The 57,671-nt window shown below is 46.9% G+C and carries 58 protein-coding genes, 1 tRNA gene and 1 riboswitch (1 of these 60 cut by a window edge); of the genes, 49 read left to right on the forward strand and 10 right to left on the reverse strand.

The window, feature by feature from the left end; all coding sequences use genetic code 11:
- From L7E55_RS00515 to L7E55_RS00550, 8 genes are all read left to right on the forward strand, one after another.
- Window positions 1–1,134, forward strand: partial view of an NAD(P)-dependent malic enzyme gene (locus tag L7E55_RS00515; protein ID WP_476747823.1) — the 3' portion only. Its footprint begins 135 nt before the window's first position; only the last 1,134 of its 1,269 coding nucleotides appear in the window; the start codon falls outside the window, past its left edge; it ends in the stop codon at window positions 1,132–1,134.
- A 56-nt stretch (window positions 1,135–1,190) separates the two neighbouring features.
- Window positions 1,191–1,769, forward strand: a complete 579-nt coding sequence (locus L7E55_RS00520) for a UbiX family flavin prenyltransferase (protein WP_277442000.1) — start codon at window positions 1,191–1,193, stop codon at window positions 1,767–1,769.
- A gap of 562 nt (window positions 1,770–2,331) precedes the next feature.
- Window positions 2,332–3,495 carry a 2-hydroxyacyl-CoA dehydratase subunit D gene (locus L7E55_RS00525; RefSeq protein ID WP_277442001.1) on the forward strand — a complete coding sequence of 388 codons (1,164 nt, stop codon included), beginning with the start codon at window positions 2,332–2,334 and terminating at the stop codon, window positions 3,493–3,495.
- The gene (locus L7E55_RS00530; protein ID WP_277442002.1) at window positions 3,496–4,704 is read left to right on the forward strand and encodes a 2-hydroxyacyl-CoA dehydratase subunit D; all 1,209 of its coding nucleotides are present in this window, start codon (window positions 3,496–3,498) and stop codon (window positions 4,702–4,704) included. It abuts the gene before it with no gap.
- A 158-nt stretch (window positions 4,705–4,862) separates the two neighbouring features.
- On the forward strand, window positions 4,863–5,087 hold the full coding sequence (locus L7E55_RS00535; protein WP_277442003.1) for a hypothetical protein: 225 nt from the start codon (window positions 4,863–4,865) through the stop codon (window positions 5,085–5,087).
- A gap of 97 nt (window positions 5,088–5,184) precedes the next feature.
- Window positions 5,185–6,930 (forward strand): indolepyruvate ferredoxin oxidoreductase subunit alpha, encoded by a 1,746-nt coding sequence (iorA, locus tag L7E55_RS00540; RefSeq protein WP_277442004.1) that lies wholly within the window; start codon window positions 5,185–5,187, stop codon window positions 6,928–6,930.
- Window positions 6,931–6,943: 13 nt separating this feature from the next.
- Window positions 6,944–7,534 (forward strand): indolepyruvate oxidoreductase subunit beta, encoded by a 591-nt coding sequence (locus tag L7E55_RS00545; protein ID WP_277442005.1) that lies wholly within the window; start codon window positions 6,944–6,946, stop codon window positions 7,532–7,534.
- A gap of 139 nt (window positions 7,535–7,673) precedes the next feature.
- The gene (locus L7E55_RS00550) at window positions 7,674–8,228 is read left to right on the forward strand and encodes a gamma carbonic anhydrase family protein (protein WP_277442006.1); all 555 of its coding nucleotides are present in this window, start codon (window positions 7,674–7,676) and stop codon (window positions 8,226–8,228) included.
- Here L7E55_RS00550 and L7E55_RS00555 read toward each other — a convergent pair.
- Window positions 8,225–8,899: a response regulator gene (locus L7E55_RS00555; protein ID WP_277442007.1), complete on the reverse strand. Its 675-nt coding sequence runs from the start codon at window positions 8,897–8,899 to the stop codon at window positions 8,225–8,227. The two genes, L7E55_RS00550 and L7E55_RS00555, sit on opposite strands and share 4 nt — an antisense overlap.
- 12 nt (window positions 8,900–8,911) lie before the next feature.
- Window positions 8,912–10,576, reverse strand: a complete 1,665-nt coding sequence (locus tag L7E55_RS00560) for a GAF domain-containing sensor histidine kinase (RefSeq protein ID WP_277442008.1) — start codon at window positions 10,574–10,576, stop codon at window positions 8,912–8,914.
- Window positions 10,577–11,542: 966 nt separating this feature from the next.
- On the opposite strand from L7E55_RS00560, the gene rsxC reads away from it, so the two are divergent.
- The 28 genes from rsxC (at window position 11,543) to L7E55_RS00700 (ending at window position 41,015) form a co-directional block, all read left to right on the forward strand.
- On the forward strand, window positions 11,543–12,877 hold the full coding sequence (rsxC, locus tag L7E55_RS00565) for an electron transport complex subunit RsxC (RefSeq protein ID WP_277442009.1): 1,335 nt from the start codon (window positions 11,543–11,545) through the stop codon (window positions 12,875–12,877).
- A 1-nt stretch (window position 12,878) separates the two neighbouring features.
- Window positions 12,879–13,871 (forward strand): RnfABCDGE type electron transport complex subunit D, encoded by a 993-nt coding sequence (locus L7E55_RS00570; RefSeq protein ID WP_277442010.1) that lies wholly within the window; start codon window positions 12,879–12,881, stop codon window positions 13,869–13,871.
- A gap of 4 nt (window positions 13,872–13,875) precedes the next feature.
- On the forward strand, window positions 13,876–14,439 hold the full coding sequence (locus tag L7E55_RS00575) for an RnfABCDGE type electron transport complex subunit G (protein ID WP_277442011.1): 564 nt from the start codon (window positions 13,876–13,878) through the stop codon (window positions 14,437–14,439).
- A 1-nt stretch (window position 14,440) separates the two neighbouring features.
- Window positions 14,441–15,055 carry an electron transport complex subunit RsxE gene (gene rsxE / locus L7E55_RS00580; protein WP_277442012.1) on the forward strand — a complete coding sequence of 205 codons (615 nt, stop codon included), beginning with the start codon at window positions 14,441–14,443 and terminating at the stop codon, window positions 15,053–15,055.
- A gap of 11 nt (window positions 15,056–15,066) precedes the next feature.
- A complete protein-coding gene (locus L7E55_RS00585; RefSeq protein ID WP_277442156.1) occupies window positions 15,067–15,648 on the forward strand; it encodes an electron transport complex protein RnfA in 582 nt (193 codons plus the stop codon).
- Window positions 15,649–15,672: 24 nt separating this feature from the next.
- The gene (rnfB, locus tag L7E55_RS00590; protein WP_277442013.1) at window positions 15,673–16,509 is read left to right on the forward strand and encodes an RnfABCDGE type electron transport complex subunit B; all 837 of its coding nucleotides are present in this window, start codon (window positions 15,673–15,675) and stop codon (window positions 16,507–16,509) included.
- Between the two features lie 406 nt (window positions 16,510–16,915).
- Window positions 16,916–17,980 (forward strand): FAD:protein FMN transferase, encoded by a 1,065-nt coding sequence (locus tag L7E55_RS00595; RefSeq protein ID WP_277442014.1) that lies wholly within the window; start codon window positions 16,916–16,918, stop codon window positions 17,978–17,980.
- A 62-nt stretch (window positions 17,981–18,042) separates the two neighbouring features.
- Complete coding sequence (locus L7E55_RS00600) at window positions 18,043–18,423, forward strand: NusG domain II-containing protein (protein WP_277442015.1); 381 nt, start codon at window positions 18,043–18,045, stop codon at window positions 18,421–18,423.
- Between the two features lie 19 nt (window positions 18,424–18,442).
- The gene (locus tag L7E55_RS00605) at window positions 18,443–18,955 is read left to right on the forward strand and encodes a Gx transporter family protein (protein ID WP_277442016.1); all 513 of its coding nucleotides are present in this window, start codon (window positions 18,443–18,445) and stop codon (window positions 18,953–18,955) included.
- Between the two features lie 201 nt (window positions 18,956–19,156).
- Entirely contained in the window at window positions 19,157–19,576 is a 420-nt protein-coding gene (locus L7E55_RS00610; protein WP_277442017.1) for a SoxR reducing system RseC family protein, read from the forward strand.
- A gap of 346 nt (window positions 19,577–19,922) precedes the next feature.
- On the forward strand, window positions 19,923–20,684 hold the full coding sequence (locus L7E55_RS00615) for an SDR family NAD(P)-dependent oxidoreductase (protein ID WP_277442018.1): 762 nt from the start codon (window positions 19,923–19,925) through the stop codon (window positions 20,682–20,684).
- Between the two features lie 59 nt (window positions 20,685–20,743).
- Window positions 20,744–21,898, forward strand: coding sequence for a thiolase C-terminal domain-containing protein (locus L7E55_RS00620; protein ID WP_277442019.1), 1,155 nt, complete (start codon window positions 20,744–20,746; stop codon window positions 21,896–21,898).
- Between the two features lie 5 nt (window positions 21,899–21,903).
- Window positions 21,904–22,314 carry a Zn-ribbon domain-containing OB-fold protein gene (locus L7E55_RS00625; RefSeq protein ID WP_277442020.1) on the forward strand — a complete coding sequence of 137 codons (411 nt, stop codon included), beginning with the start codon at window positions 21,904–21,906 and terminating at the stop codon, window positions 22,312–22,314.
- A gap of 189 nt (window positions 22,315–22,503) precedes the next feature.
- The gene (gene oah, locus L7E55_RS00630) at window positions 22,504–23,640 is read left to right on the forward strand and encodes a 6-oxocyclohex-1-ene-1-carbonyl-CoA hydratase (RefSeq protein ID WP_277442021.1); all 1,137 of its coding nucleotides are present in this window, start codon (window positions 22,504–22,506) and stop codon (window positions 23,638–23,640) included.
- Between the two features lie 102 nt (window positions 23,641–23,742).
- Window positions 23,743–24,507, forward strand: a complete 765-nt coding sequence (locus L7E55_RS00635) for an enoyl-CoA hydratase/isomerase family protein (RefSeq protein WP_277442022.1) — start codon at window positions 23,743–23,745, stop codon at window positions 24,505–24,507.
- Window positions 24,508–24,547: 40 nt separating this feature from the next.
- The gene (gene had, locus L7E55_RS00640; protein ID WP_277442023.1) at window positions 24,548–25,615 is read left to right on the forward strand and encodes a 6-hydroxycyclohex-1-ene-1-carbonyl-CoA dehydrogenase; all 1,068 of its coding nucleotides are present in this window, start codon (window positions 24,548–24,550) and stop codon (window positions 25,613–25,615) included.
- A gap of 253 nt (window positions 25,616–25,868) precedes the next feature.
- Entirely contained in the window at window positions 25,869–27,029 is a 1,161-nt protein-coding gene (acd, locus tag L7E55_RS00645; RefSeq protein ID WP_338091131.1) for a glutaryl-CoA dehydrogenase Acd, read from the forward strand.
- Window positions 27,030–27,078: 49 nt separating this feature from the next.
- Window positions 27,079–28,626, forward strand: a complete 1,548-nt coding sequence (locus tag L7E55_RS00650; protein WP_277442024.1) for an acyl-CoA carboxylase subunit beta — start codon at window positions 27,079–27,081, stop codon at window positions 28,624–28,626.
- A 198-nt stretch (window positions 28,627–28,824) separates the two neighbouring features.
- Entirely contained in the window at window positions 28,825–30,963 is a 2,139-nt protein-coding gene (locus tag L7E55_RS00655) for a sigma-54-dependent Fis family transcriptional regulator (RefSeq protein WP_277442025.1), read from the forward strand.
- 208 nt (window positions 30,964–31,171) lie between these two features.
- Complete coding sequence (locus L7E55_RS00660; RefSeq protein WP_277442158.1) at window positions 31,172–31,930, forward strand: electron transfer flavoprotein subunit beta/FixA family protein; 759 nt, start codon at window positions 31,172–31,174, stop codon at window positions 31,928–31,930.
- 15 nt (window positions 31,931–31,945) lie between these two features.
- Window positions 31,946–32,929, forward strand: a complete 984-nt coding sequence (locus L7E55_RS00665) for an electron transfer flavoprotein subunit alpha/FixB family protein (protein ID WP_277442026.1) — start codon at window positions 31,946–31,948, stop codon at window positions 32,927–32,929.
- Window positions 32,930–33,097: 168 nt separating this feature from the next.
- Window positions 33,098–34,282 (forward strand): acetyl-CoA C-acetyltransferase, encoded by a 1,185-nt coding sequence (locus L7E55_RS00670; protein ID WP_277442027.1) that lies wholly within the window; start codon window positions 33,098–33,100, stop codon window positions 34,280–34,282.
- A gap of 98 nt (window positions 34,283–34,380) precedes the next feature.
- The gene (locus L7E55_RS00675) at window positions 34,381–35,229 is read left to right on the forward strand and encodes a 3-hydroxybutyryl-CoA dehydrogenase (RefSeq protein ID WP_277442028.1); all 849 of its coding nucleotides are present in this window, start codon (window positions 34,381–34,383) and stop codon (window positions 35,227–35,229) included.
- An 18-nt stretch (window positions 35,230–35,247) separates the two neighbouring features.
- Entirely contained in the window at window positions 35,248–36,030 is a 783-nt protein-coding gene (locus L7E55_RS00680) for an enoyl-CoA hydratase-related protein (RefSeq protein WP_277442029.1), read from the forward strand.
- Window positions 36,031–36,131: 101 nt separating this feature from the next.
- Window positions 36,132–37,289, forward strand: coding sequence for an acyl-CoA dehydrogenase family protein (locus tag L7E55_RS00685; RefSeq protein ID WP_277442030.1), 1,158 nt, complete (start codon window positions 36,132–36,134; stop codon window positions 37,287–37,289).
- 408 nt (window positions 37,290–37,697) lie between these two features.
- The gene (locus tag L7E55_RS00690) at window positions 37,698–38,570 is read left to right on the forward strand and encodes an AAA family ATPase (RefSeq protein ID WP_277442031.1); all 873 of its coding nucleotides are present in this window, start codon (window positions 37,698–37,700) and stop codon (window positions 38,568–38,570) included.
- On the forward strand, window positions 38,567–39,778 hold the full coding sequence (locus L7E55_RS00695; RefSeq protein WP_420851981.1) for a vWA domain-containing protein: 1,212 nt from the start codon (window positions 38,567–38,569) through the stop codon (window positions 39,776–39,778). Before L7E55_RS00690 ends, L7E55_RS00695 begins: the two co-directional genes overlap by 4 nt.
- A gap of 31 nt (window positions 39,779–39,809) precedes the next feature.
- Complete coding sequence (locus L7E55_RS00700; RefSeq protein WP_277442032.1) at window positions 39,810–41,015, forward strand: vWA domain-containing protein; 1,206 nt, start codon at window positions 39,810–39,812, stop codon at window positions 41,013–41,015.
- 9 nt (window positions 41,016–41,024) lie between these two features.
- Here L7E55_RS00700 and L7E55_RS00705 read toward each other — a convergent pair whose 3' ends face one another.
- Both L7E55_RS00705 and L7E55_RS00710 read right to left on the reverse strand, forming a co-directional pair.
- Complete coding sequence (locus L7E55_RS00705) at window positions 41,025–41,711, reverse strand: protein-L-isoaspartate(D-aspartate) O-methyltransferase (RefSeq protein WP_277442033.1); 687 nt, start codon at window positions 41,709–41,711, stop codon at window positions 41,025–41,027.
- A 120-nt stretch (window positions 41,712–41,831) separates the two neighbouring features.
- Window positions 41,832–42,905, reverse strand: coding sequence for a GNAT family N-acetyltransferase (locus L7E55_RS00710; protein ID WP_277442034.1), 1,074 nt, complete (start codon window positions 42,903–42,905; stop codon window positions 41,832–41,834).
- 208 nt (window positions 42,906–43,113) lie between these two features.
- On the opposite strand from L7E55_RS00710, the gene L7E55_RS00715 reads away from it, so the two are divergent.
- From L7E55_RS00715 to L7E55_RS00735, 5 genes are read left to right on the forward strand one after another with little or no spacing between them, the layout of a single operon-like run.
- Window positions 43,114–44,097, forward strand: coding sequence for an HlyD family secretion protein (locus L7E55_RS00715; protein WP_277442035.1), 984 nt, complete (start codon window positions 43,114–43,116; stop codon window positions 44,095–44,097).
- Between the two features lie 29 nt (window positions 44,098–44,126).
- The gene (locus tag L7E55_RS00720; RefSeq protein WP_277442160.1) at window positions 44,127–45,005 is read left to right on the forward strand and encodes an ABC transporter ATP-binding protein; all 879 of its coding nucleotides are present in this window, start codon (window positions 44,127–44,129) and stop codon (window positions 45,003–45,005) included.
- Window positions 45,005–45,922 carry an ABC transporter ATP-binding protein gene (locus L7E55_RS00725; protein WP_277442036.1) on the forward strand — a complete coding sequence of 306 codons (918 nt, stop codon included), beginning with the start codon at window positions 45,005–45,007 and terminating at the stop codon, window positions 45,920–45,922. The genes L7E55_RS00720 and L7E55_RS00725 overlap by 1 nt, the downstream gene beginning before the upstream one ends.
- Window positions 45,923–47,032 (forward strand): ABC transporter permease, encoded by a 1,110-nt coding sequence (locus L7E55_RS00730; RefSeq protein WP_277442037.1) that lies wholly within the window; start codon window positions 45,923–45,925, stop codon window positions 47,030–47,032.
- A gap of 24 nt (window positions 47,033–47,056) precedes the next feature.
- A complete protein-coding gene (locus L7E55_RS00735; protein ID WP_277442038.1) occupies window positions 47,057–47,620 on the forward strand; it encodes a TetR/AcrR family transcriptional regulator in 564 nt (187 codons plus the stop codon).
- A gap of 5 nt (window positions 47,621–47,625) precedes the next feature.
- Here the strand turns inward: L7E55_RS00735 and L7E55_RS00740 are convergent, their stop codons facing one another.
- Complete coding sequence (locus L7E55_RS00740) at window positions 47,626–49,011, reverse strand: DUF2225 domain-containing protein (RefSeq protein WP_277442039.1); 1,386 nt, start codon at window positions 49,009–49,011, stop codon at window positions 47,626–47,628.
- 342 nt (window positions 49,012–49,353) lie between these two features.
- Window positions 49,354–49,581 (reverse strand): hypothetical protein, encoded by a 228-nt coding sequence (locus L7E55_RS00745; RefSeq protein WP_277442040.1) that lies wholly within the window; start codon window positions 49,579–49,581, stop codon window positions 49,354–49,356.
- 35 nt (window positions 49,582–49,616) lie between these two features.
- Window positions 49,617–49,705, reverse strand: a riboswitch (cyclic di-GMP riboswitch).
- 310 nt (window positions 49,706–50,015) lie between these two features.
- Between L7E55_RS00745 and L7E55_RS00750 the strand changes: the two genes are divergently transcribed.
- The 3 genes from L7E55_RS00750 (at window position 50,016) to L7E55_RS00760 (ending at window position 50,699) form a co-directional block, all read left to right on the forward strand.
- Window positions 50,016–50,090, forward strand: a tRNA-Thr gene (locus L7E55_RS00750).
- A 314-nt stretch (window positions 50,091–50,404) separates the two neighbouring features.
- Window positions 50,405–50,533 (forward strand): hypothetical protein, encoded by a 129-nt coding sequence (locus tag L7E55_RS00755; protein WP_277442041.1) that lies wholly within the window; start codon window positions 50,405–50,407, stop codon window positions 50,531–50,533.
- Between the two features lie 28 nt (window positions 50,534–50,561).
- A complete protein-coding gene (locus L7E55_RS00760) occupies window positions 50,562–50,699 on the forward strand; it encodes a hypothetical protein (RefSeq protein WP_277442042.1) in 138 nt (45 codons plus the stop codon).
- 338 nt (window positions 50,700–51,037) lie between these two features.
- Here the strand turns inward: L7E55_RS00760 and L7E55_RS00765 are convergent, their stop codons facing one another.
- The 3 genes from L7E55_RS00765 to L7E55_RS00775 all read right to left on the reverse strand — a co-directional run bounded on the left by L7E55_RS00765 (window position 51,038) and on the right by L7E55_RS00775 (window position 52,628).
- Entirely contained in the window at window positions 51,038–51,193 is a 156-nt protein-coding gene (locus L7E55_RS00765; RefSeq protein WP_277442043.1) for a hypothetical protein, read from the reverse strand.
- 320 nt (window positions 51,194–51,513) lie between these two features.
- Complete coding sequence (locus L7E55_RS00770) at window positions 51,514–51,663, reverse strand: hypothetical protein (RefSeq protein WP_277442044.1); 150 nt, start codon at window positions 51,661–51,663, stop codon at window positions 51,514–51,516.
- Window positions 51,664–51,797: 134 nt separating this feature from the next.
- Complete coding sequence (locus tag L7E55_RS00775; protein ID WP_277442045.1) at window positions 51,798–52,628, reverse strand: methyl-accepting chemotaxis protein; 831 nt, start codon at window positions 52,626–52,628, stop codon at window positions 51,798–51,800.
- 271 nt (window positions 52,629–52,899) lie between these two features.
- Here L7E55_RS00775 and L7E55_RS00780 point away from each other — a divergent pair, with 271 nt between their 5' ends.
- Window positions 52,900–53,739, forward strand: coding sequence for a L,D-transpeptidase family protein (locus L7E55_RS00780; protein ID WP_277442047.1), 840 nt, complete (start codon window positions 52,900–52,902; stop codon window positions 53,737–53,739).
- Window positions 53,740–54,133: 394 nt separating this feature from the next.
- Window positions 54,134–55,477 (forward strand): aminotransferase class V-fold PLP-dependent enzyme, encoded by a 1,344-nt coding sequence (locus L7E55_RS00785; RefSeq protein ID WP_277442048.1) that lies wholly within the window; start codon window positions 54,134–54,136, stop codon window positions 55,475–55,477.
- Window positions 55,478–55,819: 342 nt separating this feature from the next.
- Here the strand turns inward: L7E55_RS00785 and L7E55_RS00790 are convergent, their stop codons facing one another.
- Complete coding sequence (locus L7E55_RS00790; protein WP_277442049.1) at window positions 55,820–56,074, reverse strand: AbrB/MazE/SpoVT family DNA-binding domain-containing protein; 255 nt, start codon at window positions 56,072–56,074, stop codon at window positions 55,820–55,822.
- Between the two features lie 255 nt (window positions 56,075–56,329).
- Between L7E55_RS00790 and L7E55_RS00795 the strand changes: the two genes are divergently transcribed.
- The 3 genes from L7E55_RS00795 (at window position 56,330) to L7E55_RS00805 (ending at window position 57,661) form a co-directional block, all read left to right on the forward strand.
- Window positions 56,330–56,755 (forward strand): ribonuclease HI family protein, encoded by a 426-nt coding sequence (locus L7E55_RS00795; RefSeq protein ID WP_277442050.1) that lies wholly within the window; start codon window positions 56,330–56,332, stop codon window positions 56,753–56,755.
- A 114-nt stretch (window positions 56,756–56,869) separates the two neighbouring features.
- Window positions 56,870–57,247 carry a zinc ribbon domain-containing protein gene (locus L7E55_RS00800; RefSeq protein ID WP_277442051.1) on the forward strand — a complete coding sequence of 126 codons (378 nt, stop codon included), beginning with the start codon at window positions 56,870–56,872 and terminating at the stop codon, window positions 57,245–57,247.
- Window positions 57,248–57,289: 42 nt separating this feature from the next.
- Complete coding sequence (locus tag L7E55_RS00805) at window positions 57,290–57,661, forward strand: DUF2512 family protein (protein ID WP_277442052.1); 372 nt, start codon at window positions 57,290–57,292, stop codon at window positions 57,659–57,661.
- Window positions 57,662–57,671: the final 10 nt, after the last annotated feature.

Consider the following 57,671-nt stretch of genomic DNA (forward strand, 5'->3'; position numbering starts at 1 on the left):
CCGGGTGTGGCGGAGCCATGCCGGTTGATTCATGCGGACAAGGATTTGGTTTATGAATATACGGGTAAAGGTAATCTTGTCGCGGTGGTTACCGACGGTACCGCCGTGCTCGGGTTGGGTAATCTCGGTCCGGAAGCGGCTCTGCCGGTAATGGAAGGAAAAGCGGTGCTGTTTAAAAAGTTTGCCGGTGTCGACGCGTTTCCAGTTTGTGTCGGTACGAATGATGCCGGTCAGATCGTCGAGTTTGTAAAATTGCTCGTGCCGGCCTTCGGCGGCGTCAACCTGGAGGATATCGCCGCCCCGGTTTGCTTTGAAGTTGAACAAAGGTTAAAGGCCGAAACGGATATACCAATTTTCCATGATGATCAGCATGGCACGGCGGTGGTGGTAACTGCCGGATTGATTAACGCGCTTAAGCTGGCGCGCAAAAAGCCTGAACAGATAACGGTGGTGATTAACGGAGCCGGCGCCGCCGCGATTGCCGTAGCCCGCCTGCTGCATAGCCTGGGTGTGTCAGTGATAAAAATGTGCGACAGCAAAGGCGCGATTTACCCCGGCCGCCCGGTTGGGATGAATAAGTACAAGGAAGAGATCGCCTTGCTGGCGAACCGGCAAGGTTGTTCCGGCACACTGGCTGATCTCCTGGCGGGCGCTGACGTGTTTATTGGTTTGTCAAAAGGCGGGCAATTGAATGGCCAGATGGTTTCCGCGATGAACGCCGGTCCCATTATATTTGCATTGGCTAATCCGGAACCGGAAATTTACCCTCACGAGGCTTTGGCTGCAGGCGCCGCTGTAGTGGCTACCGGCCGGTCGGATTATTTTAACCAGATAAATAATGTCCTCGCTTTCCCCGGCATATTCAGGGGCGCCCTGGACGTGCGCGCCAGTGATATCAATGAAGCCATGAAGGTCGCCGCGGCAAAGGCGATTGCCGGCACGGTGGCGGAAGGAGAGTTGCGCCCGGAATATATTATTCCTAAACCGTTTGACCTGCGGGTTGCCCCGGCGGTGGCAGAGGCGGTGGCCAGGGCGGCTCATGACAGCGGGGTGTCCCGGGTAGATATGGACCCCGTGGATGTTGCAGAAAACGCCAGAATGCTGGTTGCACAACAGAATACCGGTTGTCGCTGACTTGGTGATGAACTTTGCTAGCTCCTTGTCTCTGATGATATTAGGAGGGTGAATACATGGCGGCGCAGAAAATAGTAGTTGCGATCACCGGCGCCACCGGCGCGATATACGGTATTAGATTGCTGGAAGCTCTTAAAGAATGTCCGGATGTGGAAACTCACCTGATCTTAAGCGGTTGGGCTGAAAAAACCATTGCGTTGGAGACAAACCATTCAGTTGAGGCGGTTCATAAAATGGCTTCCTGCAGCCACGACCTGCTGAACATGAAAGCCCCGGTCGCCAGTGGATCATTTCAGGTCGGCGGTATGGCTGTAATCCCTTGCAGCATGAAAACGCTGGCGGCGATAGCCCATGGCCTGGCTGAAAATCTAATAATCCGGGCCGCCGACGTAATGCTGAAAGAACGGAAAAAGTTAATTCTGGTCCCGCGGGAAACCCCCTTAAGCGTGATCCATATTGAAAATATGCTGGCGGTAACAAAGGCAGGGGCGTGCCTGGTTCCTCCAATGCCGGCATTTTACAACCATCCGGCGACTATCGATGATTTGGTGAATCACTTGGTCGGGCGGGTAATGGACCAGTTTGGTTTGTCCCATAACCTGTCGCGGCGCTGGTGCGGAATTAACGCTCCTTAACCGGCTCTCATTGGGGACATTCCTCCGACCCTAAAGTCAGACCTTAAAGAGAGGTGTGTCCCCTTTCCTTATACGACAAAAAAACTTAAATGTCCTATAACCATACAGCGTATGACTATAGGACATTTTAATAAATACTGTTAATGCAGGAAGCATTACGTGTGTGTAATAAAATTGGCAGCCAAGGAGACTGTCGGAATTTATCGGAATGCGCTTACACTGGTTATTGGTATGAAAATTGCAGAAGATTGCTTATGAAATACCGTGCATAAATATAACGAAACCTTACGCGAACAACAATCAAAAGCCGTTAGCGCTTTAAAACATCTTGGAGCGCTGGTTCGGGATTAACCCTTTTTAACTAGCACCCATACCCAAAACAAACTCATTTGTGTTATTGCGCGAAGTACAAAAAAATATTATAAAGAAATAAGTTAGCAGATTAATTATATTGTATCCTGTTATACAGATATATCATGTGGACTGTTTTTTTTAAACGGGCTTGGGAAATTTATCACATAATTCCCTAAGTTTCCCTTGCTCCTGGGATAGGAGGGGTGATATGCCCGCCCGAAAGAATGCCAAAAGCATTTATGAGGATTTTAACAAAATAGTCGCTAATCCTGTGCGTCAGATAAAACGATTGAGAACCGGCGCGGTTAGAATTATAGGCTGGGTTCCGACAGATGTTCCGGAAGAGTTGATTCATGCCGCCGGCGCGCTTCCTATCGGCATTGTTGCTTTAGACAACCCTGCCGTTTCACGTTCCGCGCCACATATGCAAGCGTGGTCTTGTTCCCTGATGCGCTGTGCCCTGGGCATGGCCCTGGGGGGTTCTTTTGATCTGCTGAACGGGCTTATAATACCGGTAATTTGTGATACCACACGAATGGTGACAGGCATTTGGAAGCAAACAAAACCTTATGTTTTTATGGATAATTTTTTGTTGCCGAAACAGATTGACCGGCCAAGCGCGAAAGATTATCTAATAGGTGAAATGGGCCGCTTAAAAGCGCGACTCGAACAATTTATGGACCGCACGATTACCGCGAGTGAGCTTTGCGAGAGTATCAAATTGTACAACTATAACCGGTCGATAATGCGCAAACTGTTTTCTTTGCATACCTGCCACCCTGAACTTCTGGGCAACAAGGATATGTACAATATTATTAAAACATCCATGTTGATGCCGAAAGAACTGCACACGAACATGATTGCGGAACTGTTGCAAATGCTCGAAAAGAAAGTGGATGACAACAAGTCCGGCGGCAAAAAATACAACATTCGTTTGTTGATGTCGGGCAAGGTCTGGGAACCGCCTGAAATAATGAATATCCTAGATAGTTTAGGCGCCGTGTCGGTAGGTGACGATTTTTGCACGGGCTACCGTTATATCGCGAATGATGTGCCCGAAACCGGCGAACCGCTAAGATCGCTGGCGGAACGCCAGTTCAGCCGTCTTCCCATCGCGGCCTTCGCCGGTAAATGCGGGGATAGAACTAACAGTATAATAAGAATGGTCGGGGAAACACATGCCGATGGAGTGCTTTTCGTTCACTTGAGATATTGCGAACCTGAAAATTTTGATTACCCGATGCTCCGCGACGACTTATCGGCATCCGGTATCCCAAATTTTCGTATTGAGACCGAAATAGGCGGCCTGCCTGTTGAAAACTATAACGAGCAAATAAAGACGTTTATTGATAGTTTGGGTGGAGGGGTATAAATGATCGAGAGCCCTTCTTTTAAGACGACGAACTTGTTTAAGAGAATGATGGCCGAGTATCTTGAACGGGGCGTTGCAGCTAAGGAGAAAGGCATACCTATTGCCTGGGTGACAGCTACTTTCCCGGTGGAAATAATTTATGCCGCCGGCTTATTTCCATATTACCCGGAAAATTTCGGCGCCCGCATCGCAGCCAAAAAAGTTGCCGCTGCCATATCCGCTGCCGCAGAGAAGCAGGGCTATTTTCCCGACCTCTGCGCTTACGCCAGGTGCGGTATTGGAAACGCTTTTTCCATTAAACGCCCGGTTGGCGAGGTTTTGAAGCCGGACGTGGTTTTTTGCTCCAACGCCCAGTGCGGCAGTTTGCAGAAATGGTTTGAAGCGGCCGGCAGGTATTATCAGGTGCCCTTTTTTCTGATCGATACGCCTCTGATCGAGAATACGCCAACTACTTTGATCAAGCGGTACATTGTTGATCAACTGCATGAATTGCTGGATTTTCTTGAGCTTTACACTGGGAATACGTTTAACTTCAGCCGTTTGGCTGAGGTTATATCCCTGTCTAACGAAGCCTGCCGCTTGTGGAATGAAATCCTCGAAATGGCAGCTTTAAAACCCGCTCCTTTCGGTTACTTTGACGCTTGTTATCACCTGGCGCCAATCGTTGCCTGGAGAGGCACCAAATGGGCGGTCGATTATTACAAGGAACTGAAAAAAGAGCTGGAAGAAAGGCTGGACAATAAAGTTTACGTTATCCCCGATGAGCGGTATAAGCTTTACTTTGACCATATCCCGGTGTGGCCGAGATTGCGCTGGTTCTCAAATCTGCTTTTGGAAAGGAAAGCGCTTGCCGTCGCTTCCCAATACACCCATGCCTGGGCTTGGCGGTTTGATTTGAACCGGCCTTTGGAAAGTCTTGTGAAAAATCATACCGAAGTGTTTATTAACAGGGGCTATGAGTACCGGCTCGAGCAAAAAATCAGTTTAATGAATGAGTTCAAGGTCGATGGATTTATCTTGTTTTCTAACCGCAGTTGCAAGCCAAAAGCGCTTGGCTTGTATGACAAGTACAATATTATCAGTGAGCGCACCGGCCTGCCCGGGGTAATATTTGAAGCGGATATGTCAGATGAGCGTTATTTTAATGAAGAATATATCAAGAAACTTTTCGGAGAGTTTTTTGACCGGCTTGAGCGGGAATCAACATGACTTTATATTAGAGGCGAGCATGAACTCGTTGATAAGCCCCATGTCCGTTATTTACATAAAGGATTTGCGGAATCCCCAAAACCCGGGGACTTTTTTTATTCTGTTTCAGTAGGCGCCAGGCAGGATTAATGCCTTTCCAGAAAGAAGTATAGAGGTGGGTGAAATCAAAGCGCACCGGCTACCATGTAGCAGCGCTGGAATCCTCCCCTGGCATTAAAGGAATTGGTTCGTGCCGGCCGGCTTGGCTGCAAGACGGGAGCAGGGGTGGCACGAAGATCAAAAGCAGGAAGGAGGTGGCCAAAGCGAACAACGGAGATAGGTTTTTCATTGTTGCGTATGGTCTAACCCCTATCACTTCGCCGACTGGCAGGTTTTTTACCTAGTGTTTGAACAGGTATTATTCGACCCCCTTCAATATGGGGTATGGCTATACTCAAGAGTAAATAAGGTATCAATACTTGCTAGAGGTGGTGGTCTCTGATGAAAAAAATAATGTCTGGAAATGAGGCTCTCGCTTACGGCGCTTACCTGGCTGGGATAAAAGTTGGCGCCGGTTATCCCGGTACGCCCAGTACTGAGGTTTTGGAAAATTACTCCCGTTATCCCGGCGCTTACGCGGAATGGTCACCAAATGAAAAGGTGGCGATGGACGTGGGGATCGGGGCGGCTTTAGGTGGAAAACGCGCCATGGTAACCATGAAACATGTCGGCTTGAATGTGGCGGCCGATTCCCTGTTTACTGTTTCCTACACTGGAACGAATGGCGCCTTGATTATTATCAACTCCGACGATCCCAGCATGCATAGTTCACAAAATGAGCAAGACAACAGGCACTATGCCAGAGCTTCCAAGGTAGTTATGCTTGAGCCGGCGGATTCCGAGGAAGCAAAGCGTTTTGTCAAAGTGGCGGTTGAAATTAGTGAGACATTCGATACTCCGGTAATTTTGCGGACAACTACCAGGTTGTCGCATTCCAGGTGTATCGTCGCATTGGAAGATGAACCGGCTGATATTGTAGTAGAGCCGGCTGCTTATGAGCGTAACGCGTCAAAGTATGTAATGGTGCCGATGAACGCCCGCCAACGCCGCTTGGTAGTGGAGGAAAGGCTTAAAAAGTTGGCGGAGTATGCCGAAACAACGCCAATCAATTTTATTGAGCCGGGCGGCGGCGATATTGGTGTTATTGCCGCGGGCGTAAGCTACCAGTATGCCAAAGAGGTTTTTCCCGAAGCAACCTTTCTAAAACTGGGAATGGTGTACCCCTTGCCTAAGCAGTTGATCCGCGATCTGGCGGGGCGGGTGAAGCAAGTTGTCGTGGTGGAAGAGTTGGACCCCTTCATTGAAGAACATGTACGACTGCTTGGTATTCCAGTTAAAGGACGAGAAGTGTTTCCCGGCATAGCTGAATTCAGCCAGGGAAGAGTGAGAAAACATGCTGCGGCTGCGGGGCTTGTGCCCAAGGTGGCTGATCCCCCGGCAGTACAGACTCCGCAGTTGCCGGTTAGACCGCCGATGCTTTGCCCCGGTTGCGCCCACAGGCCGGTTTTTTACGCTTTGCAGCGCCTTCGGGTAGCGGTAATGGGCGATATCGGGTGCTACACGCTGGGTGCCGCGCCTCCGCTTGGTTCCATGCATTCATGTATATGTATGGGTGCCAGTATCGGCAACGTGCATGGAGTTGACAGGGCAAAAGTAAAGGACCGCACTGCGGCGGTGATCGGTGACTCAACCTTTTTCCACAGCGGTATAGCGCCGCTCATTAATCTGATCAGTAATGGCGGCAACAGCACGGTAATTGTCGTTGACAACCGGATCACGGCCATGACCGGCCACCAGCCGCACCCGGGCACCGGCTGGACGCTGATGGGCAAAGAAGTGCCGAATGTCAGCATCGATGCCCTGGCGCGCGCCGTTGGTTTTAAGAAAGTAGATGTGATCAATCCTTATGATTTCAAACTTGTTCTGGATACAATCCGGGATCATACAAGTTCGGATGAACCTTCGTTGATTGTTTCACAGTATCCATGCGTGCTTAATATCAGGGAAAAGAAACCGGCTCCGACAGTGGATCTGGATGCCTGCAACGAGTGCGGCACTTGCCTCCGCATCGGGTGTTCGCCGATGACCAAGGTGGACGGCGGGGTGGCGATAGATCCCGCTCTCTGCATCGGCTGCGGTTTCTGCGCCAGTGTATGTCCCCAGAGCGCCATTAAGGTTCCCAGTTGAGGAGGTAGTGAGGATGAAAAATAAATACGACTTCCTGTTTGCCGGAGTTGGCGGCCAGGGAACTATCCTGGCCAGCGATATACTCTCCGAAGTCGGTATGCGCAGCGGTTATGACGTTAAAAAGTCCGAAGTGCACGGGATGTCGCAGCGGGGCGGGGCAGTGGAGAGTCATGTCCGCTGGGGAGAGAAAGTTTATTCACCGCTTATTGAGGAAGGAAATACCGACTTCCTGCTTGCTTTCGAAATGCTTGAGGCTGCCAGATGGCCCCATTTTACCGCGGCAAACACAGTCGCCTTAATCAACCGCCACCAGATCTTTCCTCCGAGTGTTAACCTTGGACAGGCCAAGTACCCGGAGGAAAATGAGATAGAAAGTATTCTTGCCGGCGCCGGAGCAAAGGTTGTCTGGGTAGACGGAGCGGCAAAGGCGCTGGAATTGGGGAACGCCGCCCTTGGCGGGGTTGTTTTAATTGGCGCGCTTTCCACATATTTGGACGAACCCGTTGAAGTATGGGAAAAAACCATAGTTGAACTTGTTCCGGCCAAATTTAAGGAATTAAACGTGCAGGCTTTCAGAGCCGGCCGGGAATTAATGCAAAAGTAGCTGGAACTAATCAGGAGTCAGGAGTCAGGAGTCAGGAGACAGGAGTCAGAATGAGAGAATGGTTTATGGTCTTGAAATATTCTGACTACTGACTACTGACTACTGACTACTAGATAGATGGATCAAGGAGGAAAAGAAGATGGCGTTTTATGAGTTTGAAGGGAAAAAGCCTGTTGTTGACGAGAGCAGCTATGTGCACCCGGAAGCCACGATCATTGGTGACGTTACGATTGGGGAAGGCTGTTACATTGGTCCGGGGGCAAGAATCCGGGGAGACTGGGGCGCTGTCGTGATCGGTCCCGGCTCCAATGTGCAGGAGAATTGCGTCATTCATGTGCTTCCCGGGGAAACTGCCATACTTGGTCCAAGAAGCCATATCGGACATAACACAGTTCTGCATACTCCCAGACTGGGAGAGCATGTGCTGGTCGGGATGGGAGCGGTAGTCATGGATTTTGCCACTATCGGGGACGGGTGCTGTGTCGGCGCAGGCGCTGTAATAACCGCGAAGACGGATATACCGCCCGGCAAGTTGGTGTTGGGAGCGCCGGCTAAAGCAGTAGCGGATATTAAAGAGGGGATGCGGAAATCACTTGAAGAAGCAACGGGTTATTACCTGGCGCTGCCGCCCCGCTGTCACCAGTCTTTAAGACAGGTATCGCCAGAGGATTGCCGGGCAGTAAAAAGTTCCTAGGTTTTAAAGTTGCCTCTTTGCTTGACAATTTCCGAAATGGCCTGGGAGCGGCTTTTTACGCCCATTTTACGGTAGATGCTGCGCAAGTGAGTTTTTACCGTGTCCACAGCCAGGTGGGTTTTTGCCGATATTTCCTTGTTTGACAAGCCCTGGCTTAGGTACTTGAGAATCTCATCTTCTCGCGGAGTAAGATTTTTATTGTCATCTTTCATTATTGTACGTGACTGTTTGAAAGAGCCTTGAGCTAACCTGGCATAATCGCTAACCAGTTGATCGATCAGGGCCGGGTCAATTACCGTTTCGCCGCGATACGCCTGGTGAACGCTTTCCACAAGCTTTTCTTGTGTCGCTTGCTTTAGCATATACCCGGTCGCCCCGGCTTGCAGGGAAAGCCTGACCGACTCCGCGTCTTCGAAAATGGTAAGCATAATTACCTTTATTCCGGGCACGCGGGAAGTTATTTCACGGGTGGCTTCAATACCGTTCATTTTTTGCATTTTGATATCCATGAGAACAACATCCGGGACGTTGCGCGTGACGAATTCCAACGCGTCTTCAGCGTTCGAGCAGCAGCCGATAATGTCGATATCCTGCCTTGGCCCCAACATTGCGACCAGACCTTCCCGGATCATTGGATGATCATCAACAATCAGCAGCTTAATACTGGACACCGTAGCACCCCCTTAGTTGGCAAGCGGAGTAGGCACCTGGACCGTAACTGTTGTACCCCAGCCGAGCTGGGATTCTATTTTAAAAGTTCCTCCCAGAAGGGTGAGCCGTTCCTGGATATTTGCCAAACCCAGGTTGCCATACGGGTCATCCCGGCTGGGAGGCGTTAAATTGAAACCGGTGCCGTTGTCCTTGACCACCAGCACAGTGCTTTCCTCGCCGTTAACCAGGGTGACCTGAGCCCTGGTGGCCTGGGAATGTTTGATTACGTTTGCCAGGAGTTCCTGGACGATGCGGTATAACGTTAATTCAATATTAGCCGGCAACGGTTGTTTTTGGTTTTCCATCACCAGTTCAAAATCGATCTGGCTTTCTTCCTGCAGCGTGCGGACAAGTGCCCGGAGCGCGGGGCCAAGCCCGTAGGTGTCGAGCATCACCGGCCTCAGGTTGTATACAATTCTGCGTATTTCCTGAATTTGCTGTCCGAGCAAGTCTTGTATTTTGATTAGTTCGTTTTTATTAGTATCGTCGCTGCTGGTGGATATGGCAAGCAACTGAATCCGGTACCAGATTCCCAGCAGGGCCTGGATGGCCCCGTCGTGGATTTCCGACGCGACTCTTTTGCGTTCATCTTCCTGGACGCAAATAAACTTTTCTAAAAGCTGTTGCAAGAGTTTTTCTTTTTTGGCCAGAGCGTCCACAAGCTTGGTATTTTCCATGGCAATTGAAGTCCCTTTAGCGATTGCGGAAAAAATCGCTACTTCTTCTTGATTAAATTGCTTGTCATGAACCGGCCGGTCCACCTGCATGATCCCGAGTACGCTGTTTTTGGAAATGAGCGGGATCAAGAGCACTCTCGCGTATGAAAAATTATTTATAATTTCCTGAGGAAGACCGCTTTCGATATTGTTCGGGGTTAACACCACCGGCTTTTGATCTCGCATCGCCTTGATAAACGCCGGGTATGGGGCAAGACCTTTTTGCGCCCTGAATTTCTTTTTGAGTTCTTTGTCAAAACTACCCACACCGACAGCAGGTATAATTGTCTGATCGTTTTCGTTAAATAGGAAAATAGCGCAGCGAGCGTTAAAAAGATCGGCGGTGATCTGGGAAACTACATGCAGGATCTGATTTAAGTTTAGGGTTGAACCGATAGTGCACACTGTTTCAAGCAAGACAGATAGTTTCCTTAAATTCCGGTCTTTTTGCCTGCCGAAAACAGAATCTTGAATAATGTTGACAATATGGATTCCAAGAGAAGTGGCTTTGTTAAGATAGTTTTGCGCTGTCGCGGGTGAGGCGCTGAAAACGCCGATTTCCATTTTGCTGGCAGTATCGCATGCCCGCAGAATGACTGAAATTGAGGTAAAAGACGAAGGCTGTAATGAATCCATTGTTTCCGCCGGATTATGACTCGCGCCAAACTCGTCCATATATTTGCCGTAAAAAATACCTGCCGGTGACCGTTTCTCGCATAAACCTTTTCTTGAAACCTGCAGGCAGGCGGTTTGTTTATTATTAATGTACAAAATCAACCCCGCGTGCGCAAATTCAAACGAGTCGACGGAAAAGCTTAGAGCTTCCTTAATAGCAGGACATGTTTTTTTTATATCGTCGAATTTAGAGTTGATTTTGCATACCATTAGCAGTTCGGGATGTTCCGCGTTGCTGTTGGTCATGCTAAACTTATCACCACCTGTGCGGCTTGAATTCCTTAGCACTTATTGTCATAGTTATTAATTTGACGTTTAAATAAAAAATCCTCTATTTTTTCGGCATTTCTAACACTAAAGAATTAGCCCGGTTATTATTTTTCCATCCTTTCTAGCGATTTTTTTTATCCGGTCGATTACTTATAATTTATTGAAAATCAGTAATCTTGCATAAAACTACTAACATATGTTCAAAATGGGTATTTGACAGAATTTTCAGATTGAATAAATATTTCGAATAGTTTAAAACAATAACAGCATCATAACGGTAACCTGAATTAGATACTTTGAGATATTAATCTGCATCTCGTCATGTTAGTGCCATTCACCAGCTTATCATCAATAATTTTTTCATAGAGTAATTGATTTGGCGCTTCATTTTATGTGATTTGGTGTATCCCATGTGTATCTCCTTATTCTAGAGACTATGGACAGGGTTACCTGCTGCGCAACACTAATGTAATTATAAAAATATTTTTAATACTTATTATGTTGCTTTAAATATAAAATATATTAAAATAAGATAGTAGTTAGCATAGCAAACAGAAACTTGTATGGAAAAAGAATTGTTTAAATCTTTTTATTTATTTTTTTTATGATTAAAATAACCCTGGTCAATAGTTTAACTTTACAATAGTTGGGAGGCTTATATGTTTAAACGCTACCATATTCCTATTGCTGTAAATGACCTGGTTATGATTTTGTATTGTTGCGGGCATTTGAGAGATTAAAAGGTTATTTAAGATTGAAAGCAAATTAGGAGTATTTGGCAAAAGTTTAAACTAAATCAAAAAAAGAGCATCAAAGCAAATATATTCTAAATCTTTGTTAAATTTCCAGTGAGTTTATAGGGGTGGGGGTCGATTCTATAGGGTTTGTAGCTGGAAATTCACAAATTTAAACCTTTCAAAAAAATTATGCGGGGGGAAGAAGATGAAGAGTTTTCATGGAGGAGTGCACCCTGATGACAGCAAAAGGTATACCGCTGCCAAGCCGATTGAAACGGCGCCTCTCCCGGAAAAGGTAATTATACCTTTGAGGCAGCACATCGGAGCACCGGTTTCGCCAATTGTAAAAAAGGGTGACACGGTAAAAAAAGGTCAATTGATAGCACAATCCGACGCTTTTGTATCCGGCAATGTACATGCTTCAATATCAGGCAAGGTTCTTGAGATCGCAGATTATCCGCATTCAGTGTTCGGAAGCTGCATGTCTATAGTTATAGAAAACGATGGTCAGGATGAATGGGTTGAAGGAATTCCGGTTCAAAGACAGTGGGAAAAACTTGACCCGAAAGAACTGTCCGGGATCATCCGGGAGGCCGGTATTGTTGGAATGGGCGGAGCTACTTTCCCCACTCATGTAAAATTGGCGCCTCCGCCGGATAAAAAGATTGACACTTTTATCTTAAACGCAGCCGAATGTGAACCATATTTAACGGCAGATTACAGGGCTATGCTCGAGTACACGGACAAAATTGTAACTGGTGTGCTGATTACCATGAAAGTGCTTGGAGTGAGCACCGGTTATGTTGGCGTTGAAGACAATAAACCTGAAGCGGTAAAGGCTTTGCAAAGCGCTTTTAGCGGCACCCAGGTTAAGGTTGTGGCTCTTCCGACAAAATATCCGCAAGGCGCGGAAAAGATGCTCATTAAGGTGCTGACCGACCGTGAAGTTCCATCAGGCGGGTTGCCGATGGATGTTGCTACCGTGGTTCAAAATGTCGGCACCGTAATCGCGATAAGTGACGCGGTGACTAAAGGGATACCTTTGATTGAAAGAGTGCTTACGGTCAGCGGAAGCGCTGTTAAAGAACCCAAAAACCTGCTGATGAGGGTAGGATCCACGTTTGCCGACGCGCTGAATTGTTGCGGAGGACTTAGCAGCGAACTAGTTAAAATAATTAGCGGCGGGCCGATGATGGGTTTTGCTCAATCTACTGTAGACATACCGGTTATTAAAGGAACATCCGGCATTTTGTTCTTGAGTCAAAAAGATGTCAATAACAGCAAAGAGTCCGCGTGTATCCACTGCGGCCGCTGTGTAGAGGTATGTCCAATGGGTTTGAATCCCAGCATGCTAAGTATTCTGGGCGAACGCCAGTTGTACGAGGAAGCAAAGGATGAGTATGACCTGCTGGACTGCATGGAATGCGGTAGTTGTGTTTATCAATGCCCCGCGAAGCGTAACATCGTCCAATATATAAGGTATGCCAAAGCGCAAAATGCAATCCAGGCACAAAAAGAAAAAGCAAAGGTGGCTGTATAGAATGGTAAATGAAGAGAGTCTAAAAATGAATCTTCTCACTGTCTCGCCGTCACCACATATAACCTCAAATGAATCCATACCTAAAATTATGTGGTCGGTGAGCGCGGCATTGGCGCCGGCAGTAATTTTCGCCGCCTGGTACTTCGGTATGCCAGCCATAATTACAATGCTGGTGGGAGTTGTTTCAGCGGTCGCAACCGAATATGTGGTGCAGACAATAAGAAAAAAAGAAATCACCGTAAATGATGGCAGCGCATTTTTAACAGGACTTTTACTAGCTATGTGTCTTCCTCCCAATCTTCCCTGGTATATGACCGCGTCAGGGTCGTTCCTGGCGATTGCTGTCGCCAAGCACTCCTTGGGAGGCCTCGGGTACAACATATTCAACCCGGCGCACATCGGCCGCGCCGCGTTAATGGTTTCATGGCCTATTGCCATGACCACATGGACAAAGATGACAACCCAGATTGATGTGGTTTCCAGCGCCACCCCGCTGAACATTTTAAAGCAGCAGGGATACGCCAAGTTAATTGAAACATTCGGCGACGCGCCTAATATGTACAAAGCAATGTTGATAGGAACGCGCAACGGCAGTATCGGCGAAACGTCCGCGATTCTGCTGATACTTGGAGGTCTTTTCCTGATTTATAAAGGTTATGTGAAATGGGAAGTCCCTGTTGTAATGATCGGCACCGTGGGAATATTAACCTGGGTGTTCGGTCCGTCCGGATTATTTACCGGAGACGCGATATTCCACATGTTGGCCGGGGGATTGATGATCGGCGCATTCTTTATGGCAACCGACATGGTTACCATTCCAATTACCCGCAAGGGACAAATTATTTTTGCCCTGGGCGCCGGCCTGCTAACCGTCCTTATTCGCTTAAAAGGCGGTTATCCCGAAGGCGTATGCTATTCCATTCTTTTAATGAACTGTGTAACGCCTTTGATTGACCGCTATGTAAAACCAAAAAAATTCGGAGCGAGGAGGTAGTTAAATGTCTGCCGGGCATGATGAAGGAAACAACAGCATTTTAAAAATCGCGTTAAACCTGGCCATGGCCTGCTTTGTTTCAGGGTTGATTATAGCCGGTATTTATTTTATAACAGCCGACGCGGCGGCGCAAAAGGCTGTGGAATTAAAAAATTCCGCGATGAAAGCCCTGGTCCAGGACGCAAATAAATTTGAACCGATAGAAGGCCGTGAAGGCTGGTTTAAAGCGGAAAAAGACGGAAAAACCATTGCGTATGTAGTAACGTCGGAAAGCAAAGGTTTCGGCGGAGCCATAAAAATGCTGGTCGCCGTAACTAGCGACGGAAAAGTGCTCAATTACGACATCACTGGTCACAACGAAACCCCCGGCCTTGGCGACAAGGCAAATCTGGAACCATTCAAGAGTCAGTTTAGAGGTAAGAAGGCTGAACAATTAACGGTAGTGAAAGATCCCGCCAACAAAGAGAATATTCAAGCCATGACAGGCGCTACAATTTCTTCCAGAGCCGTAACCAACGGTGTTAAAAAAGCGGTAGAAGAAGTTGTAGAGTTTACGGGGGGGAAATAATATGACAGAATTATGGAATATATATAAAAAAGGATTGGTTTTGGAAAACCCGATTTTCGTCCTGGCGCTAAGCCTATGCCCTGCGCTGGCGGTTACCAGCTCCGTTCTAAATGCTCTAACCATGGGCTTGACGGTCCTTTTTGTGATAACTTGCAATAATGTTTCCGTTTCCATAATCAGGAACCTTGTCAACCCCAAAGTGCGTGTTCCGGTGTATATTGTTTCTATTGCCACTATAGTTACCGTGGTGCAGTTGTTATTGCAGGCGTATTTCCCGCTCCTTTACAAAGCTTTGGGCATATACCTGGCGCTGGTCGTGGTTTTCGCCATCATTCTGGCAAGAGCCGAGGTTTTTGCCTCCAAGAACGGTGTCGTACGTTCGTTCTTTGACGGTTTGGGAATGGGGTCCGGCTTCTGCATCGCCATGGTGATAATCGGGTCTATCCGTGAAATCATAGGGGCCGGTACGTTTTTAGGTATTCAGGTCATGCCTGCTTCATACAACGCTCCGCTTATGCTAATCCTGCCCGCAGGCGCATTTATATTAATTGGTTATTTGGTTGCGTTATGTAAAATGTGGGTCCAGCATATTGAAAAACAACAATCCAAGGCTTAGGGAGGGAGAGCATTGTGGAATATTTAACACTATTTATTAGTGCGGTAATTGTAAATAACTTTGTTTTGACAAGATTTTTAGGCTTGTGTATCTTCTTTGGAGTTTCCAAGAACTTTAGCGCGTCTTTAGGTATGGGCATGGCGGTTACGTCGGTTATTACGCTGAGTTCAACGCTGGCCTGGCTGGTTTACACCTTTGTTTTGGTGCCGTTTAAGTTACAATTCCTGACAACAGTTGTTTTCGTCCTGCTTATCGCCTCCTTTGTGCAGTTATTAGAGATGATTATCAAGAAGCATGTGCCGACTCTATACAACATGTGGGGGGTTTACCTTCTGTTAATCGCGACTAACTGTATAGTGCTCAGCGTGCCCCTCTTAAATGTTGAGTCCAGCTTCTCATTAGGTAAAAGTATTGTACACGCTATCGGATCCGGTGTGGGGTTCGGCGTGGCTATCGTTCTGATGGCAAGTTTAAGGGAAAAGCTGAGACTGGCCGACGTGCCGAAGGCGCTGGAAGGGTTAGGAGTCGCTTTTATCCTGGCTGGTATGCTGGCGCTGTCCTTCCTTGGTTTTTCCGGCATGATAGCTCTTTAAGAGCTGGAAAGGAGATGTGAGTAAATGCAAATCGCCCTAATGGTTTTGATAGTTATGCTGCTCACGGGAGTAGTATTTGGCTTTGTTCTCGCGTTTGCGAATAAAAAGTTTTCTATAGAAGTAAACCCGTTAATCCATATAGTTGAGGAGGCATTGCCCAAGGGTCAGTGCGGCGCCTGTGGTTTTGCCGGATGTATGGCCTATGCGGAAGCCGTGGTATTGAATCCGGATGTGCCTCCAAACATGTGTGTTCCCGGTAAGGCGCCTGTCGCAAAAATTGTAGGTGAGTTGACCGGCAAGGCCGCTCCCGCGGTAGATCCCAGAATTGCTCATGTCAGGTGCTCCGGTTCCCCCGGAGTAGCGGTCATAAAGTACCAGTATAAGGGTGTTGAGGATTGCGCGGCGGCTAATTTGCTGCAGGGCGGTCAGAAAAGCTGCCAATACGGCTGTCTCGGGTTTGGGACATGCGTGAAGAATTGTCCTTTCGGCGCGATGACGATGCTGCCCAGCGGCCTTCCCCATGTTGATCCGGAAAAGTGCACTGGTTGCGGCAAGTGTGAATCTGTATGTCCCAAGGGTGTTATCGAAATGCTGTTGGTCGGCGCGAAAGTCGGCGTTAATTGCAACTCAAAAGACAAGGGCGCTGTCGCGAAGAAAAACTGCGCCGCCGCCTGCATTGGCTGCGGCCTATGCAAGAAGAACTGCGAGCATGACGCAATCAAGCTGGCGAACAACTTGGCAACGGTTGATTATAAAATATGCATGGAAAAATGCGACAATCCTACATGCCTTGCTAAATGTCCCACAAAAGCGATCGAAGCTGTCGTAAAAGATTCTGTTGCGCAAAAAGTTGCAGTTTAACGTTATAGGAAAGGGGACACACCTCTCTTAAAAGCCTGACTTTGGGTCGGAGGAATGTCCCCAAAATATCAACTAATTATACGATATTGTCCAAATTTATTTCGAGTAGGTGTAGTTTGCATTTACTAAGGTTGATTAACTTAAAAATGCGGACTACACCATCTTGTATTGAACGGCATATAAAAAAGCTGCTCCGGGCATAATAATTCAGCCTTTCCTTTCGACAATCGCAATGAACTTATTATTTCCTACCATTGCTAAGACTTCCCCGGCTCCGCATTTATTAGGTTTTACTTTAATAAAAAAGAAGCTTCCGTGTAGCGGCAATAACCGGGGTGTTGGAAGGGGCTATAATTTTGGGGCATAAATAAGCGGCGAGTTTGTTCTTGGTGAGGTGTAAAAATAATTGAAGCGTTGGCGTCTGGTTATAAGTTTATTATTTGTTATTTTTGCCTGTTCGGGTTGTGGGCTAAAGTCTGCGCAACTTAAGGAATTTACTGATGAAAAATTTATTATGGATACGTTGATCCAGGTAACTCTATACAGTGATGATGAACAGAGAGGAAAGGAAGCTCTGGATAAAACGTTTGCCGAATTTGAGAAGATTAATAATTTAACTGATAGATTTCCAAAAGAAGGGAAAAATGCTTCCGCGTCCAGCGACGTGATCAAGATCAACGAAAATGCCGGAATTAAGCCTGTTCAGGTTAGCGCCGATACCCTTAACATTGTTCAACGCTCGCTTTATTACGCGCAGTTGTCCGGCGGTTCTTTTGATATTACAGTTGGACCAATTATGGACCTGTGGGGTTTTGGAAAAAACGTGCAGCGCGTTCCCTCTGATGAGCAGATTAAAAAGGCGCTGAGCCTGGTGGACTACAGGAAAGTCATGGTTGATCCGAATAATGGGACGGTTTATTTGCAAAAGCCGGGCATGAGTTTGGATTTTGGCGGTGTCGCCAAGGGTTATGCCACAGAAGAGGCTGCTAAGATTCTCAGGGAATCAGGCATAGAGCATGCCATAATCAATGCCGGGGGAAATGTGTACGCTTTGGGCACCCGGCCGGACGGCACACCGTGGCGTGTCGGTGTCCGGGACCCGCGCGACGAAGATGGGCTTATAGCTGTTTTATCAGTAAAAGACACATCAGTAGTAACATCAGGTGATTACGAGCGGTATTTCGAAGAAGGTGGCGTTCGTTACTCCCACCTGATAGATCCGTCCACCGGGAAACAGGCCCGGGATTTAATGCAAACCACAGTGGTTGCAGAATCATCTACTGACGCCGATATTATTAATAAACCGTTGTTTGTGCTGGGTCCTCAGCGCGGGATGAGTTTAGCCAAGAGCCTTCAAGGTATTGGAGCCATCTTTGTCGGCGCGGACAAGCAAGTGACTTTCACCGATAATTTAACAAACCAATTGGAATTCACTGGTAATGGCGGTTACCAAATTATCAATCAGCAATAGAATTAGAAATTATTGCCAGTTAATTAGACGTAATTGTGAAAAATGACTGCTTGGTGAGGTCTATGAAAAACCTTAATTATTACATTATGGCAGGTCTCCTGGCGCTGGCGCTGATTAGTTTCGGAGTGTCGCATCTGGTGCAGCGCCAGATGGCGGAGGGGGATTTGAGGCTGGAGATATACGCAAACGGCCAATTATACCAAAAAATAAGCTTGTCCGAAACAATCACTGAAGAAATTAAAGTGATAAATGCAGACGGGCATTATAACGTGGTTGAAATTGAAAAAGGAAGAGCCAGGATTAAAGAGGCCGACTGTCCCAATCAAGTATGTGTCAAAACGGGATGGGTCAGTCAACCCGGCCAAATAGCCGTGTGTGTGCCAAATAAGTTTAATATCGCTGTTAAGGGAAAATCCAATAAGGTGGACACCATCTCCTACTGAGTGTCAAAAGAAGTGAGGGTTGAATACGTATAATACAAGGCGTATTACATATATTTCTATATTTATTGCCATGGCCACCGTTTTAAACATAATCGAAAGAGCAATAGTTATTCCCGGCGCAAGTCCCGGTATTAAACTGGGCTTGGCCAATATCATGGCTTTATTGTCTATAATGATGCTGGGAAGCAAGGACGCTATAATAATTGTCGCCGTCAGATGTTTTCTGGGGGCTTTGGTGGGAGGCAACCCTGTAAGTTTTTTATTTAGTATCACAGGGGGCGTGCTCAGTATTTTGGTCATGGTTATAATGTGGAAATATTTAAATAAATATGTCAGTATTGTCAGTATAAGTATGGTTGGCGCCGTGTTTCATAACATAGGGCAGTTGTTTGTAGCCAGTGTGGTCGTGCATGATTTTTCCGTTTACATTATTTTGCCTATACTGATGATATCAGCTATAATAACTGGTTACATTGTTGGTGTTGTAACAAAGCAATTATACAAGTCCTTGGGTAGTATAAATACCAAGTAGTCAGTAGTCAGTATTCAGTAGTCAGAATAAAAGAATAAATGAATAAAAGAATAAATGAATTGTTTAACGTCCTTATATTCCCCGTGAATGCTGATTACTGACTTCTGTACGTCTGTATAATTAGCCATAAAATATTGTCTTAAATTATTCTGACTACTGACTCCTGAATTCTGAATACTTTGAGATAGGATGGCGAGGCAAGTGAAAAAGGAAGCGGAAGGCATCGTTATGGCGATAGACGGCAAAATAGCGAAGGTGCGAGCGAGCAGGCACAGTGATTGTGACAGCTGCGGGGCATGCCCCGGAGATAAGGCCACGGTCATGGATGTTTACAACCGGGCTGACGCCAAGGTGGGACAGAGGGTCGTTATAGAAATACCTGAAGCCAATATGTTAAAAGCAGCCTTTGTTGTTTACATGTTGCCTCTGTTAACAACCTTTATGGGTTACTTGATTGGTGTATGGATTTCACAAAAGTATGGATTTCCGGCGTTGTTGACGGAGGTTAGCGCAAGCGTCGCCGCTTTTGTTCTGACACTTTTATATATTAAATTTTTTGACAGGTCCATGACGAAAATAAAAATGATGCCGGTCATTACGGAGATTTTATCTGAGAAGTGACCACAATCCCCAGGCGAAATGACCTGGGGATTTCCCTCTAACTATTTCGGCTCGGGTTGTTTCTAACACCAAAGAATTAACCCTTCGCACGTTTTATTAATAGCCATTTTCCATCCTTTCTAGCGATTTTTTTTAACTGGCTGATTCCTTATAATTATATTTACAGTAGCCATACCCTGAATTTATTCGGCGCGGCGCGTATGATCATCAAATGCTATGATGCCGGAGAAGACTCCTGCGGTGATGGATGAAAAATAAATAATTAAAAGAAGGATAATTTTTTAAAAAGTATAATTATATATAAGTAGATAAATAAAGAAGAATGAAAAGGGGGGGCAGTTTAGCTTTGATTTTTGCAGGCGTACTTAAAGGAAAAGTGGCAATTGTCACCGGGGCTAGGATGGGTATCGGTGAAGCAATTGCAGTAGGTTTGGCTCAGGCGGGAGCTGATTTGATGCTGATAAGCCGCCGTATTAGCGAAGATGATGAAGTTGTTAAGAGCTGTAAGGCGGAAGGCGTCAAGGTGGAAGTCATGCAAGTTGACGTGTCGAATCGTGAGCAAGTAGATGCGATGGTTGCCCAGACAATTGAGAAGTTGGGCAAAGTGGATATCCTTTTCAATAACGCTGGGGTCAGCAAGCCTGGAATGCTCTGGAACATAACTGATGATCAGTGGGACATGGTAGTGGATATCAACCTTAAGGGAACATTTAACTGCATCGCCGCCGTGGCCAAGCCGATGATGGAACAAAAGAGCGGGGCGATTATTAATGTCACATCTTCAGCCGGTCTGCTGGGCACAATCGGACAAGTTAACTATACGGCAGCGAAGGGTGGAGTTTTGGCTTTGACGAAGTCATGCGCCAAGGAACTCGCGCCTTATCAAATTACTGTCAATAATATTGCTCCGATGGCTGAAACAGACATGACCAGAAAGATTATGACGGACCCCAAAATAGCCCCGACCTATCTGGCGCGCATTCCGATGAAACGTTTTTGCAAACCTGATGAAATTGTGCCATGTATTGTTTTTCTGGCTTCGGACGGCGCACGCTATATCACCGGGCAAACGATTTGTATTGACGGTGGTATGGTCATGCCTTCATAATATAACTGACTGGATGTTTATTACAGACGGTTAGGAACTTTTTATCGGGAGGGTAAAATATGCCAAAAGATGTAGCTGTAATCGGTGTCGGCCAAAGCGCTTTCGTGCGCGGCTACCAGGGCTCAATTAGAGAACTGGCTTTTGAAGCCTTCAGAGAGGCCATGCAGGATGCAGCAATCACTGTTAAGGATGTCGGGGCGTCAGTGGTTTGCTCCGCGCCTGAGTATGACAAGCAGCGCACTCCGTCGGGGTTGATTGCCGAGTATCTCGGACTTAACCCGCAGCCCACATTTATTGTGGAGAATGTTTGCTCGTCAAGCACGTCCGGCATAAGAGTGGCTTATGGCCTAATCAAGTCCGGACTGCACGATGTGGTGGTTGTTCTGGGATTCCAAAAAATGTCCGAGATCACTTCCGCCGATTCCCAGGAGCGGATGGGACGCGGCGCGGACATTATGTTTGAGTCGCCGTTCGGCACCTTGATGCCCGCGTATTACGCCATGCATGCCAGGGGGCACTTCGCCAAATACGGCACCACTGAAGAGGATCTGGCGCTAATCAGGGTTAAGGCGGCTAGTTACGGCGTGCTTAATGAGAAGGCGGTCTACCGTAAAGCGGTAACCCTGGAGCAGGCGATGGAAGCCGGCCCGGTTTGCAGCCCGCTTAAAGTTTTTGACTGCTGCGCAAACGCGGACGGCGCGTCCTGTGTTATTATGGCCAGCGCGGACAAGGCTAAGGAAATTTGCAAAGAGCCTGTATATATTCTGGGATTGGGAGCGGCGACCGCGCCGATGAACGTTACCGGCCGGACTACTTTCGCCGGTCTTGATTGCGCCAGGCTGGCCGCCAAGGAAGCTTATGAAATGGCCGGCGTAGGCCCTCAGGATATTGATGTGGCCGAAGTTCACGACTGCTTTACAATCGCTGAGATGATGGCTTATGAGATGCTAGGTTTTGCCGAACCCGGCAAAGGGCCGGAACTCATCCGTAATCGCGAGACCTACAAAGAAGGTAAAATACCTGTTAACGTTGACGGCGGCTTGTTGTCGAAAGGTCACCCGATCGGCGCGACCGGCGGTTCGCAGGTGCGCACCATAGTGCTTCAACTGCGCAACAAAGCAGGCGCGATTCAAGTGCCTGGCGCTGAAATAGGCTTGGTTCACAATATTGGCGGCGTTGGTATTTATGGAAACGTCATTATTTTCGGGAGGTAAAGATAATGGGATTTGAGCGGTTCGGAAGTAAAAGTTTCACGTCTCAGGCCAAGGTAGCGGAATTTGTTGACTACTTGGACAAGGGCGAAGTGGCATATACAAAGTGCCGGACCTGTTCCCAGGCCTATTTCCCCCCGCGGGCAGACTGCGCTAATTGCCTGGGCAACGACATGGAGTGGAAAGCAATCGAGGGTAACGGCACAATAGCGACCTTTACTCATACGATGTATGCTCCCACCGGCTTTGAGGCCGAAGCCCCCTATACTATTGTAGTGGCGGAGTTCGGCGACGTTAAGGTTTTAGGACGGATGAGCAAGAGCGTGCCTGTTGAATCGTTATCAGTAGGCATGTCTGTTAAAGTAGAGGTTGTCAAGTTGCCTGACGGACAAGTTACCTACGAGTTTCTGCCGGCTTAGAGGATAAATCCGACCTGAATGAGGGTATGATAGTATTTGAATCGGCCTAGGCTGGTAGAGGAATATTCTCACAGATTAAGGGGGTGGTTTTTAAAACAAGTTACTGCCACCTTTGATAAGCGGTTTACTAGTTGTGAGTTTATATTGTGATAACTTGCTTATTATTTATTAAAAAATAGGAGGATGAATATGGATATTTATAAGTGGCCCCGCGAGGAAGGCATTAAGAACCACGATCTTTTCGGCGACGAGCATTTTGGCACAATGGATCAGGCCCCGTGTGTAGTATATGACAAGAGGCCGGTTGTGGATCCGAAAGGCAACGAAGTTAAGGGCCTGTACACCATTTGGTTAACCCTTAACAACCCCAAACAGTTCAACTCGTACACCACCGAGATGGTGAAAGGCGTTATCGCCGGCTTGCACCGCGCTTCGATGGACCGTGAGGTAGTGGCCGTTATCTTTACCGCTGTCGGCGACAAGGCGTTCTGCACCGGCGGCAACACTGTTGAATACGCCCACTATTACAGCATGAAGCCGCACGAATACGCCCTCTACATGGACCTCTTCAATGCCATGGTTGACGCTCTCTATATGTGCAAGAAGCCGGTTATCTGCCGGGCGAACGGAATGCGCGTAGCCGGCGGCCAAGAAATCGGCATGGCCACCGACATCACCATTTCTTCCGACATGGCCATTTACGGCCAGGCTGGCCCCCGCCACGGTTCTGCTCCGGCCGGCGGCTCCACCGACTATATCATGTGGTATCTGGGCGCTGAAAAAGGTATGTGGAACTGCATTTCCTGCGAAATGTGGAGCGCCTATAAAATGGAAAACAACGGCATGATCACCAAAGCCCTGCCGATTCTCAAAAAAGACGGCAAGTTCATCAGAAACCCACAGGTTATTACAGACAAGTACATTGAAGACGGCGCTGTCGTATACGGCGAATTCAAGACCGGCGCCGAGGCGAAGGAAGCCAAAGCCCTTATCGCAGAATGTGAAACCGACTTCTCACTGGTCGACGCCGAAATCAACAAGCTGGTCTGGACCTTCACCAACCTTATGCCGCAATGCTTGATGTTCTCCATCGACGGCATCCGCCAGAAGAAAAAATATTTCTGGGATATGTCCAAGCTGCCTAACAGACACTGGCTGGCTGCAAACATGAACGGTGAAGCTTATCTCGGCTTCAACGCTTTCAGCAACAAGAAGCTCACCGGCGGCGTAGACGTTTGCGACTTCATCGAATACCGCCGGATGTGCGCGGAAGGCAAGCCGTTTACTCAAGAACTGCTTGATGCCGTATTGCCGAAGCGTGTTTAATAGCAGATTGATATCTTAAACCGAAATCTGAAGAAGTTTATTAAAACTGAAGCGAAGGGGTGGCTAACGCCCCTTCGCTTGTAACGGGAAGGAGGTTTACTCTTGAGCTACGAATTTGTAAAGGTGAAAAACGAGGGCGGTATTGTAAATATCACCCTGGACAAAGCTCCGCTGAATGTCCTCAATATCGCCATGATGGAAGAGTTAATCCTCGCCTTTAAATGGGCGCAGCAGGAAGAAGGGCAAATAATCCTTCTGGACGCGGCCGGCAAGGCCTTTTCAGCGGGAGTGGATGTGGGCGACCATACGCCGGACAAGGTTGACGCGATGATCGACGTTTTCGACCGGCTGCTGCTGACCATGTACGAGATGGAAAAACCGATTGTCTGCGCGGTGAACGGGGCGGCCCTCGGCGGCGGCTGCGAACTGGTGATTTTCAGTGACGTGGTTGTCGCCTCCGAAAAAGCGAAGCTCGGCCAGCCGGAAATAGCGGTTGGAGTGTTCCCGCCTATCGCCTGTTACGTAATGCCGCATATTTTGTCCTGGCCCAGGGCTTTGGAACTGCTGTTAAGCGGTGAAGTGATCGGAGCGGCGAGAGCTGAGTATATTGGGCTGGTTAACGCGGTGCTGCCGGCGGAAAACTTCGCCGAAGGGGTACAAGAGTATATCAAGAAATTCCTTGCCAACAGCGGATTTGTGCTGGCAAAAACCAAAAAAGCGGCGCGCGCCGGCTTGAACAAAGGATTTGCTGAAGGCTTGAAAGAAATTGACAGAATATACTTGAAAGAATTGATGCCTTCACACGACGCCAAAGAAGGCTTGACTGCTTTTATGGAGAAACGCAAGCCGGTTTGGACGGGGAAATAAAGAACCGTTAGTTATTTAAATAAAAAGGGGGTAAACGATAATGGATGTACCGACCAAGATTAATACTTGGCAAATGGTTGAGCCCGGTAAGCTGGAAAAAACAACTATCGATGTGCCGGAACTTAAGCCCGGTGAAGCTCTGGTTAAGATCGCCGGTTGCGGTGTTTGCCACACTGACGTCGGCTACTTTTATGATGGTGTTCCGACAGTGACCAAGCCGCCCCTAACGCTCGGCCACGAGATTGCCGGAACTGTTGTTGCCGGTGAGGCAAGTTTAATCGGCAAAGAAGTTATCGTGCCGGCTGTTATGCCTTGCGAAAACTGCGCCATTTGCGCTGCCGGCCACGGCAACCGCTGCCTGAAGCAGGCGATGCCCGGCAACAGCCTGGGGATTTACGGCGGCTTTTCGGATTATATTCCGGTTCCCGCCGGTGACCTGTGCGTAGTTGAAGACAAGAAAGACTTTTCTTTAGAAACGCTGTCTGTTGTTGCCGACGCGATTACCTCCCCGTATCAGGCTGCCATGAAGGCCGGCGTTAAAGAAGGAGACGTTGCGATCGTTATTGGCGGCACCGGTGGAATCGGCGTGTACATGACTCAGATCGTCGCGGCGTTGGGCGCCAAAGAAGTTATCGTAATTGCCAGAAATAAAGAAAAACTAGAGCGCGCTCTTAGTTTCGGGGCGACATACACGATCAGCACCCTGGACAAAGACGCTAAAGCGATTTCCGGTGATTTCAGGGCTTATTCAAAAGAAAAGAAATTGCCTAACTGGGGGCTGAAAATTTTTGAGTGCACCGGAACGAAAGCCGGCCAGGAAATCGCGCTGGGATTGCTTACATTCCTCAGCAAATTGATGATCGTCGGTTTTGGCATGGTCAAGACCGAGTACATGCTGTCGAGATTGATGGCGTTTGAAGCCGACATTATGGGCACCTGGGGCTGCCTGCCGCAATACTATAAGCCAGTGCTGAACATGGTGCTTGAAGGCAAAATCCAGGTCAAGCCTTTTGTGGATATCAGGCCGATGAGCACAATTTTGAAGGCATATGAAGAAGCGCACAGCGGTAAGTTAGTGCAGCGTATTGTGCTGACCCCGGATTTCTAGAATGACCATCCCCCGGCCGTACTGCAAATCTGCATTAGTACTGCATTTCTGCAGTTATTATCTTAAGGTTATAGCTTTAAGATAATGGCCGGGGGTTCGTTTGATTTGGTGTATGCATTATTGCATCGTTCAAATTTGCAATTTCGCAATTAATGTCATGTAAAGGCGCGTACTCCCCTGGCACATATTTTGCACTAAAAATTTTTGTGCATGTTAAATTTTTAACATGCAATAAGCTATGTGGAGGGGAGGTTTGACAATTAATTTTGATTTGACCGAAGAGTTACAAGACATAAGAAAAGTGGCCAGGGATTTCGCGGTTAAGGAAATACAGCCGACTGTGGACGAGGATGACAAGGCCCACCGCTTCCGCCGGGATTTAGTGCAAAAAATGGCCGACTTGGGCTTCTTTGGTTGTGTTATACCTGAAGAGTATGGTGGGAACGAAATGGGCTGGTTGGCCGCCACCATTATCGCTGAAGAAATATCACGGGTGCACGCTTCGTTGCGTTTGCCGTTCAACATGAACCCCAATGGCCCGGGATGCACTATTCTAAGATACGGTACGGAAGAACAGAAGATGAAATATTTACCCGGCCTGGTTGACGGCAGCTTGCTGGGAATGTTCGCCATTACCGAGCCCGACTCCGGCTCAGACGTGGGTTCAATGAGGACGAGAGCAATCAAGGATGGCGACAGCTATATAGTTAACGGTAACAAGATGTGGATTTCCAACGCTACCGTTTGCGATATGGGATTGCTTTACGCTTATACAGATCCGGCAAAAAAAATTAAAGGTTTGTCAGCTTTTGTCATAGATATAAATACGCCTGGTATTACCATTGAGCCGATCACTGATAAACTGGGCACTTGGGGCGCGCCGGTCGGATCGATAACGTTTGAAAACTGCCGCATTCCGGCATCCGCGTTGCTCGGTAAAGAGGGACAGGGTTTTAAGATTTGCATGGAACAACTGAACGACACTCGTTTGGGCTGTCAGGCCGGCGGTCTCGGTTTGGCGCAGGCTTGTCTTGACGCGGCCTTGAATTACGCTAATGAGCGGCAGCAGTTTGGCGTGCCGATCGGCAAATTCCAGATGGTCACCGATATGATCGCCCAGATGGCGACTGAGGTTGAAGCAGCCAGGTTCTTGGTGTACCGCGCCGCTTTCCTGAAGGATCAGGGCAGGCCTTGCACTGTGGAGACTTCCATGGGCAAGTACTATGTTGGCGAAGTAGTGAACAAATGCGCTGATTACGCCATGAAGATTTACGGCTCCTATGGTTATTCCGAGGAATACCCGGTTGCCCGTTACTATCGTGACGCCAAGTCGTATCAGATTGTTGAAGGCACCAGCAACATTCAAAAATTAATCATCGGTGAAACAATGCTTGGCTATCGCAAGCGTATATAGTATTATTATGAAGGTAGTAATGGATCATTAAATATGAGGGGGTTTTCAGATGCACGAAGGTTTATATGAGGAACTAGCCCTAAACAGAAAAAGAGTTAAAGCTATGGGCGGCGAAAAGGCTGTTGCGAAGCAGCACAAAGACGGCAAACTGACGGCGCGGGAAAGAATCGAGTATTTCTTTGATCCTGGCACTTTTACGGAAATCGGCATGTATCTTAAACACCGGGCAAATCACTTCGGCCTGGAAGGCAAAGACATTCCGGCTGAAGGTGTTGTTTGCGGCTATGGCAAGGTAAACGGCCGGATGGTTATGGTCGGCGCTGAGGACTTTACCTCCATGGCGGGTACATTCGGCGAATACCACGGCAAGAAGTTTGCCGCGGCGATTGATATGGCCAAAGATATGGGGATTCCCTTTGTCGGCATGAACGATTCCGGCGGCGCCAGGCTGCAAGAGGGTATTGACACGCTGCAGGCTTACGCGTGGCTGTTCAAAGCTCAGGACCTGGCATCCGGCATCATCCCGCAAATTGCCACCCTGATGGGTCCGTGCATGGGCGGTCAAGCTTACCACCCGGTTATGCAGGACTTTGTCTTCCAGTGCCGTAATACCGGATTTATGGGCATTGCCGGTCCTCCATTCGTAAAGACCCAGTTGGGAATAGATATCGATCTGCCGACACTGTCCGGCTGGCAGGCGCACGCGGTTAAGTCGGGCTGCACCCATGTCGTGGTGGAAGACGATAAAGACTGCATGGACAAGGTTAAGGAGCTGCTTGCGTTCTTCCCGCAGAACAACAGGGAAAAGCCGGAGCGCATCGCTTGCGACGACGACCCGCTGAAACTGGTGCCGGAACTTGACGAAGTAATGCCTGAAAACAGAAATATGCCCTATGACATGCACAAAGTAATTTACAGCATTGTTGACAACGGCTATTTCTTTGAAATTCATGAAAATTTTGCGAAGAACGTCATTGTCGGCTTTGGCCGGTTTAATGGCAGAGCTACAGGTATCGTCGCCAGCCAGCCCAACTGGATGGGCGGCGTAATTAACTGCGACGCCGCTGACAAGGTAGCCCGGTTTGTCCGGTTCTGCGACCTGTTCAACATTCCTCTCGTGAACATTCACGACACCCCGGCTTTCATGATCGGCCCGGACGAAGACTGGAGGGGCATCTTGAGACACGGCGCCAAGATGCTGTATGCTTACATTGAAGCCACTGTGCCGAAGGTAACAATTATCATGGGCAAATCGTTTGCCGGCGCCTACCTTGGCATGTGCTGCAAAGACACCGGCGCGGACATCGTGTTCAGCTGGCCGCAAGCCACAGTGACCATCGTCGGCGCGGAAACAGCGGCGAGCGTTATTTTCGCCAAAGAAATCAAGAATTCGGAGAACCCGAAGGAAACAGCGGCGCAGAAGATTAAAGAGTACAAAGACCTCTATCAGAACCCGTACAGCGCTGCCAGCCGCGGCTACATTGACGATGTGATTATGCCGAACGAAACCAGGAGAAACATCTGCCTGTCTCTCGATATGCTGGAGAACAAAACTGTGGCCAGGCCGTACAGGAAATACTCCAATATCAACTTATAAAAAACAAATAACTAATTAATTGTATCAGGAGTTGATTTCTGAAGACAAGCCGGTGACGCGGCTAGTGGGCTTAGCCCATGAAACCGCGTCACTGACAGGCCATAATAAAAAGTAAATATTAGGCTTCGCCCGCCGGCGGAGCCTGTTTATCGAAAAGTAACACTATAATGACTGGGAGTGAGGCGGTGACAAGATTTTATGCTGGCTAATCTAATAAAGAAGCCGCCGCTGACCCTCTGTCCGGATCAGACAATCGGGGATGTTTTGCGTTTATGGCAGGAGCATCCCATTGGAGTTGTCGGCATCGTTGATGAGCAAGGCCGTCTGCTCGGAGTGGTAGGCAGCGGGCTGACCTTTCGTGACGGGACGCCAATCTCACTGGACACAAAACTGGCTGAAGTAATGGATAAAAATTTTATCAGTATGAGTCCGGATGTATACCAGGAAGAGGCCTGGACAGCTCCCAGTGAGGTAATCGCTATCGTTGACGCTGACGGAAAGTTGCAAGGAATCAGTACAAAGTATGACCTGGCTACTTCTCTTTATCCTTATACCAAGTTTATCAGCCGGGAGCTTGACGCTGTGCTTAATGCCGCCCACACAGGGATCATTTCGATAAATAAAGACGGGATTATTACAACATTCAACCCCGCCGCCGAGATGATTACCCGAAGAGCCAGAAATGAGGCTATCGGTAAATTTCTGACGGACGTCGTAATACCAACCGGCCTTTTGGAAATTCTGGAGACAGGTGAAACTAAGTTCGGTCAAAGGCTTCCGGTAAAGTATTCGGTAGGCACAAGAATATACGTCAGCAACCGCAGTCCTATTATCGAAGACGGCAAGGTTATTGGAGCAGTAGGCATTTTTCAGGACATTTCCGAGATTGAGTTTATATCTCATGAATTAGAATCTGTTAAAGAGCTGAACAAGGAACTAAAAGCGTTGATTGAGTCTTCATACGACGGCATTTTGATTGCAAGGCGTGATGGTGTTGTTTCCCAGGTAAATGAAGCATACACCAGAATGACCGGTCTCAGGGCCAAAGATATCGTTGGCCGGCCATTTCAGAAGCTGGTGGAAGGTGGTCATTACGCCTCGTCGATTGTAGATGCCGTCTTGAAGAAAAAAAAGGCTGTCACCAATTTGCAGACTTCACCGATGGGGAACAGGCTTCTGATCACCGGCAACCCTGTGGCTAACGAGCGTGGTGAAATTGTCAGGGTCGTAATCAACGTGCGGGATCTTACCGAGTTCGAAAAGTTAAGACAGGAACTGCATGACAGTAAAAATCTTAACCGGCGTTATCAGGCGGAATTGAGCACAAGGAACGACCAGCGCAATAAAGAACAGGACTTAACCAGCAGTTCGCCGGAAATGCAAAGTGTTATTGATCTTTGCACCAGGGTGGCTCAAGTGGACTCAACAGTGCTGCTGATCGGTGATTCCGGCGTGGGCAAGGAAGTGCTGGCTAAGCATATTCATAGTCAAAGTGCCCGCAAGCAAGGGCCGTTTATCAAAATTAACTGCGGCGCAATTCCAGAGACGTTGTTGGAGTCGGAACTTTTCGGCTATGAGCGCGGGGCTTTTACCGGCGCTGGAAAAGACGGGAAGCCCGGTATATTTGAAATGGCCCATAACGGCACCCTGCTCTTGGATGAAATCGGCGATTTGCCGCTGTCGCTGCAAGTTAAATTGTTAAGGGTACTGCAGGATAAGGAGATCATTAGAGTCGGGGGGACAAAAACGCGCAGTGTGGATGTGCGCATTTTGGCCGCGACAAACCGGAACCTGGCAGACATGGTTCAACAGGGCTCTTTCAGGGAAGACTTGTTTTTCCGCCTGAATGTTGTTCCGGTGCAGATTCCGCCTTTAAGGGACCGCCGTTCAGACATTGTTCCGTTGTTAAATTTCTTCTGTGAAAAATATTATAAGAAATATGGCATCAGGAAGCAGTTTTCCCCTGAAGTTCTCAAAATATTTTATGAGTATCACTGGCCCGGCAATATCAGGGAACTGGAGAATATTGTTGAGAGAATGGTGGTAACCGAGCCTGAAACGGTTATCACACCCAAACACTTGCCGGAGAGCCTGCGCTACGTGATGAATAATACTTCAGCGAAAGTAATGGTGCAGGGAGTGCTTCCGTTTAAAGAGGCGCTCCTGGAAATGGAGAGCCAGTTGATCAATGAGGCGCTGAATTTATACGGGAGCACTTATAAGGCCGCTAAAGTGCTTGGGATTGACCAGTCTACTGTAATAAGAAAACTACAAAAAATAAAGCAATTTAAAAACAACCGTCAGGAACAAGCAAACAGTTTCAGTGTAATTAAATAAAGGTCAATTTATCATGTTTAATTAATACGGGAGGTGTTGTCCATTATATAACTGGTTAAGTTGTTTGAAATAAAGTTAAGTGGATTACAAAGTCGATACTAAAAAAGGGAAAGGAAAAGGTTTTCGCGGCATGATTTTCGTGAAGTGCTATGCCGCCTCCCGGGTAGTCGGCGGGAGTGGGACGTGTGTCCCGAAACCGGGGAATGGAATGAATATTGCAGTTCTCTTAAAACAAACCTTCGACACAGAAGCAAAAATCGAGATCGCGGGCGGCGCGATTAACAAAAAGGGCGTTGGCCTGATTGTCAACCCCTACGATGAGTATGCTGTGGAAGAAGCGCTCAAGCTTAAGGAAAAGAATGGCGGCGAGGTAACTATTATATCTGTCGGGGCGGATACCCCGGACGCGATGCGTCAAGCGCTGGCCATGGGAGCGGATAAAGCTATTAGTGTGGAAGATCCCGCTCTTGAGGGTGGTGACGAGTATACCACAGCCGTTGTGTTGGCTAAAGCGGTAAGCACTATACCGTATGATCTGATTCTGGCCGGTTGGCGTGAAGGTTCCGCCCAGGTAGCGGTGCGGGTTGCCGAGGAACTTGGCCTGCCGCATATTAACGTAGTGACCAAACTGGATGTCGATGGCGGTAAAGCTACAGCCACCAGAGATATCGAAGGCGGCAACGAAATCGTTGAAGTGCCGGTGCCCGCTGTGATTACTGCTCAAAAAGGCTTGAATGAGCCGCGTTATCCCTCAATGAAGGGCATTATGCAAGCTAAGAAAAAGCCCATCCAAAAGCTCTCCCTGGGTGACCTGGGACTGAGTGCCGATCAAGTAGCGGCCAAAGTTAAAGTACAATCTTACTTCCTTCCCAGCGCTAAAGCCGCGGGCAAAATGATCGCCGGTGAAGCGCCCCAAGCTGCCGCCGAACTGGCGCGGCTGTTGCGGGAAGAAGCAAACGCTATCTAAGGGAGGGGAAAAATAATGGCAAAAGGAATACTTGTATTTGCGGAAGTAAAAGATGGTAAAGTTAAAAACGTGGCTTTCGAGATGTTAAGCGCCGGCCGTAAAATAGCTGGTCAAACCGGTGACGAACTTGCCGCCGTCCTGATTGGTAAAGGCGTGGCAGGTTTGGCAGGCTCGCTTGCCGAATATGGCGCCGACAAGATTTACGTGGCCGAAGATGACAAGTTGGCGCAATATACCACAGACGCCTACAGCAAAGTGCTGGCCGACCTGATTAAAGAAACAGATCCCGCCACAGTGCTGTTCGGCTGCACCGTATTGGGCCGCGACCTGGCTGCCAAAACGGCGCAGAAGGTTAAAGCCGGCCTGCTGTCCGACTGCATCGCGATGGAAATTGAAGGCGGCAACCTGGTATTCACCCGTCCCGTATATTCCGGCAAAGCCTTATTAAAAGCCGGCATTCCCGAATCCAGCCCGGCGATGGCTACTATCCGCCCCAATGTGCTGACTGCCGAACCGGGTGCGGGCAAAGGAGAAGTTGTCAACTATGCTGTGAAACTGGATGCAGGCGACCTGCGCCAGGTAATTAAAGATGTGATTCTGCAGATTTCCTCCAGGCCGGAGCTCACCGAGGCAAACGTGATCGTGTCTGGCGGGCGCGGCATGAAAGGCCCTGAAGGCTTCAAGGTTCTGGAAGACCTGGCCGACGTGCTCGGCGGGGCTGTCGGCGCCTCACGCGCCGCTGTCGACGCCGGTTGGATTGGGCAAAACCTCCAGGTCGGACAAACCGGCAAGGTTGTGTCCCCCACTCTTTATTTCGCTTGCGGCATCTCCGGCGCCATCCAGCACATGGCCGGGATGAGCTCTTCCAAGTGCATCGTGGCGATCAATAAAGATGAAGAGGCTGCTATCTTTAGAGTGGCCGACTACGGTATTGTCGGCGACCTCTTTGAAGTAGTGCCTATCTTGACCGAAGAAATCAAGAAAGTTGTAGGCAAATAAATTTAGTTTCACATAGGTGAATGCTGCTGGAACACTTCTTAAGCAGAAACTTTTGACAGAACCCTCATGGATTGAGTTCGCCAGAGGTCTCTTGGGAAGGGTTCCAGCAAACTTTTTGTTTATTTACGCATTGGGCAGGATGCCGTTTTTAGAGAAAGGATGAGCCAAATGAAGGAAGTTGTAATCGTCAGCGCGGTGCGCACCGCGGTGGGTAAGTATGGCGGTTCGCTGCAGAACACTCCTGCTGTTGAACTGGGCGCCATAGTTATTAAGGAAGCAATAAAGAGGGCCGGGATTACTGTCGAGCAAGTCGAAGAAGTGATCATGGGAAATGTTTTAACCGCAGGCCTCGGGCAAAACCCCGCGCGCCAGGCCTCTTTGAAAGCCGGCCTGCCTATTGAAACACCGGCCTATACAATGGGTATCGTCTGCGGCTCCGGGCTGAAATCCGTTATGCTGGCCGCCCAGCAAATTATGTCCGAGCAGGCTGATATAGTCGTGGCCGGCGGCATGGAAAACATGAGCGCCGCTCCCTACGTGCTGGATAAGGCCAGGTGGGGCTACCGCATGTTCGACAGCACCCTTACCGACGAGATGGTCAAAGACGGCCTATGGTGCGCTTTTAACGACATCCACATGGGCATGACCGCTGAAAACCTCTCGGTAAAATATAATATATCCAGGGAAGACCAGGACCAATTGGCTGTTGACAGTCATAACAAGGCTATTGCGGCCATTGATTCCGGAAAATTTAAGGACGAGATTGTGCCGGTGCCCATTCCCCAAAAGAAAGGCGAACCGGTGTATTTTGACACGGACGAATTGCCGCGCCGGGGCGCCTCAGTAGAAGCCCTGGCCAAACTGCCCGCCGTTTTCAAAAAAGGCGGCACCGTTACCGCCGGGAACGCCTCCGGGATCAATGACGCCGCTGCCGCGACAGTGGTGATGTCCGCCGATAAAGCGAAAGAGTTGGGACTAAAACCCATGGCTGTGATTAAATCCTTTGCCACGGCGGGCGTGGATCCCGCTTATATGGGCACCGGACCGATTCCCGCCAGCAAAAAGGCGATGGCCAAGGCCGGGCTCACCGTGGCCGACTTTGACGTGATCGAAGCCAACGAGGCTTTTGCAGCCCAGGCCCTGACCTGTATCCGCGGCCTCGAACTGCCGATGGACAAGGTGAACTTCAACGGCGGCGCTATCGCCATCGGCCACCCGATCGGCGCCAGCGGGACGCGGATCCTGACGACCCTGCTTTACGAGTTAAAGAAACAGAACGGGCGTTACGGCCTAGCCACCATGTGCATCGGCGGCGGCCAGGGCGTGGCCATGACCGTGGAAAACATTAAATAAACAATCCGATGAGCATATAACCATTGAAAGAAATTTAAACCCTCATTTGTTGTTATAATGACATGACCTGATGGATGGGGGTTTGGAAGGAGTATCATATGGAAGTTAAGAAGATTATGGTTATCGGCGCCGGCCAGATGGGTTCCGGTATTGCTCAGGTATCGATCGCCGCCGGTTATGACGTGGTTATTAATGATATCAATGACACTTTTGTTAACAGAGGCATCGGCTTGATTGACAAAAACCTGTCGAAGGATGTCAGCAAAGGACGCCTTGATGAAGCGGCCAAAGCAGCCTTAATGGCCAAGCTGATCCCGTCCACCAGCCTGCAGGACGCCAAGGACGTCGACCTGGTGATAGAGGCGGCTATTGAGAATATGGAAATCAAAGGCAAGATTTTCAAGGAACTTGACGAAGTATGCAAACCTGAAGCGATTCTTGCCACAAACACCTCCTCGCTGCCCATCACCGAAATAGCCGCGGTAACCAAACGGCCGGACAAAGTGATCGGCATGCACTTTTTTAATCCCGTGCCTGTGATGAAGCTGGTAGAGGTCATCAGGGGGCTGGCGACATCCGATGAAACTTATGATATCGTTAAGACTGCCAGCGAAAAAATGGGCAAGGTTCCCGCTGAAGTGAATGACGCACCTGGTTTCACGGTAAACCGTCTCCTCATTCCGATGATTAATGAAGCGATATATTGTCTCTACGAGGGCATCGCTTCACGGGAAGCGATTGACAACGTGATGAAGCTGGGCGCGAATCACCCGATGGGGCCCCTCGCTCTCGGCGACCTGATTGGCCTGGACACCTGCCTGTCAATCATGGAAGTGTTATACCGCGGTTTCGGCGATCCCAAGTACCGCCCGTGCCCGCTCCTGCGCAAATATGTGGCTGCCGGCTGGCTTGGCCGTAAGACTGGTAGAGGGTTTTACCAGTACTAACGCGAAGGGGGTATAAATATGGCGTGGAATAATGTTCTGGTAGAATTTGATAACGAGATTGCGGTGGTCAGCGTCAACCGCCCCAAAGCACTAAACGCGCTCGATCATCAGACCATCGCTGAGTTGGGCGAAGCCATGGCTGAGTTAGCCGCCAATCAGTCGGTAAAGGTTATTATTTTAACCGGCGCCGGTGAAAAAGCTTTTGTAGCGGGCGCCGACATCGCCTACATGTTGTCCCTGACTCCCATGCAGGCGCAGGAATTCAGCCGTCATGGCCAAAAAGTACTCAGCCAGATTGAAAACATGTCAAAGCCGGTGATAGCCGCGGTAAACGGCTTTGCTCTTGGCGGCGGCTGCGAACTGAGCATGGCCTGCGACATCCGCGTGGCTTCGGAGAAGGCCAAATTCGGCCAGCCGGAAGTAAGTCTTGGCATCATGGCCGGCTTCGGCGGCACCCAGCGCCTGGCCCGGCTGGTGAACCCCGGTATCGCCAAAGAGATGCTCTTCACCGGCGATATTTACGATGCCCAAGCCGCGCTTAAGTTTGGCCTGGTCAGCAAGGTTGTTCCGGCCGATGAGTTGATGGATGTCTGCAAGAAGATGGCCAAGCGCATTGCCTCAATGGGTCCGGTTGGTGTAAGGTTCACCAAAGAAGCTATTAACCAGGGACTGGATATGGATCAGGAAAAGGCCTTTAATATTGAAGCCGCCCTTTTCGGTGTGATTTTCTCAACTGCCGACCAAAAAGAAGGCATGAGCGCCTTTTTAGAGAAGCGCAAAGTGGAGTTTAAAGGCGAGTAGTTAAAAAATCAAGATGTTTTTGGTGGTTATTGCCCGTAATAGCTGATGGGCAAAAAGAATCACCATTTACAGTAATATAATTTAAATTAGGAGGGAATAGAATGGATTTTGGGTTAACAGAAGAACAAAAAATGGTACAGGATATGGCTCGCAATTTTGCGGAAAAGGAAATTGCTCCTTACGTTGAAGAGGATGAAAAGAACCATTACTATCGCAGAGAGATTTTAACCAAAATGGGTGAACTGGGCCTGCTGGGCTGGAGCATTCCGGAAGAATACGGCGGAAACGGCATGGGTTGGATGGAAGGCGTTATAGCCCTGTATGAAATAGCCAAAGTGCATACTTCCTGGAGACTTTCCATCAGCGGCAACTGCTGGGGTCCGGCAATGACCATTAATGAATACGGCACTGAAGAACAAAAACAAAAATGGATTCCCAAACTGTTAGACGGGACATGGGCGGGAAGCTTTGCTATCACCGAGCCTAACACAGGTTCCGATGTAGCCAGCATGAAGACGTTTGCAGAAGATAAGGGCGACCACTGGCTGATCAACGGCACCAAGACGTGGATATCCGGAGGGCACACTTCCGATGTCGGGCTACTCTATGCTATGACTGACAAAGGCAAAGGCGCTAAGGGGATGTCCTGTTTCATCATTGACTATAACAATACCCCCGGCGTTCAAAGAATTCCGATGGAAGATAAAGTCGGCATGTATGCCGCCCCGACTTCGGAACTAATTTTCGAGGATGCGGTGGTTCCTAAAGAAAATCTTTTAGGCGGATTAAACAAGGGTTTCTTCATTTGCATGTGGCAGTTGAACAATACCCGCATGGGTTGTGCCGTTGGCGGCGCGGCTCTTTCCAGGGCGTGCCTGGATGGTTGCATTCAATATGCTAATGAACGTTACCAGTTTGGCGTGCCAATCGGCAAACACCAGATGGTTCAGCAGCAGATTGCTGAAATGATCTTGGAAGATGAGGCGGCCAAACAACTCGTTTATCGCGCCGCATGGTTAAAAGACAACAAATTACCCAGCCAGAAGGCGACTTCAACCGCTAAGCTGGCAGGTTGCCTGGCATCTGTTCACGCCGCCAACCTGGCAATGAAAATCTACGGTTCATACGGATATTCCAATGAGTATCCTTGCGGCAGATGGCTCCGCGATTGCAAACAGTTCGAGACCCTGGAGGGAACCTCCAACATGCATATGCAAATCATCGCCAACATTGAACTTGGTTTCGCGCCCGACCGTTAGGATCAAAGGATTCTTAACGGCTAACCAGTAGACCCGAAGATCGCATTAGTTAAACCTCATCGTTAATATAGCGGCCACCATTTTTATGATCGTCGTTTTAGTATTTACGGCGGCGGGCATAAGAAGGCGGCCTTTTTTTACGATAAAGAAATAAAAAAATGTTTTAAAACGGAGGAAAATGGTGGAAAAGTAGCTTATTCCTACGGAATATGTGAATGAGCGGATACCGTCATGCAATTTGTAGGTAGTACGGTAGTGTATATCGCTTGCATATGATTCATTTACGTGTTAATCTAATAACGATCTAATGTTGAAATAACCGTATGGTTGGAAGTAATGCATGCTTATAATTCAAAGGAATAGTATAAACAGAAAAATAGTATGTTGAATAATTAGGGGGGGGAATAAATGCAAGCGAAAGCGCAAGATTTTAGGGGTACGGCGAATTATATCGCCTCTGAAGATCTGATGAACAGCGTAAACGTATCCAGGGCGCTCGGCAGGCCTTTGTTAATTAAAGGGGAACCGGGCACCGGCAAGACTATGCTGGCCCGGAGCATATCCGAGGGATTGGGGCAGCGGCTGATCATCTGGAATATCAAATCCACAACCAAGGCCCAGGACGGCCTGTATATTTATGATACGGTGCAAAGGCTCTATGACAGCCAGTTCGGGGACCACGACGTTTCAGACATCAGTCAGTATATTCGTTTGGGGAAGCTGGGCGAAGCTTTTGCATCCGATGAGCAGGTCGTGTTGCTTATTGATGAAATCGACAAGGCAGACCTGGAATTTCCGAACGACCTGCTGTGGGAATTGGACGTGATGAGCTTTTTTATCCCCGAAACCGGGGCGACAATCACCGCGAAACACCGGCCGATTGTGATTATCACCAGCAACGCTGAGAAAGAACTGCCGGACGCTTTTTTAAGAAGGTGTATTTTCCATTACATCTCCTTCCCTGAGCCGGAGATGATGAAAGAAATCGTCAAGGTGCACCACCCCAACCTGGAAGACCGGTTGGTTGGCGAAGCGATGGAAGCGTTTTACTGGATCAGGAGCCTGAGCGGACTGCAAAAGAAGCCGAGCACCAGCGAGCTGATTGACTGGGTGCAAGCACTGGCTGTGGGCGGGATTAGCCTGGAAAAAATTCGTAAAGAAATACCTCTTTTAGGAGTTTTAATTAAGAAGAACCAGGATTTCGATATTATCTTGAAGAGACTTAGCGCCCAAGGCTCCTCGAAAACCAAGCCGAGCATTCAGACCATATGGAGGGGGTGATACCCCTGTTCGTTAACTTCTTTTATGAACTGAAAAGAACCGGGGTGCCGGTTTCCCTGACAGAGTGGATGACTTTGATGGAAGCTTTGAGCAAAGGCCTGGCTTTTTCCAGTTTGAGCGGTTTTTATTACCTGGCCAGGGCGGTGCTGGTTAAAAGTGAAGCCCATTTCGACAGTTACGATATTGCCTTCCAGAACTACTTTAAAGGCATTGAAACACCTGCGGATGTGCTGGAGCAGGCCATGGAATGGCTTAAAGACGCCTTGCCTCCGTATTTGATCTCGCCGGAAGATCGCAAGCTTTTTCAAGAATGGGATTTGGATAAGCTGCGCCGTGAACTGGATGAAAGATTGAAAACGCAGGATGGGCAGCATCATGGCGGCTCCAAGTGGATCGGCACGGGCGGCCGTTCACCCTTCGGTCATGGCGGCTATAACCCGGCCGGTGTGCGTATCGGCGGCGAGTCGACCAACCGCTCGGCCGTCAAGGTCGCAGCTGAACGGCGCTACCGCGGCTACCGGGGCGATGAAACCCTCGGGGTAAGGCAGTTTGAAGTGGCCTTGCGCAAACTTCGCCAGCTTACCAGCCGCACCGATGGGGAAAAAGACGTGCTGGATCTGGATGGCACCATCGACGCAACTTGCCGGAACGCCGGCAGGCTGGAACTGGTTTGGGACCGCTCCCGCAAGAACACCATGAAAGTTGTTGTGGTGATGGATTCGGGAGGATCGATGGATGAATACATTGATCTTTGCAGCCAGTTGTTTTCAGCGGTTAACCGGTCGACCCATTTTAAAGATTTAAAATTTTATTATTTCCACAACTGCATTTATGAAAACATCTATGTCAACCCGTCGTGTGTTTCTCGTTACGCCGTTAAAACGTACGATTTTTTACGTGATCTTGACCCCGAATACCGGTTAATTATAGTGGGTGACGCCAGCATGTCTCCCAGTGAGCTGACCATGGTGGGCGGGGCTCTTGATTGGGACAGTATGAATAATGAGCCGGGGTTGGTCTGGCTGGAAAGATTAATCAAGCGTTTTCCACATGCCGTATGGTTGAATCCCGTTCCATACCAGTGGTGGGACCCGCGATTGAATTATGGAGCGCACTCCATCGTTTTGATCAGAAAACTGTTTCCTATGTTCGAGTTGACCCTGGACGGGCTGGAGCAGGCGATAAAGAGTCTTAAGGTAAAGTTCTGATGAATGGGTCAAACATTATGGTGGTGAAACGTTGTTTGTTAATTTTCTTTATGAGCTGAAAAGGGCTGGGGTGCCTGTTTCCCTGACGGAGTGGATGACCCTGATGGAAGCGCTGAGCAAGGGTCTGGCCTTTTCCAGTTTGAGCGGGTTTTACCACCTGGCCAGGTCGGTGCTGGTAAAAAGTGAATTCCATTTTGACAGTTTCGACTTGGCATTCCAAAACTACTTTAAAGGTGTGGAAACACCTGTCAATGTGATTGAACAAGCTTTGAACTGGCTGTCAAAAGAACAGCCCCCTCTGATGACATCCCCGGAAGAGCGAGAGCTCTTTCAGGATTGGGATGTAAAAAAGTTGCGCCATGAACTGGAAGAAAAGTTGAAAACACAGGACGGAGAGCGCCAGGGCGGCTCCAAAATGGCTGGCACGGGCGGCGCGTCGCGGTTTGGACATAGCGGTTTCAATCCGAAAGGGGGAATACGTATCGGCGGCGCCTCCGGCGGCAGCTCGGCTGTCAAGGTGGCCGGCGAGCGGCGTTACCGGGGATACCGCAGTGATGTCATCATTGGCGTAAGAAAGTTTGAGGCCGCTTTGCGCATTCTCCGCCAGTTGACCAGCCGCCACGAAGGTTTGAAGAGCGAGTTGGATTTAAACGGCACCGTCGGTGCCACCTGCCGGAATGCCGGCAAGTTGAAGCTTGTATGGGACCGCCCGCGCAAGAACAATATTAAAATTGTCCTGATCATGGATTCGGGCGGGTCGATGGATCCTTACATCGAGCTGTGCAGCCGGTTATTCAGCGCGGTCAAACGCTCAACTCACTTGAAAGATTTAAAATGCTATTATTTTCATAATTGCATATATGATAATATCTATGTAAAGCCGGCCTGCGTGTGGAGCAATGCTGTAAAAACATACGATATATTGCATAACCTCGATCCTGATTACCGGCTGATTATTGTTGGTGACGCCAGCATGGCGCCGGGTGAATTGACCATGGTGAACGGGGCCATAGACTGGGACAGTATGAATAACGAGTCGGGTGCGGTCTGGCTGGAGCGTTTGGCCAGGCATTTCAAGCACGCTGTTTGGCTTAACCCGATACCGGCCCAAGGGTGGGATGAACGTATGAATTACCGCGCGCATACCATTAGCATGATCCGTGAATTGTTTCCCATGTACGAGTTGTCGTTGAGCGGGCTGCAGCAGGCGGTAAAACGGCTCAAGGTCCGTGTTTGATTATATTTATTAAGATTTGTTTGCGTTCCAGCCTTCTTCACCTACAAGGGGAACAAAGCGTACCGCCCCCAGGTTTTCCCGGTCAATTCCACCATCCGCTCTTTTTCTTAAACGCAGCAAATCCTGGTGGGTTTTCTTACCCACAGGAACCACTAGAAAGCCTCCAGTTTTCAGTTGATTGCTCAAAGACTCAGGGACGACCGGCGCTCCCGCCGCCACCACGATCCCGTCGAAGGGCGCTTCCCCGGCCCAACCTTTTGAACCGTCGCCTATGCGAACTATTATGTTATCGTACTTTAAAGTTTGAAAACGCGTTTGAGCTTGTCCAGCCAGGGTTTCATGACGCTCAATCGTATATACTTTGGACACAATACGCGATATTATTGCCGCCGCATATCCGGAACCGGCGCCGATTTCCAAAATCCGGTCTTCCGGCTCCGGCTCCAGGGCTTCAGCCATCAAGGCGACTATGTATGGCTGGCTGATAGTTTGTCCCTCATCAATGGGAAGCGCGCAATCATCATAAGCATAGGCCTGTAGCTGTTCAGAAACGAAAAAGTGACGCGGCACTGCGAGCATGCTCTGCAAGACGGCCTTGTTGGTAATACCCAAAGGAATAAGCTGCTTTTCCACCATTCGCCTCCTTTCGTCCGCGCGGTCACTGGAATCGTTGTCACTGTTTTGCGGGAATTCCATAATCATACTCCTCGTTGTTATTTTGATCGGATAACGACTTTTAATATTTCCCCCGGCAGAATTAATAATACCAGTGTTTACGCCGAAAAGGAACAATATTCCTGGTAAATTAACAGTGAATTAAGCTAAATCACCGGTTTTAGCTTGATATATGCCATAAATCCTCTCACATTGATTATTCCCCAGGCTCTTAATTATATGGTTCATCATCAGGTTGTTATCAGCAACCTGAGATAACTCAATTGTAGATATCCCTATCCTGCGGGCTCGCCGGATAAATTCCAGGATGAGTGCCGCTTCCAGTCCTTTTAAACGGTGCTGAGGCAAGACGGCCAGGACCGCCAGCCGTAAGCTGGGCTGGCTGAATAATCTAGGGAAAGACGGTTTAATGATTGGATAAATACCTAAACAAAGACCGGCAGGTTCTTCGTCAATTTCGGCTACCAAAACCAGGCCCGGTTCGCAAACTCCATGAAGTTTCCGCCAGATTGCCGAGCCTTCACTTGCGGAAAGGGAGACGAAACCCCACCCATCGCTCATTGAACCGTTATGAATCCGGGAAAACATTTTACCTTCGTTATCTATGTCGTTAAAATTCACTTCTCTTAAACGCAGATTTTTAATCCTGCCGGCGGCGCGATTGGCCACCCGGAGCAATTTATCCGGCAAGGGATTTCGTAAATTATAGCGATACGCGTAAAGATTTATTTCAGTATTAAAGCCACACCCTGTGAGAAGGTCTGCGTAATAAGGAGGATTGTAGGGCATGCCGGGATGATGATTCCCCTTGAAGCCTTCAATCAACAAACCCAAACGTTCATGTGGGGACAAGTCCACCGGGCCGATTATACGGGACATGCCATTTTCCAATAACCAGCGTGCCGCTGCTTTAAGCAGGGCCATAGTTGCCATGGGATCGTTCAACGATTCAAAATAGCCAAAAAAACCGGTTTTTTTGACGGGGTAGTCGTGATGTATGCTTGCAGCTATCCTGCCAACCGGGTGCCCGTCCCTCAGAGCCAGGAATGGTTGGGCCGTAACCCTGCTAAATAGGGGATCAGTAAACTGGCGGCTTGACTGATCAAACCCGGGGAAAGAAGGAGCACTGAAAGTGCCATGGTATACCGCCCGGGGAAAGGTGTTAAACGCTTTTATTTCATTTTGTCCGGACGCCGCGATTACTTCAACAGTCAAGACAGCACCTCCGGTTTTTGTTAACAGATTATGCGGCACTGCTTGACAGTGGAACATAAAATTTTATCACGTGATCCAGGGTAATGATGAAAATATTAGTTGCCGGACAATTGGACAAGTGGTATATTGAGAATAGGTAAACTGTAGTAGTAGCAATAGTTTACCTATTTGCTGCCAGTTAATTGATTAGCTGAAATGGGGGGTAAGCATGAAAAGGAAAATAGCCATAGGGGTACTGTTGGTTCTGTTAAGTGCCGGCGCTTATTGGGGATACGTCAAGTATGGCAAAACACAACCGGCGGGTATCCAGGCAACCGGTACTATCGAGGCAACGAAGGTGCAGTTATGCGCTAAAGTACCCGGTACCCTCCAAAATGTGACAATTAATTCCGGCGATCCTGTGAAAAAAGGTCAACTTGTGGCGATAGTCGCCCGCAATGACTTGATTGCCCAGAAAGAGAGAGATGCGCTTGGCGTTCTAAAGGCCGAAGCGCAATTGGCAGATCTGACATCAGGCGCCAGATGGCAGGAAATAAAAGACGCTGAGATTGCTGTCAACATCGCCCGGACAAATTATGACAAAACCGATAAAGATTATCAAAGGGCTTTGGCGTTATTTCAAGCGCAGGCGATTTCCAAATCCGAAATAGAAAACGCGGAAACAGCTTTGCGGCAAGCTAAAAACCAGGTGGATTCAGCCGAATCAAAACTAAGCTTGTTAGAATCCGGCAGCAGGCCGGAGCAGATTGAAGCAGCCAGAACTGAACTTGAGAGAAACAATGCAATCCTGAAGGCTTCAGAGGCGGCACTGGAAGATACCCGTGTGCTGAGCCCTATTGACGGGAGCGTTTTAACTAAGAATTTTGAGGAAGGTGAATTTATTCAGGCCGGCGCTTCGGTGGCAACCGTTGTCAATACCAATGATATGTGGATAAAAATATATTTGCCCACTGACGACCTGCCCAAAATAAAAATAGGGCGGCAGGTCGCCTTCACAGTGAGCGGGAGTGAGGAAAAATATACGGGAATAATTGAAGAAATCGCTACCAGTGGAGAGTATACGCCGAAAACCATTCAGACTAAAAAAGAACGCACCAATATTGTCTATGAGGTTAAAATTAGAATTAGTGACGAAAACGGCACATTAAAGCCGGGTATGCCTGCCGATGTCACCATTGATGAGCAGAGGTGACGGTGATGGAGCAAGTGAACATTGATAACATAATTGAAACAGAATCATTGACAAAAGTGTTTGGTGACCTGACAGCAGTCAGTGGCGTTACCTTAAAGGTTGCCAAGGGCGACATTTGGGGTCTGGTGGGGCCTGACGGCGCCGGCAAAACCACCCTGATGCGCATGTTTTGCGGCTTAATCGAACCTAATAGCGGCAGGATTACCCGGACAGGTGACAGCTTTGGCTATATGCCTCAAAAATTTAGTCTTTACGGTGATTTGACAGTTGCGGAAAATATCAATTTTTTTGGCGCCCTGTACAAAATAGACAGCAAAACGATCCGCCGGCGTTCCGACGAAATACTGGAGATAACTGATTTAGCCGGCTTTAAATCACGGTTTGCCGACGACCTTTCCGGGGGAATGAAACAAAAACTGGCCCTGACTTGCGCTCTATTGGCCAGGCCCGCCTTATTGATTCTTGATGAGCCGACCTACGGAGTTGACCCGGAATCCCGCAAAGAATTCTGGAAAATTTTATACGAGCTGAATAAAGAAGGAGTCACGATTGTCGTTTCTACCCCATACATGGATGAAGCGGAACTATGTAAGAAAGTTGCTTTAATGAGCAGGGGAATAATTATGTCGACCGGTGATCCCGGCAGTTTAAAAAAGAGTTTTCCATACGGAATCCTGGAACTGAAGGCGAGTGCGCGGGATCTGGACTTCATCAACGACCTTCCGGAAGTGGTTGACGGCGATTTTTACGGCGATAAGTACCATGTGGCAGTGTATGATGTAGAACAAGCAAAAGCCGCCATCATAAATTTGCTTTCGGAAAAGAAAGTGGCAATCCATTACATAAGGCAGATACCGCCCTCAATGGAGGATGTTTTCGTAGCTATGACAAAAGAAGAGGTGGTTTAATGGAATACGCGGTAACCACCCATGATCTTACCAGAATGTTTGGTTCTTTTACCGCTGTCGACAGAATCAACATTAACATCAGGCCGGGAGAAATATACGGCTTTTTAGGGCCTAACGGTTCCGGAAAGACGACCACGATGAGAATGCTGTGCGGGCTGTTGGAGCCCACTTCTGGCTCCGGTTCCGTGCTTGGTTATGACCTCGCCCATGAATCGGAAAAAATCAAGCAAAATATTGGCTATATGTCTCAGAAATTCAGCCTGTATGACGACTTGACCGTTTATGAAAACCTGGTGTTCTACGCGGGGATGTACAGTATCCCATATCACGAGCGTAAAAAAAGGATTGCTGAAATGGTTGAGATGGCCTTGCTGGTTGGCAAGGAAAGTGAGTTGCCGGCAAATCTGAGCGGCGGGTTGAAGCAACGGCTAGCCCTTGGGTGCGCTATTATGTCCCGCCCTTCTATATTGTTCCTGGACGAACCTACCAGCGGGGTCAGCCCGACCAGCAGGCGAATGTTTTTTAAAATTATTCAAAAGCTGGCGAACGAGGGAACAACGGTTATGGTCACTACTCATTTTATGGATGAAGCGGAAAGGTGCCATAACATTGCTTTCATTTCCGGGGGGAGCCTGATTGCCAACGACACGCCGGACAACTTGAAAAATAAAGTGATTGAAGGTTGCATGGTCGAAGTGGACCTGCCGGACGCCATGGACCGAATGAAAGATCTGGAGTCGCTGCCCTTTGTGAAAGAATGCTCCATCCATGGGCCGCTGCTGCACGTGCTGCTTGATTCCGAGAAAAATGTCGCGGCATTTGACCGGTATACCGGAGTGAAAGCCAGAGTGATCACACCTTCTCTGGAAGATGTATTCATAACCCTGGCTAAGTTGAAAAGAAAGCAGGAATCTTAAATGAGCAGAATACTGGCGATCTTGAAGAAAGAGTTTTTACAGATGAAAAGGGACCGGTTGACGCTCGGCATGGTCTTCATGCTCCCATTGGTGCAGTTGCTGCTCTTTGGTTATGCCATTCAGACTGAAGTGAAGCATATATCCACGGTTGTTTTTGACCAGTCCATGTCCATTGAAAGCAGGGACCTTCTGGATTCTTTCAGTTCTTCAGGGTACTTTGATATTACCTCCACAGCGAAAGGATATGCGGAAATAACGGAAATGATTGACAGCGGCAAGGCCAAGGCGGGAATCATTTTTCCGCCTGATTTTGCGGAAAAGCTGCGCAGGGGTGAGACGGCGCCGGTACAGGTGCTGGTGGACGCCAGCGACAGTATGGTGTCTAATTCCGCTATTGCCATAGCCAACTCGATAGGGCTGTTAAAATCGCAAAAAATCATTATGCAGAAGACCGGCGTGCAAAGCCTGCCTTATGATATCAGGGTGCGCCCATGGTATAACCCCGACGGCATTACCGCTTATTATATGGTTCCCGCCATCCTGGGGATTATTGTGACTATGACCATGGTTATGATGACCTCAATGGGAATAGTCCGGGAACGTGAAAAGGGTACCCTGGAGCAGCTTATGGTTACCCCGGTGAGGTCGTATGAGTTGATGATCGGCAAAGTAATTCCTTATATTGCCCTCGGTTACCTGCAGATCACCGTTGCTCTCCTGATGGGCGGTATTGTTTTTGGAGTGCCCATACGGGGCAGCATATTGGAGCTTTATTTGTTAACATTGTTTTTCATCACGGCATCACTGGGAATCGGCATATTTATTTCAAACATAGCGAGAAATCAGATGCAGGCTTTTCAGATGTCTTTCTTTGTTTTCCTGCCGAGTATCATGCTGTCCGGCTTCATGTTTCCCCGGGAAGCCATGCCCTCAATAATCCAGTACATTGGGAATGTATTTCCTCTGACATTTTACCTGACAATTATCCGGGGAATCGTATTAAAAGGGATCGGTTTCCGGTATTTAATGCCCCAAGTTATGTCGTTGCTTATTTTTTCGATAATTATGATGACCTTGAGCATTATCAAGTTTAAGAAAAAAATTGCCTGAAATACAGCCTGGGTGGTGTATAGAATGGACTACAAGCGAAGAATTTTAACTGCCTTTAATGAATTGGCCTTGCAGCGGGGATTTTCCGGCGTTACGATGGACGAGTTGGCAACCCGGGCCGGAGTCAGTAAAAGGACTATTTACCGTTACTTTAATAGTAAAGAAGAAATAATTGACACGTTGCTGAATGATATTTTAAGTGGTTTTGAACAAAAAATCCTACAGATGTTGGATTCTTGTGAAAATCCGGTGGAAAAGATATCAAATATTATTAAAATAGTCCCAAGGATAACCGAGAAGCTCACTCCGGCGGCTCTTCATGATTTGCATAAGTATTACCCTCATCTTTGGGAGAAAATCGAACAGTTTCGGGCAAGACGGATTCAGCATTTATTCGATGATCTCCTATTAAACAATAAATACCGTTGTTTTAAGTCCGTAAATCCGAAAATATTCACTACAGCGTTGCTGGCCAGTATCAGGTCGGTGGTTAACCCGGCTTTTATTATAGACAACAACTTATCCGTGGAAGAAACAATTCAGACATTATTCACTATTTTTTTGTCAGGTATTGTGTTGGAGGAATGAAGTCATCATTCTTTCCGCTCTTTTTCCTCGCGTAATTTTTGTCTAACGTCAGTCCAAAGGTCTCTGGTTTGGTTAATAATCATTGGAAACATTGATTTTGCCGGGTGTCTCAAGACACGGTCCAGCCATTTTGCCGATTCTCTGATATTACCCGTATTCAGGTTTAATACACCCAGCAAGTAAGCTGTATTTATCTCCGCCTTTGCGGAAAAATCTTCTTTTTCAAAAGCCAGCGAAAGGCTTGCCAAGGCTCTTTCAATATATTTCCGTTCTTGTTCGCCTTCATCTTTAAACCTGTAGAACCAGGCAATTTTTAAATACATCATGCCCATCTGGGATTTTTTGACGGCCCTGCCCTGGAGGCAGTAAATAGCCAACAGGAAAGTTTCTATAGCGTCTTCCAAACTACGGACCCCACTATAGTCTTTTAATTTATTATTCTGCCAGAATGTCATCAGGCGCGATTTTATTTCTTCCGACTGTTCTTTTTTTAAGCGCATTCCTTGGATCTCTTCGTTATAGGTAAAGCCACAAATAGGACAAACACTCATTTCATAATAAATCGGATTAATATACTTGTGGTGTTGACAGAAATCATAATCCATCTTCACGGATTGAACGTATTTTGACAAAGCTTTCGGTGTTTCGAATTTAGCGTTGCAAATTGGACAAACGGCTTTTTTATAATACAACATTTCTTTTTGCTCAATCTCTTTTTTGGCGTCTGCCTTATCATCTTCCTCATCAGCATGTTCGACATCGTTTAAATGCTGTTCCAATATATCCGCGAAACCGTTTTCCTCTTTTTCTTCCGGGGCATACGTATCTTTTTTAACGCTGAATTCTTTTGTTTCCTTGGTTAACTGCTCTTGTCGCTCGTCATTGAACTGTACGGGTATATTGGCGGCGGTAATCTGGTTTTGGTCGGTACCCTGGTTAGTTAACTTGCGGTTGGTTTCAATTAATATTTTATTTCGGATATTTGATTGTCGAAGTCTTTTGCTTAAAGTTTCAATTATTTTTACAGCTGCTCTCGGGTTATCATCTAGAAATTCTAGAAAGTCTTTTCGTTCCAGACTAAAAATAATTGATTTTTCTAATGTCCTGGCGCAGGCTGAGCGATATCCGCCGTCTAACAGACTCATTTCCCCAAAAAAATCTGACGGTTCAAGTGTTTGGATAGCCATTTCCTGTCCAGTGGTCGATTTTGCATATATTAAAACTTTTCCTGATATGATTAGGTATAAGCTTGAACCTTGCTCTCCTTCAGAAAATATATCTGTATTTTCTTCGAAACGCTCTAGGCGCATTTTTTTAACCAAGTCTTGTAAAGGATAGTTTATGTCTTTAAAAAAAGGTATCTTCTTTAAAATGCTTTCAAGAGCATCCATGTATGATTTCACCCACCTTTAAGATTTCAGTTAATATTCTATACTACCAAAATATCAATTGAAAGGAATTTTTACTTATTGCAAAGGTGGATTTTTTTCTCAGCTAAAATAACTGTGTTCCCGCATAATATCCATGAATTAAAAACAATAAAAAAAATTCCCTGTATTATGGAATAGGGAATGGTGGGGAGAAAGCCCCTCTAGATGGGTGATTATATTAAAGGAGGTATTAAAAATAATTATAATTATTTTTAATTATCCTACATGAGAAAAATTTCCCAATTTTTTAGGACTTTAGTCCTAAATTGCAGTAACCTTAATGTTTATTAGTTACAATAACACTTAGTTATGACTAACTTCTTTTTTCATCCAATCAGTGATGTTGACGGTATACTCTTTTTCGCTGAAGCGGGATAAAAACTTGTTAGATGAATCGTCGAAACCCATCATTAAATAAAGGGCGACTCCAGCGGCCAGCATTGGAGTGTTATATTTTATCAGAATAAATATGGTTATGAAAGGTAAAATGAAGTATAGAACTTTTGGGTAAAATGTTTTTATATAACGCATATACTACCCCTTCTTTGTAAAGGAATCCCGGGGTTACTGGTAACCCGGCTATCATGGTACTACACGATACTTTAGACCCGTGGCTTTGCGTCCATAGTTTTCACTATGTTTGCCTTTTTCAGTTTGCGTTGTTACTATATTATAACAGCTATTTAAAATAAGAAAATGTGAAAGGAGAACTATTATCACAGGACTATGGTCCTATTTTTTACGACATTCAGGTAGGAAAAACCGTATAAAATGTCAAAATCAATTGTTTGTACAATAGGGGCAACATTGAAGCATACTGTGTGAATATCTTCATAATTATCACATGACAATTCAATCAAGAAAGGATTTACCGTAACCTAGTATTGGAGGCAAGTTGACTTTAACTACTTGTTCGGATAAAATATTAAATGCGCTAGTTGTTAACTAAAAATTTATTTAATTAAGCTGATGTGGCTCAGGGGTAGAGCAGCGCACTCGTAATGCGCAGGTCGTGGGTTCAAATCCCACCATCAGCTCCAAGAAAATCAAGGCCTCCGGGGTTTTAGCTGGAGGCTGTTTTATTAATGACCCTAATGTCTCCTGGTACGCCTTACCTTTTTAACATCTTTCACCTCTCTTTGCCCGTCTTTAAGGCGGGCTTTTTCTACAGTCCAACCGAAAAACAAAAACCCAGCCCATTGATGGACCGGGTTTTTGCCAAGGAGGTCTATGGAACAAAAGGAGCAACTGTTAATATAACTTATGCTGCTAGATTAATTTGGGTGCATAACCATTGATTAACACATAAATCATTGCCTGCATATTATATAAAAAAGCAAAAGGGGTGATTCTTATGGCATTCGGCGTAGGTGCAGGTTGCGGCACAGGATGCGGCACAGGTTTTGGTAACATCGGGTTTATTGTTTTCCTGATTTTTATCCTGCTCATCTTTGGAGTGAGTTGCTGCGGAGGCTGTATTTAGTATGAAAGCCTTATAAGGAGGTATTTCCATGGCTGAAGTTAAGTCCCAAGTAGTTAAAGCGGAAGAAGCTTGTGGCACAGGTTGTTTTAGTAGCCCAGCGTTTATTATCTTCCTGATTTTCATCCTGCTCGTTTTCGGCGTGGGCATGTGCGGCTGCTGCATTTAAACTGTAAAAACACTAACATAAAGGCTACGTTTGTAACCATCGGTATTTACCGGTGGTTATGATTTTGGCAATGGTAAAATGAGATACATGCAAAATATGGCCAACCGGGTGAACTATCACCGGGCCATACGGCTCAAAAACGTAGAAATCATATAAATATAATGTCAAGATGGGGTAATCGAAAGAATATAACAACGTCTGAATAGCCGGAGTTGCCATAAAATAAGCCGGGAACCACGAATCCTGGCTTAACTGGAGAGGTTTACTGCAAACATAAGAAAGGCCGTAGCGTAAATACGCCACGGCATACCGGCAGAGGCAAAAGTATTTTCCTCTTCCTATTTGTTATCTTTTGCTTCCATTAATGAGCCAAGGCAATGTTTTAACTTCTCAACTTCCACTTCACCACAAATTATCACGACAATACTATCCTTAATTTCAATGCGGCAATTGCGGCAATCGCATTCCTCTTCTTTTTTCTCTACGAAGCCCATTTTGAATTCCCTCCTCTCGGGGATGGATTTCCTGACCGGTCTTAAAATATAATATGTCATATGGGTTATTATGGTTAACGTTACCGTGGAGAATATTACCATGTAAAATATTACCCACAAATTCAACCAACAATACCCAACGCAAAAATGTAAAATCTCCAAAAAAATCAAGGCCTCCGGGGATCGCCCCGGGAGGCCATTTTGTGTTTTTTAGCCATTTTAGCCCGACGTTAATTTTACTACTACTAATTTAGTAATCATCAAGACGATTAACGGCTTTTTGCTTATTCGGCATGAGTGAGAATATTGTTATACTTGCCTTAACTGGGGTCGGCCTCATCAAATGACAAGTTTGTGACCTTGGTAAATTCACCTTTTTTAATCTCTTCTTTGCTGGCACTCTTCTCCAGTATCCCTTTAGATCCAGGTGCTAAGGTTGGTTCTTTCTTCTTTTGTTTTACTCTTTTCATTGATACACCTCCGCTACAATATCATCTCCGGTTCAAGGATTTTTATTTTGTAAAAATGATTTTATCTCGCCGTTATTCTCCCTTCATCCACTACTCGACGATAAAATTGCAGTAGATGTAATGGCTGAGGCTAATTAGTCAATTTTGGCGATTTCTTGAATTTTTCCCGCCGAGATAGACAGTTCTTGCATAGCGGCGGAAATCTCTTGTGTAGCTGCCGCCTGTTCCTCGCTTAAAGCAGCGGTATTAATAACTTTTTCATCCATTAATAATGCTTTCTCGTTTATTGTAGCAAGAATGTTTTTAATTTCCTTGACTCCCTGTGTGCTTTTCACCGACATTTTGCGAATTTCATCCGCTACTACAGAGAAACCTTTGCCGTGTTCTCCGGCTCTTGCCGCTTCTATGGCAGCGCTAAGACCCAGTAGGTTGGAAGTATTAGCAACCTCATTAATAAATCCTAAAATCGTGTCAGTCTTCTTGACCTGAGTAATCACTTCTTCTACCTGAGTTTTAAGGATGTCTTGACTATTAGCCAGTTGCTGAGCGGAAGAAGCAAGTTCCTCTATCGTGGCTGAAGTCTGTTGCGTTGAAGATGCTACCGCTTGGGCTATATTTGCCGCCTCGTCCTTGCTCTTTAAACCGAGACCGAGGAATATGGCGCCAATTACATTGCCTTTTTTATCTTTCAGGGGTATGCTTCTGGATTTGAAAGATACGCCATAAACCTCTTTATCTAATACTACCTCAGTAACCTTGCCCGTATTTATGGCCTTATACATACCGCCACCCTCGGGAATTGGCTTTCCGGCCAAGTCACCTAAGTCTATTTCATGACTTGGGAGATAATAGATATATTTCTCCTTGTCCGATATTCCAATCATGCAGTCGATTGGGAGCATTCCTTGGATTATTGGAGCAATTTTAACTAATGATTCCAGGACGTTATCTTCTGATAACAACATTTTCTGCCACCACACCTTTTTATATGCTTTTATTAGTCCTCTTAACATTACATAATACTACAAAATAAAACATAATACGACAAATTTATTTATAGATAAAGGTGAGCCTCATGAACAAGAAATTCAATACCGTTAAGCTGTTTTTTAAAGTCCGATCTCGGGGACGCCGGAAGGAAGCGGAGGAAGGCGTTTGATCCAATGAATAATTGTGAGTAATAATGGTGGTAACTGTTTCCACAGATTATCATATTATAAAATGAGGTGATAACCTGTGTTGTATGCAAGTAGATACCTGCGTATCATGGATCCTTTAATGGAGGGACCCGATGTCCAGTATGTGCAAAAGCGGCTAAAAGAGCTGGGTTTTTATACGGGTCCGGCTAACGGCGTATATAGTCCGGAAACCCGGGATGCTGTTATCAGGGCACAGCAAAATTTTGGCTTAACCGCGGACGGTGTTGTTGGCCCGGACACGTATAATGCTCTTGGGCTTAGTCCGAAGGACGATGTTACAGTTGCGCCTGAATATGTTATTATTATCGATACCCGTACATTACAGTTATCTTTGCGCCAGTTTGGGCGAGAAATAGGGGTTTTCCCGGTGGCTGTAGGTACTCCTAACACCCCTACGCCCCTGGGGGACTGGAAGATTATACAAAAGACTAAAAACCCGGGCGGTCCCTTCGGGGTGCGGTGGATGAGATTAAACTGTCCATGGGGAGGCTACGGCATTCACGGTACTGATAACGAGGCCTCTATTGGTAGTGCCGCCAGTCATGGGTGTATCCGCATGAGGAATGACGACATTACCCGAATATATGAACTTGTACCGCTTGGAACCAGGGTAAAAATAACAGGTGATGCTTTTACGGGAAGGCTTCTGCGTATAGGCGTGGAACCTGGTTCAGATGTATTGCGTGTCCAGCAAATTTTGCAAATGCTTGGCTATTATCGCGGCGATCTGGACGGTTTTTACGGTCCGGCTACGGAATCGGCTGTAGTTCAATTTCAGCGGGCTCAAGGACTGAGTCCAGACGGAATCGTTGGTCCCCTGACCTATGATCGGCTGCAACTGGCGAATGATTTGGTACTTGGAGATAGAAGACCATAAAATAATATGGGTATTCAGAAAACAGGCTTTTTTATTAAACCCCGCGCGCCATTGAGCAGGGTTGCGAAGGGGAGAGTAAAGCCAACAGATTGTGATTACTCGCTATTTATAGTTTTAGATGAGGCAATGAATTATTGCATAAAATTGTTAGTTCACATGTTTATCGCCTATTTCATATTATGTAGAAAATAAAATCGGGAGCAATCTATAGGGCTGAATATCCAACTGAAGAAGCATGTGGCACAGGTTGGTTGGTTTTGGAGAAAACACAAATAGTAGGATATCTTTGTAACCACCGGTTTTAAAATGTGTCGGTGGTTATAAATTTTTGATTTATGGCTACGGCTTGAAGTTGTAATTTAACGGTATAAAACTACCTTCGGAGGTAATTGACATGGTCCGATCCGCTTTCCGGGAACTTGTTGTCGGAGTCGATGCAAAAGTTCCACTTCATAATGGCAACTGGGTTACTTCAATTAATATGGATAATGCCGCTACCACACCGCCATTTGTCCAGGCTTTGCAAGAAATTATCCAGTTTGCGCCTATGTATTCTTCTGTTCATCGAGGGGCAGGATATAAGTCCAGGCTTTCAACTGAATTATATGAAAATTCAAGATTGGCAATAGCGAACTTTGTTAAGGCGGACCTTAATCATGACACTGTAATTTTCTTAAGGAATACGACTGAAGCAATAAATAAATTATCTTATCGACTTTGTGATGACACTAAGAAAAGTGTAATTTTGTCTACATGTATGGAACACCATTCTAATGATCTTCCCTGGAGAAATAAGCATCATGTTGATTATATAGAAATAGATAATGATGGAAGACTATGCCTTGATGATTTAGTCAATAAATTGAAAAAATATAAGCGCTCTGTAAAATTAGTAGCAGTCACCGGAGCTTCGAATGTCACAGGATATGTCAATCCCATTTATGAAATAGCGGAAATAGCCCATCAGTATAATGCAAAAATATTCGTAGACGGAGCTCAACTAGTTCCACACGCTCAAATTGACATGAAACCTTTCAATTCACCCCGGCATATTGATTACCTGGCATTTTCCGGCCATAAGATGTATGCGCCGTTTGGAACAGGGGTATTGATCGGCCCTAAAGAAACTTTTATGAATGGCGCCCCAGAATATACCGGAGGTGGTACTGTACGGACTGTTACCCATACTAACGTGGTATGGGACGATCCACCTAATAAAGAAGAAGCAGGTACGCCAAATTTAATGGGAGTGCTCAGTTTGCAAGCCGCGGTTAAAACATTGAGTATGATAGGTATGCAGAATATCAGTAATTATGAATTAGGGTTATGGAAAAACACTATAGATAACTTTAAAAATATACCCGGTCTACAGCTCTATAGTGATACAAATCCCGACAAACCCCGGATAGGAATCATTTCCTTTAATCTCGAAGGGATTCATCATACTTTGGTAGCTGACATCCTGGCAGGAGAAACCGGTATAGCAGTCCGTAGCGGGTGCTTTTGCGCACAGCCATATGTCCGGGAACTATTAAAGATTTCCGAAAAAAAAGAATCATGTATAAGAGAGCATCGCACCCACAGCCGTCCGCTCAGCCGTCCTCTTAACCGCCCGGGTATGATCAGGGTTAGTTTTGGGTTGTACAATGACTTTGATGAAATTAGTGTTTTAGTTCAAGCGCTTCATCACATAGTAAACAATAAAGAACGTTATATCCAAAAATACATGGCTATATAAAAGGGCATAACCCATTACAACCACCGTTCTAATGTGTTTGTAATGGGTTATTAATGTAACATATTAATTTTCTAAAACATAAGTTGTTTTAAAGTTTTTTTCTCCGGGAGAGTGATCATTAAATGCCTTTTGAACAATTAGGCGGTTTCTGTGAGATAATATTTTTTGGGGTTTTCGCTTTTTTGGCAATAACTATAGGCAAATTGCCAAATAATTTTACCCAGTTGTTAGCCTTGTTTATAGTAATAATTATTACCTGGCTGGTAATCCAATAATAACAAAGCCCCCACCTTGGGCAGTGGGGGAACAGGCGGCGGAACATTGGGAAAATAGTTTCCTTGATTATACTGCTTTCACATTATCAAATACTTCTTGGACACATTTCCGGCATACTATTTTACCTTGATAACTCTGGACATCTATGGTGGTGCCGCAAAAAGTACAAGTTGGCTCGTATTTCCTTAATATTATCTTGTCGAATTCAGTATAAATCTCTATTGGGTTCTTCTCGTCAATACCCATGATGCGCCTGATTTCTGCGGGAATAACCACTCTTCCGAGGTCGTCTATTTTTCTGACCAGGCCCGTTGCTTTCAATATTACATTCCTCCCCTTTTTTCGACAAAATATTACATTGATATTATACCAGATGATACCATTGAAAGTAAATACTTCTGAAATAATTGTTTAAAAATTATTCAGTTAACAATATGTCCCTAATATTTGCTAACCTTGTATTATAGGGTATATTTGTAAACTTGCTTCATGTGTGAATTTGTAGTATTCTTCAAGGGATCACCACAACTGGTAAAGGCCGGTGATTAGTAACGAATAAAATACGGGGTGATTCTTTTGAAATTTTTCGTTAATATCGATGGCGGCAGCCGCGGCAACCCGGGGAATGCGGCTGCGGCAATGGTTATTACTAACGAGGCGGGTCAGGTCCTTGCCACAAAAAGCAAGTTCCTTGGGAATAAGTTAACCAATAATTATGCTGAGTGGAGCGCTTTGGAAGGGGCGGTAGCAGCGCTGGTTCATTTGGCCCGCCAGCATGGAAACATCGAAGCTGAAGTGAGGTCAGACAGTGAATTAATAGTACGCCAGTTTAATCGTAAATATAAAATTAAGGCCCCTGAACTATATGAGATTGCCAGGCGCGTATGGGAAAATCTTGCCGATAATCCCAATCTCAAAGTTACCTTGAGCTATGTGCCAAGAGAGGAAAATAAGCTGGCTGACGCGGCGGTCAACCGTGAACTTGATAATTACCGTTTATAGTATAAAATTTTGTTTAAATAAGGGAGAAATAAATTTTGCTTGGCAACAGAATAGAAGGGAAGTATTTGAGCTGTCTAGAATTAATTATATACATTAAAATAAGGAGGCGCCTATATGGAAATTTTTAAAAAGGTTAGTGAGAGCGCCAAGACGCTAACTGAAGGGGCTAAAACAATAAGTAAAAAATCAAGTGACCTTGTGGGTGCGGCTAAGTTAAAGTTTGAGATAAGCAAGTTGGAAAAGGAGATGGAAAACAACATATCAGCTCTGGGTAAACTGGTTTATCTGCAATATAAAGGCGAGCGAGAACTTGATGATGAGGTGGAACGTCTTCTTGTAAGCACAAAAGCGCTGGAGGATGATATCGCTGAATATGAAGCGCAGATGGCAAAACTTATGCCGAAACCGGTGATATGTTCCAAGTGCCAGACGGAACTGCCCGCCGCCGCTAAATTTTGCTTTATTTGCGGTACTAAGGTTATTTCAGAATAACCCAACCGAGTCAACCAATAGCAATTGTGGGGAAAAAATTAAATGTTCAAAAATAAACATTTTAATGCTATTTTAACAAAATTCCTACTAATAATTACAATATTTGGATTAATTATGCCGGTAATGGGTAACATCACTACCTTGACGGCTGTGATCGCAGCAATGGTTTTGACTTTGGCGGCCTATTTTATTGCCGATTTGATAGTTTTACCGCAGTATGGGAATCGCTTGGCAGTTTTATCTGATGTTGTTATAACCGTGGTAGTTGCCTGGGAAGTGGTACGGTCAGTGGAAAAAGTCTATCTTCCAGTCCCTGGTCTGATAATTATTGCCGTGTTAGTTGGGCTTGGTGAATGGTACTACCATGTTCGTTATCTGGCCAGGTTGATATATAAAGGGAAAATTAAACCTTAATAGGATAATA

The organism is Pelotomaculum isophthalicicum JI (genome assembly GCF_029478095.1).
Lineage (GTDB): Bacteria > Bacillota > Desulfotomaculia > Desulfotomaculales > Pelotomaculaceae > Pelotomaculum_D > Pelotomaculum_D isophthalicicum.

Excerpts from the sequence above, each read along its gene's own strand:
- L7E55_RS00520 (WP_277442000.1), top strand. The coding sequence starts at position 1,191 with ATGGCGGCGCAGAAAATAGTAGTTGCGATCACCGGCGCCACCGGCGCG.
- L7E55_RS00525 (WP_277442001.1), top strand. The coding sequence starts at position 2,332 with ATGCCCGCCCGAAAGAATGCCAAAAGCATTTATGAGGATTTTAACAAA.
- L7E55_RS00530 (WP_277442002.1), top strand. The coding sequence starts at position 3,496 with ATGATCGAGAGCCCTTCTTTTAAGACGACGAACTTGTTTAAGAGAATG.
- iorA (WP_277442004.1), top strand. The coding sequence starts at position 5,185 with ATGAAAAAAATAATGTCTGGAAATGAGGCTCTCGCTTACGGCGCTTAC.
- L7E55_RS00545 (WP_277442005.1), top strand. The coding sequence starts at position 6,944 with ATGAAAAATAAATACGACTTCCTGTTTGCCGGAGTTGGCGGCCAGGGA.
- L7E55_RS00550 (WP_277442006.1), top strand. The coding sequence starts at position 7,674 with ATGGCGTTTTATGAGTTTGAAGGGAAAAAGCCTGTTGTTGACGAGAGC.
- L7E55_RS00560 (WP_277442008.1), bottom strand. The coding sequence starts at position 10,576 with ATGACCAACAGCAACGCGGAACATCCCGAACTGCTAATGGTATGCAAA.
- rsxC (WP_277442009.1), top strand. The coding sequence starts at position 11,543 with ATGAAGAGTTTTCATGGAGGAGTGCACCCTGATGACAGCAAAAGGTAT.
- L7E55_RS00570 (WP_277442010.1), top strand. The coding sequence starts at position 12,879 with ATGGTAAATGAAGAGAGTCTAAAAATGAATCTTCTCACTGTCTCGCCG.
- L7E55_RS00575 (WP_277442011.1), top strand. The coding sequence starts at position 13,876 with ATGTCTGCCGGGCATGATGAAGGAAACAACAGCATTTTAAAAATCGCG.
- rsxE (WP_277442012.1), top strand. The coding sequence starts at position 14,441 with ATGACAGAATTATGGAATATATATAAAAAAGGATTGGTTTTGGAAAAC.
- rnfB (WP_277442013.1), top strand. The coding sequence starts at position 15,673 with ATGCAAATCGCCCTAATGGTTTTGATAGTTATGCTGCTCACGGGAGTA.
- L7E55_RS00600 (WP_277442015.1), top strand. The coding sequence starts at position 18,043 with ATGAAAAACCTTAATTATTACATTATGGCAGGTCTCCTGGCGCTGGCG.
- L7E55_RS00620 (WP_277442019.1), top strand. The coding sequence starts at position 20,744 with ATGCCAAAAGATGTAGCTGTAATCGGTGTCGGCCAAAGCGCTTTCGTG.
- L7E55_RS00625 (WP_277442020.1), top strand. The coding sequence starts at position 21,904 with ATGGGATTTGAGCGGTTCGGAAGTAAAAGTTTCACGTCTCAGGCCAAG.
- oah (WP_277442021.1), top strand. The coding sequence starts at position 22,504 with ATGGATATTTATAAGTGGCCCCGCGAGGAAGGCATTAAGAACCACGAT.
- had (WP_277442023.1), top strand. The coding sequence starts at position 24,548 with ATGGATGTACCGACCAAGATTAATACTTGGCAAATGGTTGAGCCCGGT.
- L7E55_RS00650 (WP_277442024.1), top strand. The coding sequence starts at position 27,079 with ATGCACGAAGGTTTATATGAGGAACTAGCCCTAAACAGAAAAAGAGTT.
- L7E55_RS00655 (WP_277442025.1), top strand. The coding sequence starts at position 28,825 with ATGCTGGCTAATCTAATAAAGAAGCCGCCGCTGACCCTCTGTCCGGAT.
- L7E55_RS00660 (WP_277442158.1), top strand. The coding sequence starts at position 31,172 with ATGAATATTGCAGTTCTCTTAAAACAAACCTTCGACACAGAAGCAAAA.
- L7E55_RS00665 (WP_277442026.1), top strand. The coding sequence starts at position 31,946 with ATGGCAAAAGGAATACTTGTATTTGCGGAAGTAAAAGATGGTAAAGTT.
- L7E55_RS00670 (WP_277442027.1), top strand. The coding sequence starts at position 33,098 with ATGAAGGAAGTTGTAATCGTCAGCGCGGTGCGCACCGCGGTGGGTAAG.
- L7E55_RS00675 (WP_277442028.1), top strand. The coding sequence starts at position 34,381 with ATGGAAGTTAAGAAGATTATGGTTATCGGCGCCGGCCAGATGGGTTCC.
- L7E55_RS00680 (WP_277442029.1), top strand. The coding sequence starts at position 35,248 with ATGGCGTGGAATAATGTTCTGGTAGAATTTGATAACGAGATTGCGGTG.
- L7E55_RS00685 (WP_277442030.1), top strand. The coding sequence starts at position 36,132 with ATGGATTTTGGGTTAACAGAAGAACAAAAAATGGTACAGGATATGGCT.
- L7E55_RS00690 (WP_277442031.1), top strand. The coding sequence starts at position 37,698 with ATGCAAGCGAAAGCGCAAGATTTTAGGGGTACGGCGAATTATATCGCC.
- L7E55_RS00705 (WP_277442033.1), bottom strand. The coding sequence starts at position 41,711 with ATGGAATTCCCGCAAAACAGTGACAACGATTCCAGTGACCGCGCGGAC.
- L7E55_RS00715 (WP_277442035.1), top strand. The coding sequence starts at position 43,114 with ATGAAAAGGAAAATAGCCATAGGGGTACTGTTGGTTCTGTTAAGTGCC.
- L7E55_RS00725 (WP_277442036.1), top strand. The coding sequence starts at position 45,005 with ATGGAATACGCGGTAACCACCCATGATCTTACCAGAATGTTTGGTTCT.
- L7E55_RS00730 (WP_277442037.1), top strand. The coding sequence starts at position 45,923 with ATGAGCAGAATACTGGCGATCTTGAAGAAAGAGTTTTTACAGATGAAA.
- L7E55_RS00735 (WP_277442038.1), top strand. The coding sequence starts at position 47,057 with ATGGACTACAAGCGAAGAATTTTAACTGCCTTTAATGAATTGGCCTTG.
- L7E55_RS00740 (WP_277442039.1), bottom strand. The coding sequence starts at position 49,011 with ATGGATGCTCTTGAAAGCATTTTAAAGAAGATACCTTTTTTTAAAGAC.
- L7E55_RS00745 (WP_277442040.1), bottom strand. The coding sequence starts at position 49,581 with ATGCGTTATATAAAAACATTTTACCCAAAAGTTCTATACTTCATTTTA.
- L7E55_RS00755 (WP_277442041.1), top strand. The coding sequence starts at position 50,405 with ATGGCATTCGGCGTAGGTGCAGGTTGCGGCACAGGATGCGGCACAGGT.
- L7E55_RS00760 (WP_277442042.1), top strand. The coding sequence starts at position 50,562 with ATGGCTGAAGTTAAGTCCCAAGTAGTTAAAGCGGAAGAAGCTTGTGGC.
- L7E55_RS00765 (WP_277442043.1), bottom strand. The coding sequence starts at position 51,193 with ATGGGCTTCGTAGAGAAAAAAGAAGAGGAATGCGATTGCCGCAATTGC.
- L7E55_RS00770 (WP_277442044.1), bottom strand. The coding sequence starts at position 51,663 with ATGAAAAGAGTAAAACAAAAGAAGAAAGAACCAACCTTAGCACCTGGA.
- L7E55_RS00775 (WP_277442045.1), bottom strand. The coding sequence starts at position 52,628 with ATGTTGTTATCAGAAGATAACGTCCTGGAATCATTAGTTAAAATTGCT.
- L7E55_RS00785 (WP_277442048.1), top strand. The coding sequence starts at position 54,134 with ATGGTCCGATCCGCTTTCCGGGAACTTGTTGTCGGAGTCGATGCAAAA.
- L7E55_RS00800 (WP_277442051.1), top strand. The coding sequence starts at position 56,870 with ATGGAAATTTTTAAAAAGGTTAGTGAGAGCGCCAAGACGCTAACTGAA.
- L7E55_RS00805 (WP_277442052.1), top strand. The coding sequence starts at position 57,290 with ATGTTCAAAAATAAACATTTTAATGCTATTTTAACAAAATTCCTACTA.